Source organism: Skermanella mucosa (assembly GCF_016765655.2).
In the GTDB taxonomy this organism is placed as follows: domain Bacteria; phylum Pseudomonadota; class Alphaproteobacteria; order Azospirillales; family Azospirillaceae; genus Skermanella; species Skermanella mucosa.
Genome location: NZ_CP086106.1, coordinates 393,180 through 449,173 on the forward strand (window position 1 = coordinate 393,180; position 55,994 = coordinate 449,173).

The window sequence follows — 55,994 nt, forward strand, 5'->3', positions numbered from 1 at the left end:
CTGGATCCGCGAGACCCGGGCGAGGTTCTTGAAAGCCGGCTGGAGGTCGTCGCGCTCCAGCCCGGCGATGGTCGCCTGAAGCTCGTGGATCGCCAGCTTCAGCCATAGCTCGGTCGCCTGGTGGATCACGATGAACAGCATCTCGTCATGCTGGTCGGACACCGGCCTCTGGCAGGCCAGCAGGGGATCGAGCCCGAGATAGTCGCCGTAGCTCATGGCGCCGCTGAAGTCGGTGTGGGCGCCCGTATCCTCGTGGTCGGGATCTTCCATGAGGGTTTCTCCTTACCTTCGGGTCAGATGCCCTGATTCAGGTAACCGCGGCGCGGCGGTGGAATTCCGGGCGGTCCCACTCGCGGCCCTCCATCACGGCGCGCAGATGCTCGACCGCCCGCCACACGTCGGCATGGCCGACATAGAGCGGCGCGAAGCCGAAACGCAGGATGTCGGGCGCCCGGAAATCGCCGATCACGCCGCGCCGGATCAGCGCCTGCACGATGGCGTAGCCCTGCCCGTGGGCGAAGCAGACCTGGCTGCCCCGCCGTTCCGGGTCGGCCGGGGAGGCGAGGCGGAAACCATGGGCGCCGCAGCGGGCGGAGACCAGATCGGCGAACAGGGTGCCGAGCGCCATCGACTTGGCGCGCAGTTCGGCCATGTCTGCCTCCAGCATCAGGTCCACCCCGACCTCCAGTGCCGCCAGGCTGATCACCGGCGGCGTGCCGACCAGCATCCGGTCGAGGCCATCGGCGGGGCGGTAGTGTCCGTCGAAGGCGAAAGGGGCGGCGTGGCCCATCCAGCCCGACAGCGGCGGGGCCAGGGTGTCGTGGTGGCGGGCGGCGGCGAACAGGAAGGCCGGCGCGCCGGGGCCGCCGTTCAGGTACTTGTAGCCGCAGCCGACCGCGAAGTCGGCGCCGCAGCCGTTCAGGTCCACCGGCAGGGCGCCGGCGCTGTGGGCGAGGTCCCACAATGTCAGGGCACCGGCAGCCTGCGCCAGGCTGGTCACGGCGGCCATGTCGTGGATCCGGCCGCTGCGGTAATTCACGTGGGTCAGGGAGACCAGCGCCACGTCGTCGCCGATCGCGCCGGCCAGCTCGTCCGGACCGGCCAGCCGCAGCTCGTGACCCTGGCCGAGAAGATCGACCAGGCCTTGCGCGATGTAGAGGTCGGTCGGGAAATTGCCCGGCTCGGACAGGATGACCCGGCGGCCGGGGCGCAGCCGCAGCGCCGCCGCCATCAGCTTGAACAGGTTGACCGAGGTCGAGTCGGCGACCCTGACCTCGCCGGGGCCGGCGCCGACCAGCCGCGCGATCTTGTCGCCGACGCGCCGGGGCAGGTCGATCCAGTGGTGGGCGGTCCAGCTCCCGATCAGGTCGCGGCCCCATTCGGCCTCGACCACCGAGGCGACCCGCGCCGCCGTCGCCCGGGGCAGGGCGCCCAGCGAATTGCCGTCCAGGTAGATGACGCCCTCGGGCAGGGCGAAGCGGTCGCGGAACCGGGCCAGCGGGTCGGCGGCGTCAAGCGCCTCGCAGGCGGCGAGATCGATCTCCGGCATCAGCCGGCCCCTTCGGTTGTTTCCGGGCGTTGACGGCACACTGCACGATATCGGGAGCGGAAACCAGGGGGCGACCTAGCGACGCACAAAGATGCTTTCCATGTGCATGTTATCTCCCGCGGGCTAGGGTGGGAGCCGACCCGAGACCGGAGGAAGCCATGAGGTTCGACAGCATCACCGAAGAGACCATCGTCACCCTGGTGGACCGCTTCTACGCGCGCATCCGAGACGACGCGGAACTCGGCCCGGTGTTCGAGCGGGTCGTGGACGGCCACTGGGACCGGCATCTGGGCACCATGTACCGGTTCTGGTCCTCGGTCATGCTGAAGACCGGGACCTACCATGGCAGCCCGATGCAGGCCCACATGCGCATTCCCGGGATCGAGGCGGGGCTGTTCGCCCGGTGGCTGTCCCTGTTCGAGGAGACCGCCGCCGAACTGTTCGAGCCGCCGCAGGCCGAGCGCTTCCTGGAGCGGGCGAGGCGCATCGCGGAGAGCCTTCAGCTCGGCCTGTTCTTCCGGCCGGGTGCCGCGGCGGCCCTTTCCGCCTGAAGGTCCTGTTCCGTCAGGCTGCCGTCAGGCGGGGCGCCTAGGGTCTCCTTCATCGATCAACGGCGCGGACCATTCCGGTCCGCCGAAATCGGAAGGAGAACGCGTCATGAAGAAGCCCGTCCTGCTCGGCACCGCCACGCTCGCCCTCGCCCTCGCCCTGCTGGCCGGTCCGGCGTCGGCCGGTCCGAACTGCACCAAGGAACCCCGGGACAAGTGGCTTTCCGAAGCGGACATGAAGCAGAGGATCGCCGAGATGGGGTACCGGGACATCCGGACCTTCAAGACCACCAGCGGCAATTGCTACGAGATCTACGGCTACGACAAGGACGGCCGCAAGGCGGAGGTCTATTTCGATCCGATCGATGCCAGGATCGTCAAGGCGGAGGTCGACGACTGATGACGGGAACGGACATCGGCGGAGGCGTGGCCGGGGGAGCGGAGGGCGGCACCCGATACGGGACCGTCATGGTGTGGGACCCGGTCGTCCGCCTCTTCCACTGGGGGGTCGTGGCGGGGTGCGCCGCCAACCTCTTCATCGTCGAGGACGGCGGGCTGGCCCACGAGGTCATCGGCTATGCGGTCGCGGCGGTCCTGGCCGTCCGGATCGCGTGGGGCTTCGTCGGGACGCGCCATGCCCGCTTCGCCGACTTCGTGCCGACGCCGGCCCGGGTGGCCCGGTACGCCCTGCTCCTGCTGCGGGGGCGCGAACCCCGGCAGCTCGGCCACAATCCGGCCGCCGCGGTCATGATCATCACGCTGATGCTCCTGCTCGCCTCGGTCAGCGTCACCGGCTGGATGGCGACGCTCGACGCCTTCTGGGGACTCGAGTGGGTCGAGAAGCTTCACGAAGGCACGGCGGACGCGATACTCTGGCTGGCCCTGCTCCATGCCGCCGCGGCGATCTATGAGAGCGTGCGGCATCGCGAGAACCTGGTCTGGGCGATGGTCACCGGCCGGAAACGGGCCTGGGAACCGGAATGAGGCTTCTGCTCGTCGAAGACAACGAAAGGCTCGCCGGCCTGATGGCCGGCGGGCTCGCCCGCGCCGGATTCGCGGTGGACGCCTTCGGGTCCCTGGAGGAGGCGGACGCCGCCGTCGCCGCCGTGAACTATGACCTGATCGTGCTCGACCTGGGTCTGCCCGACGGGGACGGGCTGGCCTGGCTGAAGGGCTTCCGGGCTCGCAGCCGGGGAATCCCGGTCCTGGTCGCGACGGCGCGGGGCGGCTTGGACGACAGGGTGTCGGGCCTGGACACCGGGGCGGACGACTATCTGGTCAAGCCGTTCGAGATGGACGAGCTGCTGGCCCGCTGCCGGGCGCTGCTGCGCCGCCCCGGCTCCTGCCTCGCCACGATCCTGACGGAGGGCAACGTGGCCTTCGACACCGTCTCCCGCCGCATCAGCGTCGGCGGACGGGCGATCGACGCGCCGCGCCGGGAACTCGACCTGATCGAGATCCTGCTGCGCCGCGCCGGGCAGGCGGTGACGCGCCCGGTCCTGGAGGAAAGCCTCTACGGGTTCAACGACGAGGTGACGCCGAACGCGCTGGAAGCTCACGTCTCGCGGCTGCGGCGCCGGCTCGCCGAAGCCGGGGCCGACGCGTCGATCCATACCGTGCGGGGAGTCGGCTACCTGCTGCGGACCGAGGGAGCGGCGTGACCGGCCGGCTCGGCATCGGGGGACGGCGGCAGCGGCGGTCGGTGGCGCAGCTGATCACCGTACGACTGGTCGTGGTCGCGGTCCTCGTGATGGCGGCCCAGGTGGTCCTGGTCGCCTTCCATTATGGGCTGGACGGCAGCCGGCTGGGCCTGCGGGTCGCCGCGAGCGAGGCGCAGCGGCTGGCCGACCATGTCGCGCCGGGCGCCGACGGCCGCCCGGCCCTCGACCTGCCGGAAGAGCATGCCGGACGCTACCGGCGCCATCCCGATGCCTATGGATTCCGCATCGTCGACGGCCGGGGCGACGTCGTCGCCGGGATGAACGACGGTCTGTTCACGGTTCCGCTGCCGGAGCCCGCCACCGCACCCGACCTGTTCTGGCGCACCATCCCCGGCGGCGCGGGGCCGGTCCGCATCCTGGCGCAGCGATTCGACGCGATCGAGCCCGGTTTCCTGGTCTGCATCGCGATCGCCGCCGATCCGGACCATATCGGCTGGGGCGTGCTGGCGCACGAGGTGATGGACCATGTGGCGATCCCCATGGTGCCGCTGGCGCTGCTGCTCCTGGGCGTCAACGTGTTCGCGGTCCGGCGCACCCTGCTGCCGCTGGGGCGGGCCGCCGGGCAGGCCAGGAAGCTCGACGTGCGGCGCGGCGGCCTGCGCCTGGATGCGGGCGCGGATCTGCCGCGCGAGGTCCATGCGCTGGTCAGCGCGGTCAACGCGGCGTTGGGACGGGCCGACGAGGTCCTTCGATTCCAGCGCGACTTCACCGCCAACGTGGCCCATGAACTGCGCACGCCGCTGGCCGTCCTTCTCCTGGAACTGGACGGGATCGCAGGGCCGGCCGCGGCGGCCGCCAAGCGGGACGTGCAGGCGATGTCCCGGCTGGTCGATCAGCTCCTGCGGGTGGCGCAGCTGGAAGGGCTGAGCGCCGAACCGCCCGCCCGCGTCGACTTGGCCGAGGTGGGGCGCGAGACCGTCCGGCGGTTGGCCCCGCTGGCGGTGGACCAGGGCAGGGAGCTGGAGTTCCAGGACGACGGCGCCGCTGCCGTCGCGGGGCATCCCGACGCCATCGCGGGCGCCCTGCGGAATTTGGTGGAGAATGCCCTGCGGGCGGCGCCGCGCGGAACCGCCGTCACCGTGGTCGCCGGCCCGGGTGCTGCGATCGAGGTCCGCGACCGGGGACCGGGAATCGAACCGGCCCTGCGCGACGGCCTGTTCGACCGCTTCGCGCAGGGCGACAGGCGGACCCGCGGCGGCGCCGGCCTGGGCCTGGCGATCGTGGCCAAGACGATGGAGATCCATGGCGGCGGAGTCACCATCGCCGGGCGGCCCGGCGGCGGAAGCCGCGTCAGGCTGCTCTTTCCGGAGTGCCCGCCGCCCTGACCTCGTAGCGGAACCAGACCAGCAGGCCGATCAGGGTCAGGGCGCCGGCCTGGTGGGCGGCGGCGACCGGGATCGCGACGATGGTCAGAAGGGTCGCGACGCCCAGGGCGATCTGGAGCAGCATCATCGCGCCGGCGGCATAGGCCAGCTTGTGGCCGCGCGGGCTCAGGTCGGCCCGGACGGCGCGCCAGGACAGCGCCAGCACCACGATGCCGGTGGCGATGGCGAGCCAGCGGTGGGTGAACTGGACCGCCGCGTGGTTCTCCACCAGATTCAGCGGGGCCGGGTCGAGGAACCACATGTCGGACGGCACCAGCTGCCCGCCCATCAGCGGGAAGGTGTTGTAGATCATCCCGGCGTCCAGCCCGGCGACGAAGGCGCCCCAGGCAACCGTCACTGCAACGAAACCGAGAGCCAGCCCGGCGTGGCGCCTCAGGGACGGCGCCGCGGCGCTGCGGCCCGACAGCGGCTTCGGGTCGAGCAGCCCCAGGGCCACCCACAGCATCAGCGCGAAGATCAGGAAGGCGATGCCGAGATGGAGCGCCAGGCGGTAGTGGCTGACCGAGGGCCGGTCCACAAGGCCGCTGACCACCATGAACCAGCCGATGCCGCCCTGCAGTCCGCCCAGCACGAAAAGCCCGACCAGCTTGGGCATCAGGCCCTTGGGGATGCGCTTCGTCGCCCAGAACCACAGGAAGGGCAGCAGGAAGGCGAAGCCGATCAGCTGGCCCCACAGGCGGTGGAACCATTCCCAGAAGAAGATCAGCTTGAACTCGTCCAGCGACATGCCGGCATTGACGTAGCGGTATTCCGGCGTCGCCCGGTACAGGTCGAACACGCGGTTCCACTCGCCTTCGGACAGCGGCGGCAGCATGCCGATCAGGGGTTTCCACTCGACCATGGACAGGCCCGACTCGGTCAGCCGGGTGATGGCGCCGATCACCGCCATGGCGAACACCATGCCGCAGCAGAACAGCAGCCATACCGCGATGGCCCGGGCGTGACGGGATACCGCGGGCGATGCCGCCGCGGAGGGCGCCGCATGCCGGGGCGCCGGATATGTCAGGGACAAGGCTCCAACCCAATCTGATTATTCAAGGATGCTCTGCACCACCGCTCTATGTGGCGCGCGGCGCCGCCGCGTCAAACATCCGAGGGGATGCCGCATGCGGCCGGAAGTCGCATGCGGCATCCCGAAGCACCCTGGGTTCAGGCGCCGATCGAGTAATCCTGCCCGAAGATGAACGAGTCGCGCTCCTTGATCTCCTGTTCGAGCTGGGCATGCACGGCCGCGTACAGGTCGCGGATGGAGACGATGCCGACCACGGCCCCGTCGCGCAGCACGGGCAGGTGGCGGTAATTGTGCCTGCGCATCAGGTCGAGCGCCTCGATCGCCATGGCGTCGGGCGGCAGGGTGTCCGGACCGGCGGTCATGACATGATGCAAAGGAGTGGTGTTCGGGTCGAGATCCTGGGCCACGACGCGGGTGACCAGGTCGCGTTCGGTGAAGATCCCCTTCAGGCCGTTCCCCTCCATCACCAGCACGGCACCCACCCGGCGCTCGGCCATCGCCTTGACCGCCGCGCCGACCATGTCATCAGGCTTGAACGAAATGACTTCCTGTTCCCGGACCACGTCCGGGACCAATTTACGCTTCGGCATTATCCCTATCCCTCTCCACCTGCGGACGGATCTGTCCGGGTCCGGCCTCTCCGCCAGAACCCCGGACGGAAAGTTTCGAGCAACTATACGCAATCTTGAATAAAATTTTTCGCGTAATTGCGATTTTGGCAGGATCGTGCGCGAGTGGTCAAGCCGAAGCGGAAGCGGCGGCGTCCCCGCGGTCGCGCCTCGTTTCGTCGTCGTCGGCGTCCTCGGCCGGCGGGGTGATCCGGAGCGCCGTGATCTGGTTGCGCTGGCGGCGCAGCACCTCGAAGCGGAAGCCGTAGAAGGTGAAGGTCTGGCCGACCTCCGGGATGCGGCGCGCCTCGTACAGGACCAGCCCGGCGATGGTCGAGGCCTCCTCGTCGGGCAGCCGCCACTCGAACTCGCGGTTCAGGTCGCGGATGGTCACCCAGCCGTCCACGATGTAGGTCCCGTTGGGTTGCGGGCGGACGCCGGCCACCGCGATGTCGTGCTCGTCGGAGATGTCGCCGACGATCTCCTCCAGGATGTCCTCCAGGGTCACGATACCCATCAGGGAGCCGTACTCGTCCACCACGAGCGCGAAATGCTCGCGCCGGCGGCGGAACTCCTGGAGCTGGTCGAACAGGGTCGTGGTGTCGGGGATGAACCAGGGATCGGCGGCGATGGCGCCGATGTCCAGCTTGTCCAGGTCGCCGGCGTTCGCCTGGACCTCGCGCAGCAGCGCCTTGGCGTGCAGGACGCCGACGATGTTGTCCGGCTCGTCGCGCCACAGCGGCAGGCGGGTGAAGGGGCTCTCCAGGACTTCCTGGACGATCCGGGCCGACGGCTGGCCGACGTCGATCGTCACCAGGTTGCGCCGGTGGGTCATGATCTCCATCACCTCGACGTCGGCGAGGTCCAGGATCGAGCGCAGCATGGCGCGCTCGTGCCTGACCTCCTCCTCGTCGCCGGGGTCTTCGCCCCGGTGCAGCTCGATGGCGCCGCGCAGCTCGTCGATGTTGGACTGCACGCCGACATTCTCGATCCCCGAGCCGAACGCCCGGAGCACCGCGCTGACCAGGACGTTGACCGCCGCGGTGACCGGCGAGAACAGCATCACCAGGAACCGCACCGGCCGGCCGACGAAGAGCGCCATGGTCTCGGCGTGGCGCAGGGCGTAGGTCTTGGGCAGCACCTCGGAGAAGATCAGCACCATCAGCGTCATGCCGAGCGTGGCATAGGCCACGCCGGCGTCGCCGACGAGCTGGATCAGGACGCTGGTCGCCAGCGAGGAGGCCAGGATGTTGACCGTGTTGTTGCCTAGCAGCAGCCCGCCGATCAGCTTCTCCTTGTCGTCGCGCAGGCGGTTGACCACGGCGGCGCGTCGGTCGCCCTCGTGTTCGAGCTGGTGCATCCGCGCCTTGGACGCGGCGGTCAGCGCCGTCTCCGACCCGGAGAAGAAGGCCGACATCACCAGCAGGGCGAGGATCGCTCCGATGGTCAGCCAGAGCGTCAGGTCCATGATTGCGAGGCCTCGGTAACGGATGGGGGAGGGGGTGCGGGGAGGGGGTGCTGGTTGGCGTTCAGCGGGCCTGGTCCAGTACCGCCGCGACCTCCCGCCCGTCGATGTCGCGGGCGGTGAAGGCCTGGCCGATGCCGCGCGCCAGCACGAAGGTGATCCGGCCGTCCTGGACCTTCTTGTCCTTCGCCATATGGCCCAACAGTTCCTGCGTGTCCCATGTCACGCCCGCGACCTGGCCGAGCCGGGTCGGCAGGCCGATGCGGTCCAGATGGCGCCGCACCCGGGCGGGAACTTCGGCGTCGCAGTATCCCAGGCGCGCGGAGAGGTCGAACGCCAGTCCCATGCCCAGCGCCACGCCCTCGCCGTGGAGCAGCCGGTCGTCGTAGCCGACCGCCGCCTCCAGGGCGTGGCCGAAGGTGTGGCCGAAGTTCAGCAGCGCGCGGCGGCCCGATTCGCGCTCGTCCTGGCCCACGATGGCGGCCTTGGCGGCGCAGCTCACGGTCACTGCCCGGACCAGCGCCTCCGGTTCGCCGGCGCAGACCGCTGCGCCGTGCTCCTCCAGCCAGGCGAAGAAGCCGGCGTCGTCGATCAGCCCGTACTTCACCACTTCGGCATATCCCGCCAGCATGTGGCGGCGGGACAGGGTGGCGAGCGCCCCGGTGTCGGCCAGCACCAGGCGGGGCTGGTGGAAGGAGCCGACCAGGTTCTTGCCCTGGCGGGTGTTGATCCCGGTCTTGCCGCCGACCGAGCTGTCGACCTGGGCCAGCAGGGTGGTGGGGACCTGGACGAAGTCGAGCCCGCGCAGCGCCACGGCCGCCGCGAACCCGGCGAGGTCGCCGATCACGCCGCCGCCCAGCGCCACCAGCATGGTGGACCGCTCGATCCCGCGCCCGAGCAGATCGTCGAGCAGGGCTTCCAGATGGACGAAGCTCTTGGTCTTCTCCCCCGCCGGCAGGACGATCGCCGGGCCGTTGCGCCGGACGCCGGCCTCGTCGAGCGAGGCTTCGAGGGCCGGCAGGTGGAGCGGGGCCACGGTGTCGTCGGTCACCACGACGACCGGCCGCCGGCCGGCCAGGGCGGAGATCCGCGCGCCGGCCCCGGCGATCACGCCCGGACCGATCACGATGTCGTAGCTTCGCTCGGCCAGATCGACCCGGACGATGTCCCGCATTGTGTCAGTCTTTCCCATAAATCCAGCCCAAGAATTCCAGCCCGGGGATCCAGCCCCGGGGACCTGAATCGCCGGTTCAGTCGCCGTCCGCCAGGGTGACGCCGGGATAGGTGTCGAGCGCCTTCAGCACGCGCTCGACCGTTTCCTCCGGCGGGGCGTCGATGCTGTCCACGGTGATGTCCGCCTCCGCGTAGACCGGATATCTCAGGTCGATCAGCCGGCCCAGTATCTCGCGCGGGTTGCCCTGCTTGAGCAGGGGCCGGTTGCTTCGCCGGGAGGTCCGGGCCAGCAGCACGTCCAGTTCGGCGCGCAGCCAGACCGAGATGCCGTGGCTGCGGATCAGGGCGCGGGTCTCGGGGTCCATGTAGGCGCCGCCGCCCGTGGCCAGGATGTGCGGCGGGTTGTCCTGGAGCAGGCGCCCGATCACCCGCCGCTCCCCGGCGCGGAACTCGGCCTCGCCGAACTGCTCGAAGATCTCCTCGATGGTGCGGCCGGCGGCGGTCTCGATCTCGTTGTCGGCGTCGCGGAAGGGCAGGTGCAGCCGCGCCGCCAGCCGGCGCCCGATGCTCGTCTTTCCGGCCCCCATCAGGCCGACCAGCACCACGGTCCGGGGCACCACGAGGCGGGGGACCGCCGAGTGCGGCGAGGCGACAGACTGATGGGCGTTCATGGAACGGACGCGGCCTTCTGCGAACAGGATTGACAGTTGGTTATATTGCGCTGCGACGATGCCATCGGTACAGTATAGCGTCTTCAACCTTTGGGCAGGGGAAGATCCGCCGGCCGATCCGCGAGGGAAGGGCCCGGGATCCCGAACCGACCGCCCGCGGGTCCGGACTGTGCCTAAAAAAGGCCATGGTGTTCCTTAACACAAGGCATTTCGTCTTCTCCAGACCAATGACGGTGCCGTGGCTCGCTCTCGCAACCGCCCGTACTCGGGCTCATCCTCGACTGGTATCATGTCCCGCTTGCTCAGCGTCCTGATCGTTCTCGTCCTGCTGGTCGCCGCCGGCGGATCGGTATTCCTGGCCACCTGGGACATCCCGGCGCCGTCCAGGACGGTGGAGCGCGTCATTCCCGATGACCGTTTCCCCCGCTGAGCGGCCGAGCCGCCGACCCATGCGCTGATTTGCCGCGCCCCTGTTCACCGTAGCGGAAAGCATGCCCATGGCACGTCCCGGACGCCCCCGAAAACCCAAGACGCTGGCGTCGCCGCGCGTCGAGGCCTTCCTCGACATGCTGGTGGCCGAGCGCGGCGCCGCGCACAACACGCGCCAGGCCTATGAACGGGACCTGATCGACGCGGCGTCATGGCTGTCAAAGCGCGGCACCGGCCTCGACGGCGCCGGCACCGACGACCTGAGGGGATATCTCGACCATCTCAGCGGGCTGGACGGCGGGACCGCGGTCCGCACGATCGCCCGGCGGCTGTCGGCGCTTCGGCAGTTCTACCGGTTCCTGTGCTCGGAGGGGCTGCGCACCGACGATCCGGCGGCGACCATCGACAGCCCCAAGCAGGGCCGCCCGCTGCCCAAGATCCTGACCGAGGTCGAGGTCGAGACGCTGCTGGCGGCGGCCCAGCGCCGCGGCGGCCCGGACGGCATCCGGCTGGTGGCGCTGCTGGAAGTGCTCTACGCCACCGGCCTGCGCGTGTCGGAACTGGTCGGGCTGCCGCTGACCGGCATCGCGCGGGACGCCCGCTGCCTGATCGTCAAGGGCAAGGGCGGCAAGGAGCGCATGGTGCCCCTGTCCGAGCCGGCGCGCGAGGCGCTGTCCGCCTACATGCCGCTGCGCAAGGCCTTCATGGTGCCGGGGCGGGAGCAGCGCCAGGCCGGGTTCCTGTTCCCGTCCCGCACGTCGGAGGACGGGCACCTGACCCGCCAGCGCTTCGCCCAGCTGCTCAAGGAACTGGCGATCGACGCCGGGATCGAGCCGCGCAAGGTCAGCCCCCACGTGCTTCGCCACGCCTTCGCGACCCATCTGCTGGACCATGGCGCCGACCTGCGCAGCGTCCAGAAGATGCTGGGCCACGCAGACATCGCGACGACCCAGATCTATACCCATGTGGTCGGCGACCGCCTGAGGCGAGTCGTCAACGACCACCACCCCCTCGCGCGGCAAAAGAAACTCGCCGGCGCCGACTGAGCGTCCTTCGGGCGATTCGAACGATATCGACTGTTCTTTTCCGATCCTTTGGCGCTTTCGTTTGTTTGCTGTACGGACAGGGATGGAAACGAGGAAGACTCCATGACCGGGAGGGCGGAGCAGCGCCTGGAGAAGACCAACGCCCGCCTGCGATGTCTTTCGGAGGCGATGGAGCGGATCCAGTCGGCCGGGTCGCGCGACGCGGTCATGAGCTCGATCCGCGAGGCCGCCGGCCAGCTCTGCGGAGCCGATGGAGTGGCGGTCGTCCTTCGGGCCGGCGACCAGTGCCATTACGTAGACGAGCATGCCATCGGCCCGCTTTGGCGTGGGCAGCGGTTTCCGCTGGAGTCCTGCATCTCCGGGTGGTCCATGCTGAACGGGCGGACCGCCGTGGTCCCCGATGTCTACCGGGACGACCGCGTTCCCGCAGAACCCTACCGCCCGACTTTCGTCAGGAGCCTGATCACCGTTCCGATCGGGCGGGATGACCCCGACTCGGCGGTCGGGGTCTACTGGTCCGAGGTCCGGACCCCGGACGCTGAGGAGGTCGCCGCGTTGGAGACCCTGGCCCGCGCGGCCGCGACGGCGCTTCGCGGGATCGGGCTGTTCCAGTCGCTCAGTGCCGCGAAGGACCAGGCCGAACGGTCCCACGCGCAGGCGCTGGCGGGGCTCGCCGAGCGGGAGAAGGCCGAAGCCGCGCTGCGCACCAGCGAGGCGCGCTTCCGCACCCTGAGCGAGGCGATTCCCCAGCTCGTCTGGACGGCGGTCGGCCAGGGAGACTGGACCTGGGCCAGCCGCCAGTGGATCGCCTTCACCGGGCAGGACGGCGCCGACGCGCTCCATTGGGGATGGCTTGAACCTGTCCATCCGGACGACCGCCCGGCGACCCGTGCCGCCTGGAAGGCGGCGTCGCGGCAGGGCTTCCTGGACATCGACCATCGGCTCCGGCGGAACGACGGCGAATTCCGCTGGTTCCAGACCCGGGCCCTGCCGGTCCGCGGCGACGGCGGCGATATCGCCCAGTGGTGCGGCACCAGCACCGACGTGAGCGCCCTGAAGGAGGTCGAGGCCGCCATGCGGCAGGCGCGCGACGAGGCGGAGAGGGCCAACCGCGCCAAGTCGCATTTCCTGGCGACCGCCAGCCACGACCTTCGCCAGCCCGTGACGGCTGCGTGCCTCTACATGGACCTGCTGAACCGCCGCCTGACGGACCCGGACGCCAGGGCGCTGTCCGACATGGTGGAGCTGTCGCTGCACGGCCTGCGCGGCCTGCTCAACGGCCTGCTGGAGCTTGCCCGCCTGGAGGCCGGCGTCGTCCGGCCGGAGGTGTCGGCCTTCCCGCTGGACGCTCTCCTCCAGCGGCTCGCCGGCGAGTTCGCCGGGCAGGCCCGGGCGACCGGGCTGAGGTTCGAGGTCTCGGCGACGCCGGCCATGGTCCTGACCGACCGGATGCTGTTGGAGCTGATCCTGCGGAACCTGATCGGCAACGCGCTGAAATACACGGTTCGGGGCGGCATCCTGGTGGAAGCCGCCGACGAGGACGGCGACATCGTCAGGATCGACGTGCGCGATACCGGCCGGGGCATCCCGGCGGACCAGCTCGCCCGGATCTTCGACGATTATTACCAGGGCGGCGATCCGGCGGCCCTGACGGGGGGATTCGGCATCGGCCTCGCCACGGTCCGGCGGATCGCCGACATGCTCGGGCTGAGGATCGGCGTGAGATCCAGGGTCTCGCACGGATCGACCTTTTCGGTCCGGGTGCCGCGGGCGGATGCGGCGTCGGTCCGGCCCGCGGCGGTCCCGGCCCCGGAAGCCGGGGAGCTGCGGCCGTGCTCCGTCCTGATGGCCGAGGACGATCCCATCATCGCCGCCGCCCTGCTCATGGAGATGCGGGAATGGGGCCTGGAGGTCACCAGGGTCTCGGGCCTGGGCGAGCTTCGCGCCTGCATCGCCGGGCGCGGGTCGGCATTCGACCTGATCGTCTCGGATTACCGGCTCGGCGACGGCAGCGGTTTCGAGGCGGTCGCCGCGGTCCGGGAGAAATGGCCGATCCCGGCGATACTCCTGACCGGGGATACCGCGCCGGAGGTGCTCCGGCGGGCCGACCAGGAGGGTATCCGGCTGCTCCACAAGCCGCTCGCGGGGGCGGATCTCAAGCAGGCCATCGCCGGATTGCTGGATGCCGGGCCGCCGGGGGCGGTCAGCGCGGAGTGACCACGCCGACCTGGCGGCACATGGACAGCAGCGGGCAGGCCGTGCATTTCGGGCGGGCCGCCGTGCAGACGAACTTGCCGAACGGAACCAGGCGCTCGTTGATCTCGATCCAGTAGCGTTCGGGCAGCTTCCTTTCCAGTTCCCGCATGGTGCGTTCCGGGGCCGTGGTCGCGACATAGCCCCAGCGGTTGGCGATGCGGTGGACATGGACGTCGACCGCCACCGCAGGGCGGCCGAAACCCACCGCGAGCGTCAGGGCCGCGATCTTGGGGCCGACGCCGCGGAACGCGGTCAGCGCCTCCAGGCTGCCGGGGACCTCGCCCCCATGTTCCCCGACGATCCGCCGGGCGATCTCCTTCAGGTCGCGGGCCTTGGGCTCTGGGAACGTGGCACCGTCGAGCAGGGCGGCGAGCCGGTCCTCGGGCAGGCGCACGAAGTCCTCCGGGGTGCGCGCCTCGGCGAACAGCCGCAGGCAGACCACCACCGTCGTCTCGTCGCGGGTGCGGGCGGAGATCAGGCTGCCGACGAGCTGCTCGAACGGCGTGCCGTAGCCCCGGTCGCGCAGGTCGAACATGGCAGCCTTGGGCAGGCCGGACACCGCCCGGCGCAGCCGCTCGAACACCGCGTCGATATCGATCGGTTCCTTGTCGTCCCTGTCCGCCATGGAAGCCCAACCGCCCGGCGGGCGGCCGGGTTCCCCGCATCGGCGTCAGGCGTTGCCGGTCAGGTACTCCATCGCCGCCTGGACGCCGCCCCGCTCGACCGGCACGCCGTGGGTCACCAGGCCCATCTCGACGCCGGACAGGGTCGCGCACAGCATCAGGTCGTTGAAGGAGCCCAGGTGGCCGATGCGGAACACCTTGCCCTTCAGCCGGCCCAGCCCGTTGCCGAGCGACATGTCGAACCGCTCCAGGATGGTTTGGCGCAGCGCGTCGGCATCGACCCCGTCGGGCACCATGACGGCGGTCAGTGAGCTGGAATATTCCCGCGCGTCCGCCGCCAGGACCTCCAGGCCCCAGGCGCGGACGGCCCGGCGGGTCGCCTCGGCATGGCGGTCGTGGCGGGCGAAGACGTTGTCCAGCCCTTCCTCCATAAGCATGTCGATGGCGGCGTCCAGACCGAACAGCAGGTTGGTCGCGGGCGTGTAGGGGAAGTAGCCGGTCCCGTTGACGGAGATCATTGCCTCCCAGTCCCAGTAGGAGCGGGGCAGGCGGGCCGACTTGGCCGCCGCGCGGGCCTTGTCGCTGACGGCGTTGAAGCTGAGGCCGGGCGGCAGCATCAGCCCCTTCTGCGAGCCGCCGACCGTGACGTCCACGCCCCACTCGTCATGGCGGTAGTCGATCGAGCCCAGGGAGGAGATGGTGTCCACCAGGAACAGCGCCGGATGGCCGGCGCGGTCGATCGCGGCCCGGATCTCCGGGATGCGGCTGGCGACGCCGGTCGAGGTCTCGTTGTGGACGACGCAGACCGCCTTGATGGCATGTTCGCGGTCCTCGGCGAGCCGCGCCTCGATCGCGGCGGGGTCGGCGCCGTGGCGCCAGTCGCCGGGCAGGAACTCCGGTTCCAGCCCCAGGCGGGCCGCCAGTTCGCGCCACAGGCTGGCGAAATGCCCCGTCTCCGCCATCAGGACGCGGTCGCCGGGGGAGAGGGTATTGACCAGCGCCGCTTCCCAGGCGCCTGTTCCCGACGCGGGATATATGACCACCGGCGACGCCGTGCGGAAGATCCCCTTGATGCCGTCCAGCACCTTCGCGCCGAGCCGGCCGAAATCCGGCCCGCGATGGTCGATGGTCGGGTGGTCGATCGCCCGCAGGATGCGGTCCGGGACGTTGGTCGGGCCGGGGATCTGAAGGAAGTGACGTCCGCTGTGCGCCGGCATGGCGGCTCCTCTCTTATGAATCGATGGTTTCCTCGCCTGCAATGCATTATACATTGATAATTATGAATGCAAAATCAAAACGGGATCCAGCCCGCCGGGCCGGGGGAGAGAAGCTGGTGCGTGACACGGGACTTGCCAGGAGACTGCAGGGCGCGATCGAGGGCGAGGTGCTGTTCGGTGCCTTCGACCGGGGGCGCTATGCCACCGACGCGTCGATCTACCAGGTCCAGCCGATCGGGGTGGTGGTACCGCGCACGGTCGCGGACGTCGCGGCGACCCTGGAGATCGCCCGGGAGCAGGGCGTGCCGGTGCTGCCGCGCGGCGGCGGCACCTCCCAGAACGGCCAGACCGTCGGCGAGGCGCTGGTCGTCGATGTCAGCCGGCACCTGAACGCCATCGCGGAGTTCGACGCGGAGTCGCGCCGGGTGGCGGTGGAACCCGGCATCGTGCTGGACAGGCTCAATGGTTTCCTGCGGAAGAACGGCCTGTTCTTCCCGGTCGAGCCGTCCACCGCCAGCCGCTGCACGATCGGCGGCATGACGGGCAACAATTCCTGCGGCGCGCGCTCGCTCCGCTACGGCAAGATGGTCGACAACGTGCTGTCGATCGACGCGATCCTGCCCGACGGGGAAGCGATGCGCTTCGGCCCTGTGCCGGGCAACCCCGACGCCGCCGCCGGCTCGCCCGGGTTCCTGGACCTGGTGCGGCGGGTCCGCGCCGTGGCGGGGCGGGAGGCGGCGGAGGTCGAAGCCCGCTTCCCCAAGGTCCAGCGCCGGGTCGGCGGCTACAACCTGGACAGCGTGGTGCCGGGCGACGGCCTCGGCGGCAACAACATGGCCCACCTGCTGGTAGGGTCCGAAGGCACGCTGGCCTTCACCACGCGGGTCGAGCTGGAGGTCCAGCCGGTGCCGACGCACCGGGTGCTGGGCGTCTGCCATTTCCCGACCTTCCGCTCGGCGATGGTCGCGACCCGGCATCTGGTGGAACTGGGGCCGGTCGCGGTCGAGCTGGTGGACCGCAACATCATCGAGCTGGGCCGCGCGATCCCGCAGTTCAACGCGACGCTCGGCAGGTTCGTGCGCGGCGAGCCCGATTCGCTGCTGCTGGTCGAGTTCGCCGGCGCCGACCGGGACGCGCTGGTCCGCGAGCTGAAGCGGCTGGACCAGGCCATGGCCGACCTGGGTTTCCCCGACGCTGTGGTGGAGGTGGTCGACCCGGTGCAGCAGCGCTCGATCTGGGAGGTGCGCGAGGCCGGGCTGAACATCATGATGTCCATGAAGGGTGACGGCAAGCCGGTCTCCTTCATCGAGGACTGCGCGGTGCCGCTGGAGCATCTGGCCGACTATACCGATGAGCTGAACGAGGTCTTCGCCCGGCACGGCACGACCGGGACCTGGTACGCCCATGCCTCCGTCGGGTGCCTGCATGTCCGCCCGATCCTGAACCTGAAGGAGGCCGACGGCGCGCGCAGGATGCGGGCCATCGCGGAGGAGGCCTTCGCGCTGGTGCGGGCCTACAAGGGGTCCCATTCGGGCGAGCACGGCGACGGGATCTCCCGCTCGGAATTCCACGAGAGCATGTTCGGCACGCGGCTGGTCCGGGCCTTCGAAGAGATCAAGGACACCTTCGACCCGAAGGGAATGATGAACCCGGGCAAGATCGTCCGGGCGCCGCGCATGGACGACCGGACGCTGTTCCGCTACGGCCCGGATTACGCGCCCCAACCCCTGGAGCCGGCGCTGGACTGGTCCGAGTGGGGCGGCTGGTCGCGCGCGATCGAGATGTGCAACAACAACGGCACCTGCCGGAAGTCCAACCCCGGGGTGATGTGCCCGTCGTTCAGGGCAACCCGGGACGAAAAGCACGTGACGCGCGGGCGGGCCAACTCGCTGCGGCTGGCGCTGACCGGCCAGCTCGGGCCGGACGCCCTGGTCTCGGACGAGATGTACGAGACCATGGACCTGTGCGTGAGCTGCAAGGGCTGCAAGCGCGAATGCCCGACCGGCGTCGACATGGCGCGGATGAAGATCGAGTTCCTGCACCACTACCGCAAGCGCCACGGCCTGCGGCCGATGGACAGGCTGGTCGCGTTCCTGCCGCGCTACGCCGCCAAGGCGGCCCGGCTGGGCGGCATAGCCGGCCTGCGCGACCGGGTGCCGGCGCTGGCCCGGCTGAGCGAGCGGATGCTGGGCTTCAGCGCCCGGCGCAGCCTGCCGGCGTGGCGGCGCGACTGGTTCCGGGCTGACGAGACCGGGCGCAATCCCGGCGGGCCGGAGGTCGTGCTGCTGGCCGACACCTTCGACACCTATTTCGAGCCGGAGAACCTGCGGGCGGCGCGGGCCGTGCTGGAGGCCGGCGGCTACCGGGTGCGCACCGCGCGTGCCGGCGGAGAGAGCCGGCCTCTGTGCTGCGGGCGGACCTTCCTGGCCTCAGGGCTGGTTGAGGAGGCGCGGGCCGAGGCCCGGCGCACGGTCGCGGCGCTGGCCCCCTTCGTGGCGCGCGGCGTCCCGGTGATCGGGCTGGAGCCGAGCTGCCTGCTGACGCTCCGCGACGAGTTCAAGGCGCTGCTGCCGGGGGAGGATACCGACGCGCTGGCCGGACAGGCGCTGCTTCTGGAGGAGTTCCTGGCGCGGGAGGACGCGGCGGGCCGGCTGAAGCTGCCGCTGAAACCCTTGGCGGAGAAGCGCGCGCTGGTCCACGGCCACTGCCACCAGAAGGCTTTCGGTGCCATGGGCTCTGTCGAGAAGGCCCTGCGGCTGGTGCCGGGGCTGGAGGTCGAGGTCATCGACAGCGGCTGTTGCGGCATGGCGGGGGCTTTCGGCTTCGACGCGAAGCATTATGATGTGTCCATGAAGATGGCCGAGCTTTCCCTCCTGCCGGCGGTCCGGGCGGCCGACGCGGAGACCCTGATCGTCGCCGACGGCACCAGCTGCCGTCACCAGATCCACGACGGCGCCCGGCGCTCCGCGATCCATGTCGCGCGGGTGCTCGAACGGGCGCTTGGGCAGGAGGCACGGGCATGACCGACGCGCTTATGGAACCGGCCGGCCGGATCGCGCGGCGCTCGCTCCACGACGAGGTGGTCGAGCGGGTGCGCGGGCTGGTGCTGGAGGGCGAGCTGGCGCCGGGCAGCCGGGTGCCGGAAAAGCAGCTGTGCGAGCAGTTCGGCATCTCGCGCACGCCGCTGCGCGAGGCGCTGAAGGTGCTGGCCTCCGAAGGGCTGCTGGAGTTGCTGCCCAACCGCGGCGCCGTGGTGACCAAGCTGACCGCCCGCGACGTGGACGAGATGTTCGAGGTGATGGGCGCGCTGGAGGCGCTGTCAGGCGAACTGGCCTGCGCCCGGATCGGCGACGCCGGCATATCCTCGATCCGCGCCCTCCACGAGCGCATGGTCGAGCATTACCGGCGGGGCGAGCTGCCGGATTATTTCCGGCTGAACCAGCGCATCCACGAAGGCATCATGGACGCCTCCGGCAATGCCACGCTGCGCACCCTTTACGACGGCCTCGCCACCCGCATCCGCCGCGCCCGCTACATGGCGAACATGTCGGACGCCCGGTGGAAGCAGGCGGTGGACGAGCACGAGGAGATCCTGGCGCTCCTGGAGCGCCGCGACGGCGTCGGGCTGGGAGCGGCGCTGCGGCGGCACCTGAGCAACAAATGCGAGGTCGTGAAGGCGGCGTTCACGGATTAGGATCACAGAGGGAATATCCCTGTCCATCCGCGTTCATCTGTGGACTATGGAACGAGAAAAGCCGCCCCTCGCAGGGCGGCTTTTCTCGTTCCCATATGCCGTCGCCCGCTATTCGCGCATGGCGCGGACGAAGGTGTCCTGCATCGGCTGGATCAGGTAGGAGAGCAGCGTGCGCTCACCCTTCTTGATCACCACTTCGGCCGGCATGCCGGGGATGATGTTCAGGCCGGAGATGCTCTGCTTGCTCTTCTCGTCCACCAGCACGCGCACGTTGAAGTACGGCATGTTGGTCTTGGGGTCGACCAGCCGGTCGGCGGAGACGGTCTTGAGCTGGCCATGGATCATCGGCGTGGTGCGCTGGTTGAAGGCCGGGAAGCGGATCTCCGCCTCCATGCCGACCTGGAGCCCGTCGATGTCGGCCGGACGGATCTGGGCATCCACGACGAGCTGGTCGTTCTGCGGCACGATGTCCATGATGCGGCCGCCCGGGCTGATCACGCCGTCCACCGTGTGGAACGCCATGTCCACCACGACGCCGGTCTCCGGCGCGCGCACTTCCATGCGGCTCAGCTCGGCCGTCGTGGCGTGCAGGCGCTCGGCCGACTCGAACAGGCGGGCCTGGGTCGTGCGCAGGTCGGTCTCGACCTGTTCCAGGAAGGTCTTCTGCGCCTGGGTGATCTGAAGCTCGGCCTCGCCGATCTGCTGGCGGACGCTGGCGATGCGCGACAGGATCTCGCCGCGCTCGGCGGTCAGCTCCTCGACCTCGCGCTCGTACTGCAGGACCTTGTTGGCCGGCGCGTTGCCGCGGTCGGCCAGTTCGCGCAGGCCGTTCAGCTCCTTGTCGAGCAGGGCGCTCTGGCGCAGCTTGGCCTTCTCCTGGATCTCCATGCCGTTGATCTGTTCGAGCGACTGGGCGATCCGGTTGCGCAGGATCGAGGTCTGGCCGATCAGGCTCTCGCGGCGTGCCTCGAAGATGCGCTTCTGCCCGGCCATGGTCTCGGCCAGGTCCCGTTCGGTCCGGGCGCGCTCGATCATGTCGGCGGGGAAGCGGATGTCGGGGAGGCCGTCGCGCTCGGCCAGCATACGGGCCTCCTCGGCCTTCGCCAGGTCGACCTGGGCGCGCAGCATCTGGGCCAGCGACCGGGTCTGGGTCGGGTCCAGGCGGACCAGCACGTCGCCGGCCTGGACCTTCTGGCCGTCGCGCACCAGTATGTCCTGGATGATCCCGCCCTGCAGGTGCTGCACCGACTTGCGGTAGCTATCCACCACGACCGTGCCGCTGGCGATGGCGGCGGTGCTCAGCGGGGCCAGCGCCGACCAGGCGGCAAGGCTGCCGAAGCCGGCCAGGATCACCAGCCAGCCGGCGGTGATCGTGCCGTTGTAGGAGGTCGGGAAATTGGGCTTGGCCTTCGCTCCGCGGCCGGCGGCGGGCTTCGCGGGCAGGAGGCCGGGGTTGGTCTCGATCAGACTGGTCATGTCAGGAAGCCTGCTGGGCGGTCAGGCCCGGCTGGGCCGGGGTGGATGCGGACGCCACGACGGGGCGGGTGAAGCGGGACAGGACTTCGTTCCGGTTGCCGAACATCCGGACGCCGCCGTCGGCCAGCACCAGGATCTGGTCGGTGGCGCTCAGGATGCTGGGCCGGTGGGAGATGATGATCACCGTCGTGCCGGCGCGCTTCAATTCCGAGATGGCGTGGACCAGGGCCGACTCGCCCTCGTCGTCCAGGTTGGAGTTCGGCTCGTCCAGGATCACCAGCGCCGGGCCGCCATAGACCGCGCGGGCCAGGCCGATGCGCTGGCGCTGGCCGCCGGACAGCGCGCAGCCGCCGGTGCCGATCGGGGTGTCGTAGCCCTGGGGCAGCCGCAGGATCATGTCGTGGACGCCGGCCCGCCGGGCGGCGGCGACGATCGCCTCGCTGTCCAGCTCGCCGAACCGGGCGATGTTCTCCGAGACCGAGCCGTCGAACAGCTCGACGTCCTGGGGCAGGTAGCCCATGAAGCTGCCGCGCCGCTCCGGGTCCCAGTTGTGCAGGTCGGCGCCGTCGATCCGCACGGTGCCGGCATAGGGCCGCCAGGCGCCGACCAGCAGCCGGGCGAGGGTGGACTTGCCGGCGCCGCTCGGGCCGATCACGCCCAGCACCTGACCGGCGGCCAGGTCGAAGCTGACCCGCGACAGGGTCGGGGCCGAGCCGCCGGGGGGCACCACCACGACCGTCTCCACCTTCAGGTCGCCGACCGGGCGGGGCAGCTCGGTGCGCGGCACCGCCTTGGGAATGCGGTTCAGCAGCTCGTTCAGGCGGCGATAGGCGATCCGGGCGCCGACGAACTGCTTCCAGGTGCCGATCGCCTGCTCGACCGGGGCCAGCGCGCGGCCCATCAGGATCGAGGCGGCGATGATCACGCCGGGGGAGATCTGCTCGTGGATGGCCAGCCAGGCGCCGCCGCCCAGGATCGCGGTCTGCAGCAGCAGGCGCAGATACTTGGTCAGGCCCATGATGACGCCGGCGCGGTCGCTGGCGATCGCCTGGAGGCGCAGGATCTCCTCGCGCCGGCCCGACCAGCGGCGGCGGAAGTTGCCGAACATGCCCATCGCCTCGAGCACTTCGGCGTTGCGCATGCTGCTCTCGATGGCGCCCGCCGCCACGACCGCGTTGCGGTTGGCCTCCTCCAGCGGCTTCTTGGTCACCGCCTCGTTGACGATGGCCAGGGCGAACAGGAGGATGCCGCCGACAAGCGCGATCAGGCCCAGCATGGGATGGAAGATGAAGATGACCGCCAGGATCAGCGGCGTCCAGGGAGCGTCGAAGAAAGCGAAGATGCCCGACCCGGTCAGGAACTGGCGGACCGTGTCGAAGTCGCGGCTGGCCTGCGCCGGATTGCTGCCGACCCGGTGCAGGCTGGCCTGGAACTGCGCGGACAGGATCCGTTCGCTCATTTCCTGGTCGAGCCGCCCGCCGACGCGGACCAGCACGCGGGACCGGACCACCTCCAGCAGGGCCATCACGCCCAGCAGGCCGACCGTGATCAGGGTCAGCATCAGCAGGGTCGCCTCGCTCCGGCTGTGCAACACCCGGTCGTAGACCTGCATCATGTACATTGGCGACACGAGCATCAGCAGGTTGATGAACGCGCTGAACGCCGCCGTCATGACGAAGGCATTGCGGCAGGTGGCGAGGGCCGCCCTCACTTCCGATTTCTTTTCAGTCATCCCGTCAGCTTCATAAGTTGATCAATGGCGCATGTTGGAAATCCACTGGTTTCCTGTGGAAAACACACCGCCGCCATGAGGCTTTCTAACGCCAGAAGTACATGATTCAGCGTTAAAGAGTCATTAAACCATCGCCGGAAGCTTCTGTAACATTTGTGGAAAGCTCGATGGAACAATTATGAGGCACTGCAACATAAGACATTTCTGCATTGCGTGATGGCCGCCGATAGTAATGAATTATCCTCAAAACGCGCTGGATTTGTAACTAGGCGAAAGGTTCCCTCGCTCCCCCGTTCGATCGATGCCCCGGCGGCGTCAAAGTTCCCGCGCAAACCCAATTTCTCCTTTCGGGACAAGGCGGTACGTCAAAAGGTTTGCCTATTTCATGCACAAGAACGAGTTTCCGGCGGTCAACCGGTGCTATCCTCCGCGCCAAGAACTCATTCAGCGGACCTCGGTCAATGCGCGCTTTTTCATGAAAATTTATAGAATTCTTTCAAAAAGGCGCTTTTGGACAGAAAACCGGGTGGGGGGCAGTTCAATATGATCCGCGTTTTCAACATGTTCATTCCAACTTCTTTCCTTTTCCTGGCTCTTGCCGATGTGGGCGTTCTGGCAAGCGCCATGATCCTGTGTCTCAGCCTGAGCTACGCAACACTCGACATCGTTCTCACGAACCAGGAGGGACATCTTCATCAGACCGTCGTCTTCACGGCTATGACGATCCCTTGCCTGTTCATGATGGGCCTGTACGAGCGCAAATACCTCCTGACCATCAAGGTGCTCTATCTGCGCATCCTGATCGGGCTCGGCCTCTCGTTCCTGTGCCTGATGACGATCTTCTACGTGGTTCCCGGCAGCAGGATCTGGATGAGCGCGCTGTTTCCGGCGCTGGCCCTCGCTTCGGCGGGGCTGCTCGGCAACCGCGCGGTGCTGACCCGGATCGCCAGCATCCAGTCCCTGAAGAACCGGGTGCTCGTGCTGGGGACCGGGCCGCAGGCGCAGCGGATCGAGCGGGCGGAGCGGGAACTTCGGCCGGCCAACTTCATCGTGCTGGGCTTCGCGCCGGTCGAGCCGTGCGCCACCTGCGTGACCGAGAGCCGGGTGGTGCGGGCGAACGACCTGCTGTCCCTGTGTGAGACGCTGAACGCCGACGAGGTGGTCGTGGCCCTGGAACATCCGGAACAGAGCGTCCCGCGCGAGACGCTGCTCCAGTTCCGCCTGAGGGGCATCCGCATCCTGGACACCGCGACCTTCTTCGAGCGGGAGTTCGGCCAGCTCGAGATCGACCGCCCCTATCCCAACTGGCTTCTGTTCTCCAACGGCAGCACCATGGGGCGGTTCGAGACGGCGGTGAAGCGCACCTTCGACGTCGCGGTCAGCCTGGCGTTCCTGCTGTTCGCGCTGCCGCTGCTGTGCTTCACGGCGCTGGCGGTCAAGCTGGAGGACGGCGGGCCGGTCTTCTACCGGCAGGAGCGCGTCGGGCTGAACGGGCGCAAGTTCTCGGTCATCAAGTTCCGCAGCATGCGGGTCGACGCGGAGAAGGACGGCGTCGCCCGCTGGGCGTCGGTCGACGACCCCCGCGTGACCTTCATCGGCGGCATCATCCGCAAGATCCGGATCGACGAGATCCCGCAGATCTTCAACGTGCTGAGCGGCGAGATGAGCTTCGTCGGCCCCCGGCCGGAGCGGCCCACCATCGTCAACGACCTGGTCAAGGACATGTCCTGCTATCCCTATCGGCACATCGTGAAGCCGGGGATCACCGGATGGGCCCAGGTCAACTATCCCTACGGCGCGTCGATCGCCGACGCGCGCGAGAAGCTGAAGTTCGACCTCTACTACGTTAAGAACTGCAGCCTGATGCTCGACCTGATCATCCTGCTCCAGACCGTCCGCGTGGTGATCTGGCCCCAGGGCGTGCGCTGACGGGACCCGGGCCGGCCTGGATCAAACTGCGCGGGCGTCACTCCAGGACATCGTCCTGGAGGTTCTGCAGGATCTCCGCCGCGTCCTCGTCGCCCCGCTCGACCGCGGCTTCCAGCAGGTCCACGATCGTGACCTCGTCCGGCGGGTCCTGGTCGGTCATGTAGAGCACCGCGAGCCGGGTCATGGCCGCGGCCTCGCCCCCGTCGGCGGCGATCCGGTAGAACCGCTTGGCGGCGTCGCGGTCGACCGCCTGGCCCAGCATCCCCTGGTCGTAGGCGAGACCCACATTATAGGCGGCCTTGGCGTTGCCGTACTCCGCCGCCAGCAGGTAGTGGCCGAAGCCGGCATCGGGGTCGGCCGACACGCCGGCTCCCCGGATGTAGCAGTCGCCGATCATGCCGTGGGCCAGCCCGGACAGGGTGTGCTCCGGGTGCTCGGGGTCGTCGGTCTGGTCGGCGGCGTCCTGGAGCAGGGCCAGCGCCCGTTCGGGATCGGTTTCACCCATGACGGGGTCGAGCAGCATGGCGGCGCGGTTGATCAGGGCCGACGGCTCGGCCGAGATCTCGATCAGGGCGTCCAGCACGGCGGCGATCCGCTCGTGGTCAGGCTCCGGGTCCTGCACCAGCAGGCTGGCCAGCAGCTTGGCGGCATTGGTGTAGCGTCCGGCGGCGACGCAATCCTCCGCCGCTTCGTAGACACGTTGAAGATGGGCCGATCCGAGCATCAGGGTTCCAGGACAGTGGGGGCAGCCCCTTATGTGGGGACTGGGTCGGCGGAGCGGGAGGGGCGCCGGCGTGTACGTCAGGTTGCCGCCGCCAGCGCGTCCGGGTCGCCTCCGCTGATCGCGGGGATGTTCCGGGTGATTTTCTCCGCGTCCCAGTCCCACCAGCGCAGCCGCAGCAGCCGCTCGACATCGTGCGGGCCGTAGCGCATGCGGACCACCCGGGCCGGGTTTCCGGCGACCACCGCATAGGGCGGCACGTCCCGCGTCACCACTGCCCGGGCGGCGACGATCGCACCGTCGCCGACGGTGACGCCCGGCAGGATCGTGCTTTTCCAGCCGGTCCAGACGTCGTTGCCGACCACGGTGTCGCCGCGGTCCGGGAACTCGGCCTCGCCGTCGAAGCGCCCGGCCCAGGCGCCCCCGAAGATCAGGAAGGGATAGCTGGACGGTGCAGCGGTCCGGTGGTTGCCGCCGTTCATCAGGAACGCCGTCCCGGTCGCGAGGGCGCAGAACCGGCCGATCCGGAGCCGGTCGCCGGTGAACTCGTAATGGTACAGGACGTTCCGGAGGAAGGCTTCCGGCCCCTCCGGGTCGTCGTAATAGGTGTAGGCGCCGATCTCCACGTTGGGCGGGAGCGGCAGGTTCCGGACGAACATCACCCGGGGGTGTTCCGCCAGCGGGTGCAGGGCGTCGGGGTCGGGTCCGAAGCGCGGATCGTGCCGCCGCTCGCCTGTCATCGGCGCCTCCTCCTCAGGCGAGGCCAACCAGCGCCCGGGCCCCGGGCGATAGCTGGACCGCGAGGTAGGCCGCGTAGCAGCCCAGGAGTGCGACCCCTTCCCAGCGGTTGACGCGCCAGCCGGTGACGGCGAACGCCACCAGCAGCAGGGCCGTCGCGAGCATCACCCAGATGTCGAAGCCGGCGATCTCGGGCGGGATCGAGATCGGCGTGACGACGGCGGTGACGCCGGCGATGCCCAGGATGTTGAAGATGTTGCTGCCCATGATGTTGCCGAAGGCGACGTCCGTGTGCTTCCGGATCGCGGCCATGACCGAGGTGACCAGTTCCGGCAGCGACGTGCCGACCGCCACCAGCGTCAGGCCGATGACCGCCTCGGACAGCCCGGCGGCCCGGGCGATCACCAGGGCCGCGTCGACCAGCAGGCTCGCCCCGTAGACCACGCCGGCGATGCCGCCCACGATGAGCAGCGCCCCCAGCCCGAACCCGATGCCGCGCGGCGGCCGGTCGGCGGCATCGTTCGCCTCGTCGGCGTGGACCTTGGCGGAGGGGCTCCCGCTCTCCCGCTCGGTGAAATAGGTGTAGACGGTGTAGGCGGCGAGCAGAACCAGGAAGACGATGCCGACCCAGCGGGCGAGCGATCCGGCAAGCACCGCCGCCACCATCAGCACGCTGACCCCCACCAGCACCGGCCCGTCGCGCCGGAAGGCCTCCTTGGTCGTCGCCATCGGCAGGATGATCGCGGAGACGCCCAGGATCAGCAGGATGTTGGCGATGTTGCTGCCGACGATGTTGCCGATCGCCACCCCCGGCGCGCCGATCATTGCCGCTTGAAGGCTGGTGACCAGTTCCGGGGTGGAGGTGCCGAAGCCGACCAGCGTCAGCCCGATCAGCATGGGCGAGACGCCCAGGCGCTGCGCCACCGCCACGCTGCCCCTGACCAGGGCCTCGCCCCCGGCCACCAGGAGCACCAGGCCGAACAGGAGTTGAAGGATCGTCATGCCGGAGTCTCTCCCAAGGGGCCTGAAGTCAGGGGCCGTGGATGTCCGCTATCGGTCTGACGCGAAGCCGCTTCATGGTCAAAGGGAAATTTCCGGGGCCGTCCCGCCCAGCCGCTCCAGCGCCCAGCGGGCGGCGTCGCGCACCAGATCCGAGGCGTCGCGGGTCAGCGGCTCCACCACCCGGATGGCGGAGGGATCGCCGCTGTTGCCCAAGGCGGTCAGCACGTTGCGCACGAATCGGTCCCGGCCGATCCGCTTGATCGGGGAGCCGGAGAAGACCTGGCGGAACCCGGCGTCGTCCAGCTGGGCCAGGTCGGCCAGCCGGGGCGCCGTCAGCTCGGCGCGCGGCAGGAAGGCCGCTTCCCGCGTGCGGCGGGCGAACTTGTTCCACGGGCAGGCGGCCAGGCAGTCGTCGCAGCCATAGATCCGGTTGCCCATCAGGGGCCTCAGTTCCTCCGGGATCGGGCCCTTGTGCTCGATCGTCAGGTAGGAGATGCAGCGGCGCGCGTCGAGCCGGTAGGGTTCGGGGAACGCCGCCGTGGGGCAGGCGTCCTGGCAGCGCCGGCAGGAGCCGCAGGCGTCCTTGCCCTGTGCGTCCGGCGGCAGGTCCAGCGCGGTGTAGACCTCCCCCAGGAACAGCCAGGAACCATGCTCGCGTGACACCAGGTTGGTGTGCTTGCCCTGCCAACCCAGCCCGGCCCGCTCGGCCAGCGGCTTCTCCATGACCGGGGCGGTATCGACGAAGACCTTGACCTCCGCCGCGAACTCCCGGTGGACCCACTGGGCGAGCGCCTTCAGCCGGCCCTTGACCACGTCATGGTAGTCGCGCCCGCGGGCATAGACCGAGACGACGCCGCGGTCGGGATGCTCCAGCAGTCCCCTCGGGTCCTCGTGCGGCGCGTAGGACATGCCGAGCGCTATGACGGTGCGGGCTTCCGGCCACAAGACCTGGGGATCGCCCCGGCGGTCGGCCTTCTCCACCATCCAGCCCATGTCGCCGTGCATGCCCCGGGCCAGGAACTCGGCCAGCCGCTCGCGGGCCTCGTCGCCCAGCCCGGCGGGAGCGAACCCGACCGCGTCGAACCCGAGGCCCAGCGCCCGGTCGCGGATCGCTTCCCGGATCCCCTCGGGTGTCCTTTGGCTGGTCTCAGCCGCGGCCACGGTAGGGGGCCACGCCCTGGTCGGGGATCCAGACGCCGTCCGGAGCCGGTCCGGTCTGGTAGAACACGTCGATCGGGATGCCGCCGCGCGGGTACCAGTAGCCGCCGATCCGCAGCCAGGAAGGATTCAGCTCCGCCTCCAGCCGCTTGGCGATGCCGACGGTGCAGGCCTCGTGGAAGGCGCCGTGGTTGCGGAACGAGGTCAGGAACAGCTTCAGCGACTTGCTTTCGACCAGCCAGTCGCCCGGCACATAGTCGATCACCAGGTGCGCGAAGTCGGGCTGGCCGGTGATCGGGCACAGCGAGGTGAACTCGGGGGCGGCGAAGCGCACCAGATAGGCCGTGCCGGGGTGCGGGTTCGGCACGCGCTCCAGCACCGCCTCCTCGGGCGAGGCCGGCTGGGCGGTGTTGCCGCCGAGCTGGGTCAGGCCGTCATAGATCGACTGGGACACTCGAGCTCTCCTCGGGAACGACGGGTATTTTCAGGGAATCGGCCAGGGGATCGGTGACCGCGGGCAGGTCGCCGAGCGCCAGCCCGGCCTCCAGCTCGGCCGCGCGCCGCTCGAAGCAGCCTTCCTCGATGGCGCGCCGCAGCTCCGCCATCAGGTCCTGGTAATAGGTCAGGTTGTGCCAGGTCAGCAGCATCGGCCCCAGCATCTCGCCGGCCCGGAACAGGTGGTGCAGGTATCCGCGGGTGTAGTCGCGGCAGGCGGGGCAGCGGCAGTCCTCGTCCAGCGGACGGGTGTCGTGGGCATGGCGGGCGTTCCGCATGTTCAGCACGCCGCGCCGGACGAAGGCCTGCCCCGTTCGCCCCGACCGGGTCGGCATGACGCAGTCGAACATGTCGATGCCGCGCCGGACCGCGCCGATCAGGTCGCTCGGCCGGCCGACGCCCATCAGGTAGCGGGGGCGGTCCGCCGGCATCAGCGGCGTGGTGAAGTCCAGCACGTCGAACATGGTCTGCTGGCCCTCGCCGACCGCCAGCCCGCCGACCGCGTAGCCGTCGAACCCGATGCCGGTCAGCGCCTCGACCGATTCCGCCCGCAGGTCGGGATAGACGCCGCCCTGCACGATGCCGAACAGCCCGTAGCCCGGCCGCTCCACGAAGGCGTCGCGCGAGCGCCGCGCCCAGCGCATGCTGAGCCTCATCGACTTCTCCGCCACCTCGTGGGTGGCCGGGAAGGGCGTGCACTCGTCCAGGCACATGGTCACGTTGCTGTCCAGCAGGTGCTGGATCCGCATGGACCGCTCCGGCGTCAGGCGGTGGCGCCGCCCGTCCAGGTGCGATTTGAAGGTGACGCCGTCCTCGTCCATGGTCCGCAGGTCGGACAGGGACATCACCTGGAAGCCGCCGGAGTCGGTCAGGATCGGGCCATCCCAGTTCATGAACCTGTGCAGCCCGCCGAACTGGGCCACCCGTTCGGCGGTCGGGCGGAGCATCAGGTGGTAGGTGTTGCCCAGCAGGATCTGCGCGCCGGTCTCCTTCACCGATCCGGGCAGCATGCCCTTGACCGTGCCGACCGTGCCGACGGGCATGAAGGCCGGCGTCTCGACGCTGCCGTGCGCGGTCGTCAGGCGGCCGCGCCGGGCGGCGCCCTCGGTCTTCAGCAGTTCGAAACCAAGGCCCGTCGTCAAACCCGTGGAGGCGGTCATTCCCGAGGTGCCCTTTCCAGCAGCGAGGTGTCGCCGTAGGAATAGAACCGGTACCCCGAGGCGATGGCGTGGGCATAGGCGGCGCGCATGCGGTCGAGCCCGGCGAAGGCCGAGACCAGCATGAACAGCGTCGAGCGGGGGAGATGGAAGTTGGTCAGCAGCAGGTCCACGATCTTGAAACGGTATCCGGGGGTGATGAAGATGTCGGTGTCGCCGCTGAACGGCGCAAGCGTTCCGTCCTCGGCCGCCGCACTTTCCAGCAGCCGGAGCGACGTGGTGCCGACCGCGACGACCCGCCCGCCGGCCCGCCTGGCCTCCGCGACGGCCTCCGCCGTTTCCCGCCCGATCTCGCCCCATTCGGCATGCATGCGGTGGTCGCGGATGTCCTCGACCTTGACCGGCAGGAAGGTGCCGGCCCCGACATGGAGCGTCACCGGAACCCGGCGGATGCCGCGCTCGTCCAGCCGGGCCAGCAGGCCGGGCGTGAAATGCAGCCCGGCGGTCGGCGCGGCGACGGCGCCCTCCCGGGCGGCGAACACCGTCTGGTAATCGTCGCGGTCCGCAGCATCCTCCCCGTCGGGCCGGCGGATATAGGGGGGCAGGGGCATCACGCCGTGGCGGTGCAGCGCCGCCATCAGGTCCGACCCGGCGACGGAGAAGCGCAGCTCGACGTCGCCGCCCTCGCGCTTGCCCCGCACCTCCGCCGACAGGTCGGGCGCGAAAGCGATGGTGTCGCCGACGCGCAGCCGCTTGCCCGGCTTGGCGAAGGCGTGCCAGGTGTCGGCGCCTTCGCGCTTGTGCAGCGTGACCTCCACGCGGACCTCGCCGCGCCGGCCGGTCAGGCGCGCCGGGATCACCCGCGTGTCGTTGTAGACCAGCAGGTCGCCGGGGTTCAGCAGGCCGGGCAGGTCGCGCACGATATGGTCGGCGAAGGTGTCCCCGACATGGAGCAGGCGCGCGGCGTCGCGCGGGCGCGCCGGCTGGTCGGCGATCCTGTCGGGCGGCAGATCGAAATCGAAATCGGCGGTTCTCATGGAGAGCGGCCATATAGTGGATCGAGGGCCGAAGCGAAAGCCCCAACAGGCCGCCGGCATTGACAGGTGCCGCGGCGGCCGGCATAGGGCGCGTTTTGCAGCTTCCCCGGAACAATCATGTCCAGATCGCCGACACCCGGCCATTCTTCCAGCTTTGTCCTGGTCGTCGCCCTGTTCGTGACCTGCCTGATCGTCTCCAACGTCGCGGCGGTCAAGCTGATCATGGTCGGCGGGCTGGTCCTGCCGGCCGCCGTCCTGATCTTCCCCGTCAGCTACATCATCGGCGACGTCCTGACGGAGGTCTACGGCCTGGATGCCGCCCGCCGGGTGATCTGGCTGGGCTTCCTGTGCAACATCCTGGCGGTCGCGGCCTTCGCGCTGGCGCTGGCACTGCCCGCCGCCCCCTTCTGGCACGACCAGGCGGCGTTCGAGGCGATCCTGGGCGCCACGCCGCGCCTGCTGCTGGCGTCCTTCGCGGCCTATCTGGCGGGGGAGTTGGTCAACGCCCATGTCCTGGCCTGGCTGAAGCGCCGGACCGGCGGCCGGCTGCTGTGGGTCCGCACCATCGGCTCGACCCTGGTCGGGCAATTCCTGGACTCCGCCGTGTTCATGACCGTCGCCTTCGCCGGCGTGCTGCCGGCCGAGGCGCTGGCCGGCGCCGCCGTCACCCAGTGGCTGGTCAAGTCGGGCTTCGAGGCGGCCGCGACGCCGTTGACATACCTGGTCGTGGGATACCTGAACCGGACCGAGAACCGGACCGGGCGCTTGCCGGCCTGATCAGCGCAGCCGGACCGGCAAGGTCGTGGTCATCGCCAGGCTTTCCGGCGACCTGGCGTCGAGGCTGCCGTCCGGCCGCGCCGACAGGATGACGTAGCGGCGGGACCCGCCCCGGTCGATCCGGGCCGCGATGTCCTCCCGCCCGTCGCCGGAGAAGCTGCCCGAGGCCAGGATCGTCATGGACCAGGAACCGTCCGCCGACGAAATCAGGAGATTCTCTTCATCGACGACATAGCGCGGGCGGAACGGCGAGTTGTCGTCCTTGGCCTCCAGCGGCGGGCGGAACTCCGCCGGAAGGGTCGCCACGTCCAGGCGCTCGGCGATGGTTCCCGCCAGATGGGACAGCGGCGCCAGATACGTGTCGGGCTGGCGCGCCTGTCGGAGCAGGAACAGGACAGGGCAGCTCCGGTAGGCGTCGAGCACATCGTCCGGCTCGCCCGCCGCGGCGCGCACGCCCTGGTTCAGCAATTTCATATAGTCGGAGCAATTGCTGACGGTGCGGGTACCCTGCGGCGTGGACGCGGTGAAGACCGCGCGCGTCTCGGTCACCGAGGTGCCGTATTCGCTCAGGGCCACGCGCAGCGCCGGATCGAAGATGGCGGCCTTGGGCAGGGGATCGTTCCGCGGGATCAGCGCCCCCCAGATCAGGTGGAACCCGATCGCGACGATCAGGCCCGCCGCGGCGATGCCGGCCAGGAACACGAAGGTCCGGGTATCGTCTGATCTTTCCGGGCCGTTCATGAACATTCCGATGCCGTTTCCACCCTGCCGACACTGCCTCCGCCCCATGATGGCATAAGAAGCTTTGGTCATGCACGGTTTTTGGACAGGAAAGGCGCCGCGGTTCTCAGGCGGCCGGGGGATGTAGCCGGGTGTCGAGCGCGAACCGTTCCTGCGAACGGAGGGAATAGGATCCTGCCGCGCCGGAGGCGACGAAGAGCAGGTTCCAACTCCGGGATGAAACCGCGCTGGGTATCACGACGAACTTGTGCCGGCTCAACAACTCGTCCCCGAATTGCTGCTGGCCGGCGCTCGGGATGCCCGGCCTCAGCCAGCTAGCGTTGGGGAGGGTCGATGGATCGACGACATGAATGCTGGACGGGTCGGTAACGGCCATCGCCGTCAGCACATGCGGCACGGTGTCCAGCGCCTTGAAGCCTTTGTGCACCGCGACCTCCAGGATGGCAGTCGCCGGATCGATGGAGCAATAGACGGCCCGCACGCCCCTGCTGTTCCACCGGCCGCCGACCAGGTACGCGCCCTCGCCGCTGTCCCAGGTCGAGGCATATCCGGCCTGGTCCAGGCGCCATGCGACGATTTCACCACCGCCCAGCGCGGCCGGCAAGGGAGTCACGTGTAGACGCCGTATTCCAGTCGATGCAGGAAGTCCTGAACCATCTCCACGCCGGCCGGCGTCGCGAGCAGGTCGATCGGGCGACGCTGGTCCAGGCCGGTGGCGGGCCGGTCCAGCCATTGTTCCGCCTCCTCCTGCGAACCGAATACCTCGGTCGCCTTGGCGAGGATCTCGGCGAACTTCCAGGCCCGGCCGCTCTGCTCCTGGCCAAGCGGCTTTTCAGGGGATTCCCGTCGCCGCTGCAGGGTGCGCAGGCTCATCCCGACGGCCCTGTCGAGTGAGTTGGATCTTTTGAGAACCACAAGATTTCCGAAAAGATGGTCGAGCGCCCGACCCGGCAGCCCTTGCATGAGCATGTCGTGCGCCTCCAGCGGCGTCCTGAGCTCATGGCGGAAAACCCTGGACCCGCCGAGCAACTCCACGACCCGCTGCACATCTTCCCTGCCGGACGCTGCCGGATACCGGTCGGCCGGGTCAGCCATCGTCTTCCTCCGCCAAGTGTCGCTCCAGAAATGACAGGTGACGCAGGCGGTTTCAAGCGCTACATGCCATGCCCTGCCGGATCACCGCCCCTCCCGCCCCGGTGGACTCCCGCACCCCGCCGGCCTAGGTTAGCTCTTCAGGATCCAGCGGCATCAGGCCAGCCTTCATGAGCGTCACCGACACGACCCGCTTCACCCGTGCCAAAAAGCTGGGGGAGCGGGAGACCATCCGTTCCCTGCTGCCCTACCTCTGGCCCCGCGGCGAGACCGAGCTGCGGGTCCGCGTCGTCGCCGCGATGGCCTGCCTGATCGTCGCCAAGCTGGCGAACGTCTACGTCCCGATCCTCTACAAGCAGGCGGTCGACGCGCTGGGCGCCACGGGGGCCGCGGCGGTGGCGCTGCCGGTCGGGCTGATCCTGGCCTACGGCCTCGCCCGCGTGCTGGCCCTGGCGTTCGGGGAACTGCGCGACGCGATCTTCGCCAAGGTGGCGCAAAGGTCGATCCGGTCGGTGGCGCTCAACGTCTTCCGGCACCTGCACGCGCTGTCGCTGCGATTCCACCTGGAACGCCAGACCGGCGGGCTGTCGCGCTCGATCGAGCGGGGCACGCGGGCGATCCAGACGCTGCTGTCCTTCATGCTGTTCAACATCCTGCCGACCCTGCTGGAGATCCTGCTGGTCTGCGCGATCCTGTGGGGCATGTTCAACGTCTGGTTCGCGCTGGCGACCTTCCTGACGGTGGTCGCCTACATCGCCTACACCCTGGTCATCACCGAGTGGCGGATGAAGTTCCGCCGCGAGATGAACGAGATGGACAACCAGGCCAACACCAAGGCGATCGACAGCCTGCTCAACTACGAGACGGTCAAGTATTTCGGCAACGAGGACCACGAGGCCCGGCGCTACGACGGCGCGCTCCGCTCCTACGAGTCGGCGGCGGTACGCAGCCAGACCAGCCTGTCCCTGCTGAACATCGGCCAGGCGGCGATCATCTCGGTCGGGCTGACCATCGTGATGTACATGGCGGCGCGCGGCATCATGAACGGGACCATGACGCTGGGCGACTTCGTGCTGGTCAACACCTACCTGCTCCAGCTCTACCAGCCGCTCAACTTCTTCGGCTTCGTCTACCGCGAGATCAAGCAGAGCCTCGCCGACATGGAGAAGATGTTCGAGCTGCTCGACATCGACCGGGAGGTCGCCGACGCTGACGACGCCAGGCCGCTGGCGGTGGAGGGCGCCACCGTCGCGTTCGAGGGGGTGGAGTTCGGCTACGATCCCCGGCGCCCCATCCTCAAGGGCGTATCGCTGGCCGTGCCCGCCGGCCGCACCGTCGCGATCGTCGGTCCCAGCGGCGCCGGCAAGTCGACCATCAGCCGGCTGCTGTTCCGGTTCTACGATCCGGGCGCCGGCCGCATCCTGATCGACGGGCAGGACATTTCGAAAGTGACCCAGGCGTCGCTCCGCGCCGCGATCGGCATCGTCCCCCAGGATACGGTGCTGTTCAACGACACGATCTTCTACAACATCGCCTACGGCCGCCCCGGCGCCACGGTGGAGGAGGTCGAGCAGGCCGCCCGCCTCGCCCATATCCACGATTTCATCACCCGGTTGCCCGACGGCTACAAGTCCATGGTCGGGGAACGCGGGCTGAAGCTGTCGGGCGGCGAGAAGCAGCGTGTCGCGATCGCGCGGACCATCCTGAAGCGGCCGGCGATCCTGCTGTTCGACGAGGCGACCTCGGCGCTCGACACCCACACCGAGCGGGAGATCCAGGCCAACCTGCGCGAGGTCAGCCGGGGCCGCACCACCCTGGTGATCGCGCACCGGCTGTCCACCGTGATCGACGCCGACGAGATCATCGTGCTGGAGGACGGCCGCATCGTCGAGCGCGGGCGCCACGCCGACCTGCTGGCCGGCGGCGGCGCCTATTCCGCCATGTGGACCCGACAGCAGGAGGCAGCCGGGGAGAAGGCGATCGAGCGCATGCCGGTGACCTTCTGAAAGGGTCGCGGGCTCCGCCCAGCGTCAAGTTGCCCCGATCGGAAGTATCGATTTGGTGGTGCATACCAACTCTTCATATTGTAACCTTGTTTAATGGTTGAAACAGAGCCTTTCCATACCCGGAATGTTGAACAGCCCGTTCCGCCCACTGCCGAGAACGTTGTGCGGCGGATGAGGGAGGCCACGTGGCCGGTGCATGAAAGACTGCATCTCCACCCCGTCCTTCGCCCGCTCACGCAACGCCACCCGGCACCGGAAGGCTATCTGGGCGCCGTACGTGCGCTGTACGGGTTCGTCATCCCGATGGAGCCGCTGCTCGGCGCCGAAGCCGAGGGACGGACCGCCCGGGCGCCGCTGCTCGCCGCCGACCTGGAATGCCTCGCGGAGGGCGGCGCCGACAGGCCGGAGCCGCCGCTCGCCGGGGACCTCCCGAACCCCGCCACGGCGGCGGCCCGGCTCGGCTGCCGCTGGGTGCTGGACGGTTCGGCCCATGGGGGCCGGGCGATGCTGCCCCATCTCCAGCGCAGCCTTGGCGTCGGCCCCGACCGCGGCGCCGCCTATTTCGCTTCCGCCGGCCTCGACCTGGCGGCGGAACGCCGGTCGCTCCAGGCATTGCTGGACCGTTTCGTCACCACCGAAGACACCTGCCGGGAAGCGATCGAGGCGGCGGGAGCGACGTTCTCCGCTCTCGAACGCTGGCTCGACCAGCTTCGCGATTCCTGCGGGACTCCCCGACCATGACCGATCTAGTCCCGACCGCGATCCCCGCGCCGGAAGCGCCGTCGCTCAGCGATTGCGCCCGGGAGCCGATCCATATTCCGGGCGCGGTCCAGGCGCACGGCACGCTGCTGGTGCTCGCGGAGCCGGACCTGACGGTGACCCACGCGGCGGCCAACCTGGCCCGCTACCTGGGCGTCCCCCTGGAGGAGGTGCTGGGTTTCCCGCTGGAGCGGAGTTGCCCGGCCGGCGCCGCGGCGCTACGGGCGGCCCTCGCGGAAGAGGCCCGCGGCATCGGTCCGGCGGTCCGCTTCGATTTCGAGCCCCCTGCCGGCCGGCCGGTGCTGGAGGCCCGCTTCCATCGCCATGACGGCCGGGCGCTGCTCGAGCTCGAACCACCCGGGGAGGACGCTCCGGGCGGCGCCGGGCCGCCGGATCTCGCCGGCTTCATCGAATACCTCGAAGGCTGCGCCACCCGATACGACATCGCCCGGCGGACCGCGGACCTGGTCTCGCGGTCCACAGGGTTCGACCGGGTGATGGTATACCGTTTCCTGCCGGACTGGAGCGGGGACGTCATCGCCGAGGTCAGGCACGCCACCGAACCGGCCTACCTAGGCCTCCATTTCCCGGCCAGCGACATCCCGCTGCAGGCGCGCGAGCTCTACCGCGTGAACCTGCTTCGGTCCATCGCCGACGTCCGTGGCGAGGTGGTGCCGCTGGTCGCCGACCCCACCGGGCGCGACGTCGCCCGGCCGGTCGACCTGGGCCGAAGCAACCTGCGGGCGGTCTCGCCGATCCATCTGGAATACCTGCGCAACATGGGCGTCGGCGCCACCCTGGTCGCCTCGCTCATGGTCGGAGGGCGGCTATGGGGCTTGATCGCCTGCCACCACGCGACCGGGCGGAGGTGCGGCGCCGGGACGCGCGACCTGCTGTCCCGCATCGCCCTGATCGCCGCCGGAGCGCTGGAGCGCAGCATCGCCGCCGACATCGCGCAGGCCCGCCGGCGCACCGAAGCCCGCTTGGCGGCGCTCGACGGCGTCTTCGACAGCGGACGGGACAGCGTCGCGGCGCTGCTCTGCGGCGACCGCGGCCTGCGCGACCTCGGCATGGCGGATGGCGTGGCCCTCTATGTGGACGGTGCGGTGGCCGCGTTCGGCCGCACGCCGGACACCCACGAGATCCGTCACCTGGTCGAGCGCCACGGCACTTCCGCGCCCGGCGGGACCTGCGGCGCCGTGGTCGCCACCGACTGCCTGGACGAGCTGGAGCCGCAGGCGAGCGCGTTCGACGAGACCGTCGCCGGAATGCTCATGGTCGAGCTCGCGGCGCGGCCAAGGCTGGTGGCGCTGGCTTTCCGGCGGGAGGTCATCCAGGAGATCTTCTGGGGCGGCGATCCGCAGAAGCCCGCCTCCGCCGAGGATGGCCGGCTCAGCCCGCGCAAGAGCTTCGAGCGCTGGCGCCAGACCGTCACGGGCCGCTGCCCGCCCTGGTCGCCCGAGGTGGTGGACGGCTGGGGGGAACTGCCCGCGCGGCTGGTCGCCGCGGCGGGCGGTGCGGACCGGCTGGCCGACCGGCTGGTGGGCGACATCCGGCGCTTCCATACCTGGACCCGGTTCGACGAGCCCGCCGTCCACGGCCTGATCGACGTGCTGCCGGGGGCGGTGCTGGTGGCGCGCCGGGCGGCCGGGGACTCGGTCTTTCACGCCTTCACCATGAACCGGGAGTTCCGGCGCATCTTCGACATCGTCCCGGACGAGGTGGCCGGCCGCCGGATCGACGACGTGCTGAGCCTGCTCGGCGTGCCTCCGGCGATCCGCGCCATGATTCCGGGCGCCAGCGCGGAGACCACCCTGATGGCGTCGGCCGCCGGCGAGCGCACCGTCTCGATCAGCCGGCGGTCGCTGCTCAAGGTCGATACCGAGGACGACGGCACCGCCCTGTCGGCCTGGGTGTTCCAGGACATCACCAGCCACCGCCGGACGGAGGAGGCGCTGCGCACCGCGCGCGACCAGGCGCTGGTCGCCAGCCGCTCCAAATCCGCCTTCCTGGCCAACATGAGCCACGAACTGCGCACGCCGCTCAACGCGATCATCGGGTTTTCCGAATTGCTGGCGGACGAGTTGTTCGGGCCGCTGGGCGACGCCAAGTACAAGGAATACGTCAACGACATCCGCCACGCCGGCGAGCACCTGCTGTCGCTGATCAGCGACCTGCTCGACATCTCCAAGATCGAGGCCGGGCGGCGCACGATCAACGAGGACCTGATCGATCTCGGCTCCCTGGTGGCGCGGTGCTGCTCGATGATCTCCGACCTGGCGCGCCGGGGCGACGTCCAGCTGGAGTGGCATATTCCTGCGACGGCGCCCAACCTGCACGCCGATGCCCGGGCGGTGCGGCAGATCGTCGTCAACCTGCTGTCCAACGCGGTGAAGTTCACGCCTGCCGGCGGCACCGTCACCTGCCGTACCCTGGCCTTGCAGGACGGCGGCGTCGCGATCGAAGTCCAGGACACCGGCATCGGCATCGCGGAAGAGCACCTCGACCGCGTGCTGGAACCGTTCTACCAGGTGGACAACAGCCTGACCCGCCAGGTCGGCGGCACCGGACTCGGCCTGTCGCTGGTCAACGCGATCGCCAACCTGCACCAGGGCCGGCTGGTGCTGGAAAGCAAGGTCGGCTGCGGAACAACGGCGCGGGTGGAATTCCCGCCCTGGCGCACCGTCCCCGCCCAGGACGGGCATTCCCGGGCCGGGCTCGCGGTCCAGGCGGCGCCGGCCGCTTGAGCGCCGCCGTGCCGCCCTGTAGGTTGAAGCCATGATGCGCAGATCCTCCTCCGCCTCCCGCGCCGCCTCCCGCGCCGCCGTGCCGCCCGCCGCCGAAACCGCGGAGGCGATCCGCTCGGGCGACCGGCGCGCCCTGGCCCGCGCCATCACGATGATCGAGTCGAGCCGGCCCGACCACCGCGAGCGCGCCGAGGCGCTTCTGGCCGAGCTTCTGCCCCATACCGGCAGGTCGGTGCGGATCGGCATCTCGGGCGTGCCGGGCGTCGGCAAGTCCACCTTCATCGAGACCTTCGGCCTTCACGTGATCGGGCAGGGGCACCGGATCGCGGTGCTGGCGGTGGATCCGTCCTCCCAGCGCACCGGCGGCTCGATCCTGGGCGACAAGACCCGGATGGAGGAGCTGACCCGCAACCCTGCCGCCTTCATCCGGCCGTCGCCCAGCGGCGGCACCCTGGGCGGCGTCGCCCGGCGCACCCGGGAAGCCATGCTCGCCTGCGAGGCGGCCGGCTACGACGTCGTCGTGGTCGAGACGGTCGGCGTCGGCCAGTCGGAAACCGCCGTGGCTGACATGGTCGACCTGTTCATGCTCCTGCTGCTGCCCGGCGGCGGCGACGAGCTCCAGGGCATCAAGAAGGGGATCGTCGAGCTGGCCGACCTGATTGTGGTCAACAAGGCCGACGGCGCCCTGGTCGACGCGGCCCGCCACGCCGTCGCCGAGTACCGGCACGCGCTGGCGCTGCTGCGCTCGCCGTCGAAGGACTGGAAGGTGCCTGTGCTGACCTGCTCGGCCGCGACCGGAACCGGCGTGCCGGAGATCTGGGAGACCGTCGGGCGCTACCGGGGCACCCTGTCCGCCTCCGGCGCCCTGGACGCCCGCCGGGCCGAGCAGGCGCGCGCCTGGATGTGGAGCGAGATCGCCGAAACCCTGACCGACGCCTTCCGCCGCCACCCCGCCGTCCGCGCGGAACTGCCCTGCGCCGAGCAGGCGGTGACCCATGCCGAGACGACCCCGACCGCGGCGGCCCGCGCCCTGCTGGAGAAGTTCCTGGGCTCCTCGGGGGCCGGAGGGGGCTGCTAAAGCGGAGTCGCCCCGCCGCCGCGGCTCGCCCGGACCATGCGGGTGACCGCCTCCCACGGATCGGCGCCAACCCCCAGGAGGCTGCGTTCCTGGCGCGCCGCGCCCAGGATGGCGGCCGGACGGCCCGCCTCGTCGAGTTCCTGGACCAGCACGGCCACCCCCTGGCCAGCCGGCGCCGGCAATGTGCGCAGCCGGCAGGAGTCGCCTGTCCAGGCGCCCAGATCGGTCACGTCGCGCACCACATGGCTGTGGGAAAGCCGGCGGCCGCGGTTCTCGCCCGCCTTTACCAGGACGCCGCGCCGCAGATCGTAGCGCACCGCAAGGATGCGGGTCTCGCGCTTCCGGTGGCCGGCGGGAATCGTGATGTCCAGTCCGCCGGCCTGCTCCCGGAGGCCGACGCCGGTCCTGCTTCGCCGTGTCTGCCCGTGCGCAGCGCGCCGCGCCGCGACGGCCTGGCCGACCAGGCGGGCGTTGCCGCCGAACACCTCGGCCGATCCGTCGATCACCATCTGCGGCGTGTAGACCGAGGACCGGCCGAGGGCGTCGTTGTAGTCGCGCTGGCGCCGGGTCGCCCAGTCCGTGGCGAACGGGTCGGCCCAGCCGAGATCGTCCCAGCAATCCACATGGAATGACAGCGCCAGGACGTCGGGCCGGCCGGCCAGCTCGTTCAGCAGCACGTCTGCCGCCGGCGATGACGAGCATCCTTCCGACGTGAACAGTTCCACCACGGTCGGCCGGTCGGCGCAGCCCGAGCCGAACAGGAACCCCATCGGCATTGCGACGGCGGCGATCCCCAACATGTCCTAGTCCCCCGGTCTTCTGCCCGGTCCGTTGGCAGAAGCCTTCATGAGAAAAAAACTTCCGGTTCCGGCGCGATCATAGCCGGTCAGGAGCGTGTTCCGTCAGTGACCCGGCCGGTGTTACGACCAAAGAGAGGCAAATGCTTCCATCGGCATTGCCCGCCGCCTCTCCTCTCCGTACGGCTTTTCTTCCAACGGAAGCCGGGATGTCACATTTTTGACACCCTCTCCAAATGTTTCCATAACTAGCATCGCCCGGTATGGGGGAGGATCGACATGAACAACGGACTCGGATTCGACATGAACGTGCTGATACGCCGGATTGCCGGCGAGCGTATGATGTCGCGGTTTTCGGAAGGCCCCGAAGAGCAGTTGCCCGTCCAGATGCAGGCGATCCTGGCGCTGACCGCCGCCGTCGCCTGCTGGGGCTTCGTCGGCGCCGTGTTCTACCTGGGCATTTCCGCGTTGCGCACCGCGGTCGGGCCGCTCAGCACCTTGATCGTCTGACCGGCGGGCGGCTGGACCGCCGGAATCGTCGCCGGGACGATGGCGTCGGCCATCAGTTCCGCAAGGCAGCGATAGCTCGCGTCGGTCATGTGCAGCTGGTCGCTGGACAGCATGGTGGCCGGGGTGAACTGCTTGTTGTCCAGCCAGTGTTTCATCACCTCGCTGCGGCGGAACACGGGGATGCCGTGCGCCGCTCCCAGGGCGCGGACCGCGTCCACATATGCGGCGTAGGTCGCGTTGCCCGCCTGCTTGGGCAGGAACTGCGGCTCCAGCAGCATCAGGTCGGCGCCCGCCTCCCGGATACGCCGGATACCTTCCGTCGCCTGGATACCGAAGAGCTTCGCGTCGACCTTGCCCAGCGCGTCGTTGGTGCCTAGCTGCCAGATCACCAGGTCGGGCTTCAGCGCCAGCACGTCGCGGTCGAGCCGGGCCAGGGTCCCCGCCGCCTTCTCGCCCCCGATCCCCTTGTTCACCACCTCGATCTTCACGCCGGGAAAGCGGGCTTCCAGGATCCGGTCGAGCTGCGCGGGATAGGTCATGGCCGGTCCCGAGCTGCCCGTCCCCTGGGTGCTCGAAGAGCCGACCGCGACGATGCGCAAATCCTTCTTGCGGCTGAGCGCCGCGCTGGTCCTTGGCAGCTCGCGCGCCGAGGCGGGGATCATCAGCGACGGGGCGGCACACTGCTCGGGAGCCTGTCCCGCGGCGCTCCCGGCCATCATGCCGATCCAGACGATAGCGGACAGAACTGCGGGGAAGACTTGCCTGGCCATGGTTCGGAAGCGCTCGCTCGGCTGCTGTTGCTGTGACGCCGCCATGAGCCTGGCGGGATGCCCGGCGACGGCAGAGCCTATCGGTTCCAATCGTGGCCGAAGTGTGAATTGCAGGGCGCGCGGATCATTCCCGGCGGCGGTGTTGCCGATGCGCAACCAAGGCAAACGCCCGGCGGAAGCGGAACGGTTCCCTCCGGCGCAGAGCGATCGGCTCGATCCCTTCGCTGCCCTTTGAACTCAAAGGGGTATTGAAAGACCCCCCTGGGAATGAACATGATCAGCAACGGTTCATTCGACCTGTATAAATCAAATTTCCTGTAAACAAGAACGCAGTCGCCCCGGGCGCGGAGTGTGCCATGAAGCGTTTTGCAATCCTCGACGGTTTGCGCGGTTATTTCCTCGTATTTATGATGATTAACCATTTACCTTTCCAGGGCGACCTGTTGCTCGCGCTCTTCAACCACTGCGAACTGGGTTATGTCGAAGATGCCCAGGGGTTCGTCTTCATCTCCGGCGTCATCATTGGGCTCTACTACACGCGCATGATCGCGAAGGGGCAGACGTCCCTGATGGACGCCAAGATCCTCAATCGGGCCTACGAACTCTATGTCTACGCGGTCGTCGTGCTGGCGCTGGTCCTGTTCCTGGCCGTGCTGGTGCCCAACTCCCGCCCTCTCTGGGGCCATTACATGTGGGAGATGTACCAGACGCCGACCCTGACCGCCGTCTCGGCGTTCCTGCTGCTTTACCAGCCCACCTTCATGGACATCCTGCCGCAGTACATCGCCTATCTGGTCGCGTCGCCGCTGCTGCTGCGCTGGGTCGCGCGCGGTTACTGGCGCGAGGTGCTGGGCGGCAGCGTCCTGCTGTGGATGATGGTTCAGCTGGGGATCCATCTGCCGGCGATCCGGATCTTCCAGGAGACGGTCGGAGCCTTCGCCCCCGGCTTCGTGCTGCGCGGCCACTTCAACCCGCTCGGCTGGCAGATCGTGTTCGTCACCGGGCTGCTGCTCGGCGCGGCCGACGCCCGGGGCAAGCTGGATTGGGACCGCTGGTTCTCGCCCCGGCGCACCGACCTGCTGAAGGTCTCGATCGTGCTGGTCCTGCTGTTCATGGCCTTCAGGCTGGGCTTCACCAACGGCCTCGTGCCCGACAGCATGGCGCTGCGGTTCGACCTCTACAACAACCGGGGAGAGTTCGCCCTCGTCTACCTGCTGAACTTCGCGGGGCTGGCCTACCTGGTCGCCTGGCTGCTGGTCGCCGGTCGCGAGGCGGCATCGCCGGTCGCGCGGACCGCCGGCATCTGGCTGAACCGGCTGTTCACGTGGCGGTTCCTGACCTTCATCGGCAAGCATTCGCTCCAGGTCTATGCTTTCCATGTGGTGGTGGTGTACGTGATCCTCGGGTTCGACGGCAGGATCGGCCCCTTCGCCGAAGGGACCAAGACGGCGATCGCGCTGCTGGCCATCGCCAGCCTGATGATCCCCGCCTGGATCCATGCCAACCATGCCGCCTGGATCGACCAGGGCGGCGGCCTGGCGCCCCAGCCCCGGACCGCCGCCGGGGGGCGTACCCGGAACTAACGGGGGACCGGGTGGTTTGCAGGAGAAGGCGGCAGGAAGAGCCGCGACTCAATGCAATGGAAGGCTGGAGATGGCGAACACGGACCAAAGGACCCCGGAGCAGATCGAACGGGAAATCGAACAGACCCGGCAGAATACCGCCGCGACCCTTGCGGCCATCGAGGACCGTCTCTCGCCGGGCCGCATGATGGACGAGGTCTGGGGCTATCTGCGCAGCAGCGGCCAGGGTCAGACCTTCGTGTCGAATCTCTCGACGACCGTGCGTGACAACCCGATCCCCGTGGCGCTGCTGGCGATCAGCGTCGCCTGGCTTGCCATCGCCGGGTCGCGCGGCGAGAAGCGGCGCGACCGCTGGACTCCGGAGCGGGCGGGGCGGCTCGAAGAGTTCGATTACGACGACGCGGTGCTGACCGAGGATGCGTTCGACTACGGCGCTCCCGCCCATGGCGGCCCCCGGTACGGCGGGGCGGAGCGGCACAGGGTGGACTATGTCGATCCCGACACCCACCACCAGCATGTCTCGTCTTCGCGCCCCGGCGCCCCGGAAGGCAACGCCCCGTCCCCGGACACGCTGCTCGGCCGCGATACCGCTTCGATCAAGGCCCGCGACGCCGCGAAGGTGTTCGAGGCGCCGAACGGACCGGGCCTGAGTTCGGGCTCTCCCGCCAGGGCCGAGACGACCACCACGGTGACTCCGCAGACCCGTCCCTGACGTCGGCGCGGCACACGCGTGAAAAAGCCCGCCCCCCCCGATCGGGGAGGCGGGCTTTTTCACGCCGTCTTCCTTACTGCTGCGCCGGCGCCTGTTCCGGCTGCTGCTGCTGGGGGGCCGCCTCGCCGCCGGGCTGCTGGATCCCCTCCATCCGGCGCTGCTCCAGCGCCTGGAGCTGGGCGGTCTGTTCGGCCACCTGGTCGCGGAGCTGCGCCAGCCCCTGCTGCTCCTGCTGAAGGGTCTGGCGGGCCTCCTGGATGCGCTGCTCGACCGCCTGGAGCTCGCCGGTGCGGCCGGTCACGTCGTCGCTCAGCCGGGCGACGTTGCGGCGGGCTTCCACCTCGGCCTCGCGCGCCTGCCGGGCGCTCTCGACCACTTCCTCAAGGCGGGCCTGCTGGGCGTCGGCCCGGGCCGTAAGGTCGGCGAGCCGCTGGTCGGCCGAGCCCAGCTCGGCGTTGCGCTGCTCGATCTGCTGAACGATCCCGGCCAGCTCCTGACGGCGCTGCTCGATCTCGGCGGCCGCCTGCTGGTTTTGCTGGACCGTCTGCTCCAGCTCGCGGCGGGCGTTCTCCAGTTCCTGCCGGGCGCCGGTGAGCTGGTCGTTGGCATCGGCCAACTCCTGGCGGACCCGATTCAGCTCCTGCCGGGACTGGTCGAGCTGGGCGACCGCGGCCTCGGCCTGCTGGGCGGCCTGAGCCGCCTGGTCGGCTTTCGTGGCGGACTCCTGGCTGAGCGCCGCGACGCTGTCGCGGAGCTGCGCTTCCTGCTGGCGGACCTCGGCGACGCGCTGGGCGATCTGCTCGGCCTCCGACGTCCGCTGGGCGACCTGGTCGGTCATCGCGGCCAGCTGGTCGCGGATGGCGGCCTGCTGCTGTCCGGACTCGGCGACCTGGGCCTGGGTCCGTTCCAGCTGCTGGGTCTGCTGGCGAAGCTGCTCGACGACCTGCGCCGTCTGCTGCTCGGCCTCGGCGCGCTGCTGCAGGATCGCCTGGGTCTCGGCCTGGGCCGCTTCCCTCTGGGAGTTGAGCTCCTGGAGCTGTTGCTGGGCGGACTGGATCTCCTGGCCCAGCCGGTTCACCTCGCCGGCCAGCCGGCGCTCGTCCTCCACGGTGGTGCGCAGCCGCTCCAGGTCGCCCTGGAAGGCTTGCCGCTCCTCGCGGGCCGTGTCGCGCTCGCCCGTCACGGCGGCGAGGGTCTGCTGGTGTTCCCGCTCGCGCTGGGCGAGCTGTTCCTCCAGCCTGCTGCTCTGGACCCCGAAGGAGATTGCCGCGATCACCGCGATGACCGCCACCACGGCCAGTCCCAACAGGTAGTACCGCAAGTTCCCCCGACGCGCGTCGGGTTCATGCGAGCTGGTCATGGATGTCCTCTTCGTGCTTGCTGGTCGCCCGGAGCCGTCCCCTGGAGTCCTGCCGGCTCCGGGCCTCCGTCGGCGTCGGCATCCAAACGCCGCAGCGGCAGGACTTGTTGCCGCCTACTCCTCCGATACCGCGCCCTCCGGACCCGGGCGCCCCGCGTGGTTCAGACGCGCCGAAGGGTCCGCGCCAGCATGTCCAGTCCCAGCCTGCCGGCCGCCTCGACGATATCGGCGGTGGCGCCGTGGAAGAGGCCGAAGCTCTCGGCCGCGATACCCGGAAAAGTCCCGCGCCCGGCGCCGAGCCGGTCCAGCGCGTCCCAGGCCCATTCGAAATGGGTCTCCTCGTCGCGGGCGGCCCGCTTCAGCATCGCCTCCACGTCGGCCGGATGGTCGCCCCGGGCATGGCGGCGGTACTTGTCGCGGGCCTGTCCCTCGTTGGTGACGAAGGCCAGCAGCACCGCGCGGTCGCCGCCGGCCAGGCTTCCGGCCGACCCGCCGGCCTGGACCAGCAGCTTGAACAGGCCGGTCGGGAAGTGCGGCAGCCGGATCGGCACGCCGTCCCGCGTCCTGATCAGATCGATCAGATCGGCGATGTGCCGCTCGTGGTCCTCGCGGTACTGGGCCAGCCGGTCGCGCAGGCCGCCGTCGCGCAGCGCCGCGATCGCCAGCGTATAGGCTCCCACCGCGTCGCAGTCGAGCTGCAGAAGGTCGTTCAGTTCCGCTATAAGCGCCACGTCGCGCCCGCCCGCGGTATTGAAGGAGTGGAACCCCAGTCCTGCCGCGTTCCATCCCGGCATATTCGGGCCGCCCGCCAGGGGAGCCGGGAAGAGGCCGGCGGTCATGCGCCGGGCGATCTGGGAGCTGCTGGTGTCTGTCATGTCGCCGATCCTCGAACTGTTGGCTCCGGCCGCGGCAGCGGCTTCACCCCTCCCTCAACCGCCGGGCTGCGACATTGCTCCCGCCCGATATGCGACTGTCGCGCTTGCCGTCTGAAAACGGCATGTCATTCTCATGACCATGACCAAGCTCATATGACCGCTGCCGAACCAACGGGAGCGACGATCGCGGATTGATTGAATGATCGCCAGGGCGCACCGGCCGAAGATCGGCATTCTGATGGGGGAGGGCAACCTCTCGGTCCGCATCGCCCTCAAATCCCTCCTCCAGGCGGAGGGTTTCTCGGGGATCGTCGACGTTCCCGACATCCGGTCGCTCCGCGCACTGCTGGAGGAGGGGCGTGACACGCCCGACGTGGTCGTGCTCGACGCCGACCTGGAGGGCGAGGACCCATGCGGGCTTGTCCGCTCGATCCGCCACGGCAAGTTGGGGCGGAATCCTTTCGTGACCGTGATCATGACGACCTCGATCGCCAGCAACGAGCGCGTCCGCGCGATCGTCGAGAGCGGGGCCGACGGCCTGCTGGTGAAGCCCCTGTCGGTCAATGCCGTCATGGAGCGGCTGATAGGATTGGTCCGCCAGCGCAAGCCCTTCATCGTCACCTCGGCCTATATCGGCCCCGACCGCCGCAAGGACCCGGCGCGCGGCCCCAGCTCGATCCCGCTGTTCGACGTGCCCAACACCCTGCGCGCCAAGGCTGAGGGCCGCTCCGCCGAGCTCGCCGCCATGGACGAGGTGATCGCCCGCGCCCAGTGCCAGATCGACGAGGAGAAGCGACGCCGCGACGCCTTCCAGGTGACTTTCCTGGCCGGCCTGATCGTCTCCGGCACGCCCGCCCTGAACGACGATGCCGCCAACCGCGAATACCTGGAATCCCTGATAGACGCCTGCGATGACCTGCTCGACCGGCTGCCCGGCACGCCCTATGCGGCGCTCGTGGAGATGGTGACCGAACTGCGCAACCTGGGCCAGCGGATGGTGAACAGCGGCCGGGTCAGCGAACCCGCGGCGCTCCGCCTGCTGCGACCCCTGTCCGACGCCATCATGGCGGGCCTCAACCCCGACCGCGCGCCGGCTGACCTGTCGGACCAGGTCAACGCCGCGATCCGCAAGTACCGCGAGCGGGTGCCGGTGGGGTAGGGGGGCGCCGGCCGCCGCCCCGCTCCCTCAGCCCGCCCGCTCGCGGGACAGGCGGGCGAACTCGTCGGCGAAGAAGCTGCCGCTGTTCGCCAGGGTCTGGATCTCGTCGCTGATCTCGGCATAGCCGGCCTGGCGGAGGCGCTCGGCGACCCTGGAAAGCTCCTTCACGGCGAAGGACAACTGGTTGGCGATGGCTTCGGATTCGGTCTTCTTGGCCATGGACTGGTCTCTATCGACGGCATGTTGCGACTGCGGGTGCTCGGCCGCCCACGCCGAACATACCCATAAGGATACCACTTTTCCCGAGGCTGTTCACGGGACGGGTTGCATGCCCCAGTCTTCCCCCGGCCGGCATGCGGCGAAAGCGCACACCATGTGCGTCATCATGGATGCTGCCCCGCCGTCCTTCCGCCGAACCGCGCCAGTCCTGCCAAGGATCCTCGGATTATGCAGAAAATATAGCCAAATCAGACGGATCGGTCCGCTGCGTCAAGTTGACGCCGGGGATGTCGAGCGCGTATGTAAAAACCATGATCTTTGAGCGGGATCAATTCAGGCGCACCTGCGACGATATGTACCTCCCTGATCGGGAGCGCCGGTTGATCGGGTCATGAACAAACAGGTATGTTCAGCCGCACGGCGGTCTCCGGCGCCGGGGCACGCGGGTCCATCCGTGCGTTCCCCGGGGCGGCCGGAAGGAGCCGGCCACAAGAATCACCCCGCGCGAAGCGGGGGACGGGTTTCGTCAGACATGCGGAGCGGGCGGCTCCGCCGCAAGGAAGAGTGGTTAGGGATGAATGTGCACAGGATAGGCGCCGTCTTGACGGCCTTTTTGTTTTCCGTATTCGGCAGCGCCGGTGCCGCCCTGGCCCAGGGTCAACCCGCTGTCGGGGAGCCGCACTCCTGGCAGCTCGGCCTCCAGGCGTCGGCCTCCCCCGTCAAGGAGCAGCTGACGGACTTCCACAATCTGCTCCTGGTGGTCATCACCGGCATCACCCTGCTGGTGCTGGCGCTGCTCATCTACGTCATGGTCCGCTTCAACGCCAAGGCGAACCCGAACCCGACCCGGACCTCCCACAACACGATCCTGGAAGTCGCCTGGACCGTGCTGCCGGTGGTCATCCTGGTCGTGATCGCGGTGCCGTCGTTCAAGGTCCTGTACTTCATGGACAAAGCCGAGAACGCCGAGATGACCCTGAAGGTCATCGGCCACCAGTGGTACTGGGAGTACCAGTATCCGGACCATGAGGACCTGACCTTCAGCAGCTACATGATCCCGGACGAGGACATCCAGCCCGGCCAGCGCCGCCTGCTCGAGGTGGACAACCGGATCGTGCTGCCGGTCGACACCAACATCCGCATCATCGTCACCGCGGGCGACGTGCTGCACAGCTGGGCCATGCCGTCCCTGGGCATCAAGAAGGACGCCATCCCCGGCCGCCTGAACGAGACCTGGGCGCGGATCGACCGCGAAGGCGTCTATTACGGCCAGTGCTCGGAGATCTGCGGCACCAACCACGGCTACATGCCGATCGCGATCGAGGCGGTCTCCAAGGAGCGGTTCGCCCAGTGGCTGGTCGAGGCCAAGGAGGAGTTCGCCTCCAACGCCCCGAAGGCTCCGGCGGTCCAGGTCGCCCAGGTGCCGGCCGTTCCGGCCCCCGCCGCTCAGGCCCCTGCCGCGCGGGAATGACCGGCACCAGGAACAATCAGCGCGGCGGCACCGCGCCGGCCCCAGGCCGCGCCGCCGCCCGCGCAACGACAACCCGAGGGTAAGGGACTAGCACCATGGCTCACGGAGCGACCGGAGCATCCGCCCACGACGATCACGGCCACGACCACAAGCCGGGATTCGTCGCGCGGTGGTTCTTTTCGACCAACCATAAAGATATCGGCACTCTCTATATCATCTTCTCGATCATCGCCGGCCTGATCGGCGGCCTGTTCTCGGTGATCATGCGCATGGAGCTCCAGGCTCCGGGCAGCCAGATCGTCTCCGACGGCCAGCTGTGGAACGTCATCATCTCGGCCCACGGGCTGATCATGGTGTTCTTCGTGGTCATGCCGGCGCTGATCGGCGGGTTCGGCAACTGGTTCGTGCCGCTGATGATCGGCGCGCCCGACATGGCCTTCCCCCGGCTGAACAACATCAGCTTCTGGCTGCTGGTCCCGGCCTTCCTGCTGCTGCTGGGCTCCGCCTTCGTCGGCACCGGCGCCGGCACCGGCTGGACCATCTATCCGCCGCTCAGCTCGGCCGTCGGGCATCCCGGGCCGTCGGTCGACATGGCGATCTTCGCCCTGCACCTGGCCGGCGCCTCGTCGATCCTGGGCGCCATCAACTTCATCACCACCATCTTCAACATGCGCGCACCGGGCATGACGCTGCACAAGATGCCGCTGTTCGCCTGGGCGATGCTGGTCACCGGCTTCCTGCTGCTGCTGGCGGTCCCCGTGCTGGGCGGCGCCATCACCATGCTGCTGACCGACCGCAACTTCGGCACCACCTTCTTCGACCCGGCCGGCGGCGGCGACCCGGTGCTGTTCCAGCATCTGTTCTGGTTCTTCGGCCACCCCGAAGTCTACATCATGATCCTGCCGGGCTTCGGCATCATCAGCCACATCATCTCGACCTTCTCCAAGAAGCCGATCTTCGGCTACCTGGGCATGGCCTACGCCATGGTCGCGATCGGCGTGGTCGGCTTCGTCGTGTGGGCCCACCACATGTTCACCGTCGGCCTCGACGTGGACACCCGGGCCTACTTCACGGCCGCGACGATGATCATCGCGGTGCCGACCGGCATCAAGATCTTCTCCTGGATCGCCACCATGTGGGGCGGCTCCATCGAGATGAAGACCCCCATGCTGTGGGCCATCGGCTTCATCTTCCTGTTCACCGTGGGCGGCGTCACCGGCGTCGTGCTGGCGAACGGCGGCATGGACATCGTCCTGCACGACACCTACTACGTCGTGGCCCACTTCCACTATGTTCTGTCGCTGGGCGCGCTGTTTTCGATCTTCGCCGGTTTCTACTACTGGATCGGCAAGATGTCGGGCCGTCAGTATCCGGAGTTCTGGGGCAAGGTCCATTTCTGGATGACCTTCGTCGGCGTCAACCTGACGTTCTTCCCGCAGCACTTCCTGGGTCTGGCCGGCATGCCGCGCCGTATTCCGGACTATCCGGATGCGTACGCGGGGTGGAACATGGTCTCGTCGGTGGGCGCATACCTCTCGTTCGCCGCCGCGGTCCTGTTCGTCGGCATCGCGCTCTACACGATCACCCGCGGCCAGCGCGTCGGCGCCAGCTACTGGGGTGACTCGGCGACCACGCTGGAATGGACGGTCAGCTCGCCGCCTCCGTTCCACCAGTTCAACGAACTGCCGCGCGTGAAGTAAGCGCGGCGTCCGGCGGGGGACGATCACGGGGCCTCGGACGGGTCCCGTGATCCCATGGACCAGGGGAAGACGTGAAGAGATGACTGACATCACCATGCGGCCGGACGCCCAGGCGCCGGTCCAGGGCTTCGCCACCGGCGGGGTCCGCGACTATTTCGAACTGCTGAAGCCCCGGGTCATGTCCCTGGTGGTGTTCAGCGGCTTCGCCGGGATGATCGTGGCCCCCGGCCACATCCACCCGGTGCTGGCGCTGACCGCCATCCTCTGCATCGCCGTCGCCGCCGGCGCGTCCGGCGCCATCAACATGTGGTACGAGCGCGACATCGACCGCATGATGCAGCGCACCCGCAACCGCCCCCTGCCCGAGGGCAGGGTGGACCCCGACGAGGCGCTCAGCTTCGGCGTGGTCCTGACCATCGGCTCGGTCATGCTGATGGGTCTGGCGGTCAACTGGGTCGCGGCCGGCCTGCTGGCGCTGGCCTCCTTCGTCTATGTCTTCGTCTACACGATCTGGCTGAAGCGCCGCACGCCGCAGAACATCGTGATCGGCGGCGCGTCCGGCGCCTTCCCGCCGATGATCGGCTGGGCCGCGGTGACCGGCGACGTCAGCCTCGCCTCGATCATCCTGTTCCTGCTGATCTTCATGTGGACGCCGCCGCATTTCTGGGCGCTGGCCCTGTTCCGCAACGGCGACTACGCCAATGCGGGCGTGCCGATGCTGCCGGTCGTCTCCGGCGAGCGCGAGACCAAGAAGCAGATGCTGATCTACACGCTTCTGCTGTTCCCCATCGCGGTCGCCCCCTATTTCGTCGGCATCGCCGGCCTGGCCTATCTGGCCGGCTCGGTCGTCCTGGGCGGCCTGTTCGTGGTCCTGGCGGTCCAGGTCTGGTACGACAGGACGGACAAGGCGGCCAAGCAGATGTTCGTCTTTTCGATCCTCTATCTCTTCCTGCTGCTGTCGCTGCTTATCGGCGAGCAGCTCACCGGGCCGCTGGCCCGGCTTTCGTAAAGCCAGTTCCCGTAAAGCAAGCCATCGCGTGGGTCCCATGAATGCCAACCGCCTTCCCGGCCATCAGCTGACCGACGAGCAGAAGCGCCGACAGCGCGGCAAGAACATCGCCGTGCTGCTGGCGCTCCTGGCCCTGGTGGCCTTGCTCTACGTCATCACCCTGGTCCGCATCGGAGGGAACGCATGACCCCGGGCAAGGACCCCCGCACCCACGGGGACACGCGGCGCAAGAACCTGATCCTCATGGGCAGCCTGTTCGGGCTGGTCTTCGGCATGATCGGCCTGTCCTTCGCCGCAGTGCCGCTCTACAGCCTGTTCTGCCAGGTCACCGGGTTCGGCGGCACCACCCAGCGGGCGGAGGGGCCGGCCGGGGAGATCCTGGACCGCACGGTCAAGGTCCGCTTCAACGCCGACGTCAACGGCGCGCTGCCCTGGGGTTTCCAGCCGGAGATCCACCAGATGGAAGTGCGGATCGGCGAGTCCGCGATGACCAGCTACCGCGCCGTCAACCATTCCGACGAGCCGATCGTCGGAACCGCGACCTACAACGTCACGCCGGACAAGGCCGGGATCTATTTCAACAAGATCCAGTGCTTCTGCTTCACCGAGCAGCGGCTGGAGCCGGGCCAGAGTGTTGACATGCCGGTCTATTTCTTCGTGGACCCGGCCATGGCCGACGATCCCAAGCTGGACGACGTCAAAACCATAACCCTGTCCTACACCTTCTTCCGCGCCCATGACGGCGGGGCGGCGGGACAGGTAACGTCAATCAACGAATAAGAGCATAGAACGAGGGTTACACAGCATGGCCGAGACTAACGCGCATGCCACCGGGGGCGGTCACAGCCACCCATACCATCTGGTCGATCCCAGCCCCTGGCCGTTGCTCGGCGCCTTTTCCGGCGGCCTGCTGGCGGTCGGCGCCATCCTGTTCATGCATGGCAGCGGCTGGCTGCTGCTGGCGCTCGGCTTCGTCGCCGTCCTGGCCGTCATGGCCGGCTGGTGGCGCGACGTCCTGAAGGAGGCGGTCCGCCAGAAGGCCCACACCCCCGTCGTCAAGCTGGGCCTGCGCTACGGCATGGCGCTGTTCATCGCGTCGGAGGTGATGTTCTTCGCGGCCTTCTTCTGGGCCTTCTTCGACGCCAGCCTGTTCCCCAAGGAGGCGATCGGCGGGGTCTGGCCGCCCCAGAACATCGAGACGTTCAACGCCTTCCACCTGCCGCTGATGATGACGCTGATCCTGCTGCTGTCGGGCACGACGGTGACCTGGGCGCACCACGCGATCATCGAAGGCGACCGGCGGACGGCCAGCGTGGCGCTCGGCCTGACCGTGCTGCTGGGCGTGCTGTTCAGCGGCTTCCAGATCTACGAATACACCCACGCCCATTTCGGCTTCACCGACGGCATCTATCCGTCGACCTTCTTCATGGCGACCGGCTTCCACGGTTTCCACGTCATCATCGGCACGATCTTCCTGGCGGTCTGCTGGTGGCGCACGGTGGCCGGGCACTTCACGCCCAAGAGCCATTTCGGCTTCGAGGCGGCGGCCTGGTACTGGCACTTCGTCGACGTGGTCTGGCTGTTCCTGTTCGTGTCCATCTACTGGTGGGGAGCCTGACGCCCTGACGCGAACCCGGCAACCTCGGGTCTCTCCCCTCGCCGCGGCACTGAAGTGCCGGTGCCCGCGGTGCGGGGAGGGGCGTCTGTACAAGGGCTTCCTGTCCGTCTCGGACCGGTGCGAGGTCTGCGGCCTCGCGCTTGCCCGCGGCGACAGCGGCGACGGTCCCGCCGTGTTCCTGACCTTCATCCTGGGTTTCACGGTGGTTCCCGTCGCGCTGTGGGTCGCCATGTCGGTCGATTGGCCGCTCTGGCTCCACGCCGTCGTCTGGACCGTGGTGATCCTGGGGCTGGCGCTGGGGATGCTCCGGCCCGCCAAGGCCTACCTGATGGCCCTCCAGTTCCGCCATCGCGCCAGCGAATACGATATCCCCGAGACACCGGAGTCTCGGGCCGACCCCCGGAATTGAGGACTTATGGCTGCCCTTGCTGACAAGAGCGGGCGGCGTTTCCGCCCCGGTCTCGGCGCCACCCTGTCCACCCTGGTGGCCGTCGCGATCATGGTCGGCCTCGGCACCTGGCAGGTCGAGCGCCTCTCCTGGAAGAACGACCTGATCGAGCGGATCGAGGCCGGCCTGAACGCCGACCCGGCCCCATTGCCGCCCCGCATCGACGACCCCGCGGGATGGGATTTCCGCCGCGTCTCGGTCACCGGCGAATTCCTCCACGACCAGGAACTGAACCTCGCCGCCCGCAGCTTCAACGGCCGGATCGGCTACCATGTCGTGACGCCGCTGCGGCGCGACGACGGCACCACGGTACTGGTCAACCGCGGCTGGGTACCGACGGAGGCGCGCGACCCCGCGGCCCGTCCCGACGGTCTGCCCGCCGGGACCGTCACGGTCGACGGCATCGCCCGCGTGCCGCCGGGGCCGGGCTGGATGCAGCCGGACAACGACGCCGCCGCCAACATGTGGTTCTGGTACGACATCCCGGCCATGGCCGTCACGGCCGGCGCGGACAACGCGCTGCCGCTGGTGGTCGAGGCGGGACCGGCCGCCAACCCCGGCGGCCTGCCGGTCGGCGGCCAGACCAACGTCACCATCCCCAACAACCACCTCCAGTACGCCGTCACCTGGTATGGGCTGGCGCTGACGCTGCTCGCCGTCTATGTCGCCTCCCAGTGGCGGCGCGACCCCGACCGGGAGCCGCGCTGACACCGCCCCGATAGCCGCCCTCATCCTTCGCCTTCAGGGAAGCCGCAATCATGTCCGCCTATCAGACGCTCGAACGCCGCTTCGCCCGCATCGCCGCCATCTCCGACGCGCTGGGCATCCTGCAATGGGACACCGAGACGCTGATGCCGCCCGGCGCCGCCGACGGCAGGGCGGAACAGCTCGCGACCCTGAAGGTGATCAGCCACGAGCTGCTGACCGACGAGGACAACGCCGACCTGCTGGCCGACGCCGAGCACCAGACCGACCTTTCCGACTGGCAGGCGGCGAACCTGCACGAGATGCACCGGGCCTACCTGCACGCCACGGCCGTGCCGACCGACCTGGTGGAGGCGAATTCCCGGGCCGTCTCCCGCTGCGAGATGGTCTGGCGCGACGCCCGGCCGGCCGGCGACTTCGCGATGCTCCTGCCGAGCCTGTCGGAGGTGCTGAACCTCCAGCGGAAGATCGCCGACGCCAAGGCCGAGGCGCTGGGCTGCCAGCCCTACGAGGCGCTGCTCGACACCTACGAGCCGAGCGGCAACACCGACACCATCGACCGCCTGTTCGCGGATCTTCGCCAATTCCTGCCGGGCTTCCTGGCGCAGGTGCTGGAACGCCAGGCCCGCCGGCCGGAGGTGCTGCCGCTCCAGGGGCCGTTCCCGGTGGAGACCCAGCGGGCGCTCGGCGTCCGGATGATGCAGGCGGCCGGGTTCGACTTCAGCCGCGGCCGGCTCGATATCAGCCTGCACCCCTTCTGCGGCGGCGCCACCCACGACGTCCGCCTGACCACCCGCTACGACGAGGCGGATTTTGCCAAGGCGCTGATGGGCGTGCTGCACGAGACCGGCCACGCCCTCTACGAGCAGGGCCGCCCGGCCGAGTGGCTGGGCCAGCCGGTCAGCGAGGCCCGCGGCATGAGCCTGCACGAGAGCCAGTCCTTGCTGATCGAGATGCAGGCCTGCCGCAGCCGCGCCTTCCTGGAATTCGCCGCCCCGGTGATGCGCGAGAGCTTC

General features: G+C 69.1%; 55 protein-coding genes (2 of these 55 cut by a window edge). 29 read left to right on the forward strand and 26 right to left on the reverse strand.

All coding sequences use genetic code 11. The features are described from left to right. Positions 1-270, reverse strand: partial view of a tryptophan 2,3-dioxygenase gene (gene kynA / locus JL100_RS01805; protein ID WP_202684340.1) — the 5' portion only. Its footprint begins 567 nt before the window's first position; the window shows 270 of its 837 coding nt (coding positions 1-270); its start codon is at positions 268-270; its stop codon lies off the left edge, out of view. Positions 271-307: 37 nt separating this feature from the next. After that, positions 308-1,549: a kynureninase gene (gene kynU / locus JL100_RS01810; protein WP_202684342.1), complete on the reverse strand. Its 1,242-nt coding sequence runs from the start codon at positions 1,547-1,549 to the stop codon at positions 308-310. Between the two features lie 158 nt (positions 1,550-1,707). Between kynU and JL100_RS01815 the strand changes: the two genes are divergently transcribed. The 5 genes from JL100_RS01815 (at position 1,708) to JL100_RS01835 (ending at position 5,143) form a co-directional block, all read left to right on the forward strand. Continuing rightward, a complete protein-coding gene (locus tag JL100_RS01815; protein ID WP_202684344.1) occupies positions 1,708-2,100 on the forward strand; it encodes a group III truncated hemoglobin in 393 nt (130 codons plus the stop codon). 106 nt (positions 2,101-2,206) lie between these two features. Next, positions 2,207-2,497, forward strand: a complete 291-nt coding sequence (locus JL100_RS01820; protein WP_202684346.1) for a PepSY domain-containing protein — start codon at positions 2,207-2,209, stop codon at positions 2,495-2,497. After that, complete coding sequence (locus tag JL100_RS01825) at positions 2,497-3,081, forward strand: cytochrome b/b6 domain-containing protein (RefSeq protein ID WP_202684348.1); 585 nt, start codon at positions 2,497-2,499, stop codon at positions 3,079-3,081. Before JL100_RS01820 ends, JL100_RS01825 begins: the two co-directional genes overlap by 1 nt. Beyond that, positions 3,078-3,758: a response regulator gene (locus tag JL100_RS01830; protein ID WP_202684350.1), complete on the forward strand. Its 681-nt coding sequence runs from the start codon at positions 3,078-3,080 to the stop codon at positions 3,756-3,758. The genes JL100_RS01825 and JL100_RS01830 overlap by 4 nt, the downstream gene beginning before the upstream one ends. Further along, complete coding sequence (locus tag JL100_RS01835; protein WP_202684352.1) at positions 3,755-5,143, forward strand: sensor histidine kinase; 1,389 nt, start codon at positions 3,755-3,757, stop codon at positions 5,141-5,143. Before JL100_RS01830 ends, JL100_RS01835 begins: the two co-directional genes overlap by 4 nt. Here the strand turns inward: JL100_RS01835 and JL100_RS01840 are convergent. The 5 genes from JL100_RS01840 to JL100_RS01860 all read right to left on the reverse strand — a co-directional run bounded on the left by JL100_RS01840 (position 5,109) and on the right by JL100_RS01860 (position 10,132). After that, entirely contained in the window at positions 5,109-6,215 is a 1,107-nt protein-coding gene (locus tag JL100_RS01840; RefSeq protein WP_228421026.1) for a COX15/CtaA family protein, read from the reverse strand. The genes JL100_RS01835 and JL100_RS01840 overlap by 35 nt on opposite strands. Before the next feature lie 137 nt (positions 6,216-6,352). Then, on the reverse strand, positions 6,353-6,805 hold the full coding sequence (locus JL100_RS01845) for a CBS domain-containing protein (protein WP_202684354.1): 453 nt from the start codon (positions 6,803-6,805) through the stop codon (positions 6,353-6,355). A 148-nt stretch (positions 6,806-6,953) separates the two neighbouring features. Beyond that, positions 6,954-8,291: an HlyC/CorC family transporter gene (locus JL100_RS01850; protein WP_202684356.1), complete on the reverse strand. Its 1,338-nt coding sequence runs from the start codon at positions 8,289-8,291 to the stop codon at positions 6,954-6,956. Between the two features lie 61 nt (positions 8,292-8,352). Continuing rightward, complete coding sequence (aroB, locus tag JL100_RS01855; protein WP_228421027.1) at positions 8,353-9,462, reverse strand: 3-dehydroquinate synthase; 1,110 nt, start codon at positions 9,460-9,462, stop codon at positions 8,353-8,355. 76 nt (positions 9,463-9,538) lie between these two features. Next, on the reverse strand, positions 9,539-10,132 hold the full coding sequence (locus JL100_RS01860) for a shikimate kinase (protein WP_202684359.1): 594 nt from the start codon (positions 10,130-10,132) through the stop codon (positions 9,539-9,541). A gap of 289 nt (positions 10,133-10,421) precedes the next feature. On the opposite strand from JL100_RS01860, the gene JL100_RS01865 reads away from it, so the two are divergent. The 3 genes from JL100_RS01865 to JL100_RS01875 all read left to right on the forward strand — a co-directional run bounded on the left by JL100_RS01865 (position 10,422) and on the right by JL100_RS01875 (position 13,824). Beyond that, positions 10,422-10,562: a hypothetical protein gene (locus JL100_RS01865; protein ID WP_202684361.1), complete on the forward strand. Its 141-nt coding sequence runs from the start codon at positions 10,422-10,424 to the stop codon at positions 10,560-10,562. Positions 10,563-10,629: 67 nt separating this feature from the next. Continuing rightward, a complete protein-coding gene (xerD, locus tag JL100_RS01870; RefSeq protein ID WP_228421028.1) occupies positions 10,630-11,607 on the forward strand; it encodes a site-specific tyrosine recombinase XerD in 978 nt (325 codons plus the stop codon). Between the two features lie 102 nt (positions 11,608-11,709). Then, positions 11,710-13,824: an ATP-binding protein gene (locus tag JL100_RS01875; protein ID WP_202684364.1), complete on the forward strand. Its 2,115-nt coding sequence runs from the start codon at positions 11,710-11,712 to the stop codon at positions 13,822-13,824. On the opposite strand, the gene JL100_RS01880 is transcribed toward JL100_RS01875, so the two are convergent. Together JL100_RS01880 and JL100_RS01885 are read right to left on the reverse strand one after the other, a co-directional pair. Then, positions 13,811-14,488: an endonuclease III domain-containing protein gene (locus JL100_RS01880; RefSeq protein ID WP_202684366.1), complete on the reverse strand. Its 678-nt coding sequence runs from the start codon at positions 14,486-14,488 to the stop codon at positions 13,811-13,813. The two genes, JL100_RS01875 and JL100_RS01880, sit on opposite strands and share 14 nt — an antisense overlap. Before the next feature lie 45 nt (positions 14,489-14,533). Next, on the reverse strand, positions 14,534-15,703 hold the full coding sequence (locus JL100_RS01885) for a pyridoxal-phosphate-dependent aminotransferase family protein (RefSeq protein ID WP_202684367.1): 1,170 nt from the start codon (positions 15,701-15,703) through the stop codon (positions 14,534-14,536). Between the two features lie 116 nt (positions 15,704-15,819). Between JL100_RS01885 and JL100_RS01890 the strand changes: the two genes are divergently transcribed. After that, positions 15,820-18,726, forward strand: a complete 2,907-nt coding sequence (locus JL100_RS01890) for an FAD-binding and (Fe-S)-binding domain-containing protein (protein WP_228421029.1) — start codon at positions 15,820-15,822, stop codon at positions 18,724-18,726. Further along, positions 18,723-19,397: a GntR family transcriptional regulator gene (locus tag JL100_RS01895; RefSeq protein ID WP_202684371.1), complete on the forward strand. Its 675-nt coding sequence runs from the start codon at positions 18,723-18,725 to the stop codon at positions 19,395-19,397. The genes JL100_RS01890 and JL100_RS01895 overlap by 4 nt, the downstream gene beginning before the upstream one ends. Positions 19,398-19,505: 108 nt before the next feature. On the opposite strand, the gene JL100_RS01900 is transcribed toward JL100_RS01895, so the two are convergent. Then, complete coding sequence (locus JL100_RS01900) at positions 19,506-20,873, reverse strand: HlyD family type I secretion periplasmic adaptor subunit (RefSeq protein ID WP_202684373.1); 1,368 nt, start codon at positions 20,871-20,873, stop codon at positions 19,506-19,508. 1 nt (position 20,874) lies between these two features. Then, entirely contained in the window at positions 20,875-22,605 is a 1,731-nt protein-coding gene (locus JL100_RS01905; RefSeq protein ID WP_202684375.1) for a type I secretion system permease/ATPase, read from the reverse strand. A gap of 624 nt (positions 22,606-23,229) precedes the next feature. Between JL100_RS01905 and JL100_RS01910 the strand changes: the two genes are divergently transcribed. Then, complete coding sequence (locus tag JL100_RS01910; RefSeq protein ID WP_202684377.1) at positions 23,230-24,534, forward strand: TIGR03013 family XrtA/PEP-CTERM system glycosyltransferase; 1,305 nt, start codon at positions 23,230-23,232, stop codon at positions 24,532-24,534. A gap of 37 nt (positions 24,535-24,571) precedes the next feature. Here the strand turns inward: JL100_RS01910 and JL100_RS01915 are convergent, their stop codons facing one another. The 7 genes from JL100_RS01915 to queA all read right to left on the reverse strand — a co-directional run bounded on the left by JL100_RS01915 (position 24,572) and on the right by queA (position 30,842). Next, positions 24,572-25,258 (reverse strand): tetratricopeptide repeat protein, encoded by a 687-nt coding sequence (locus tag JL100_RS01915; RefSeq protein WP_202684379.1) that lies wholly within the window; start codon positions 25,256-25,258, stop codon positions 24,572-24,574. Between the two features lie 77 nt (positions 25,259-25,335). Further along, a complete protein-coding gene (locus tag JL100_RS36640) occupies positions 25,336-25,995 on the reverse strand; it encodes a CatB-related O-acetyltransferase (protein ID WP_202684381.1) in 660 nt (219 codons plus the stop codon). Between the two features lie 13 nt (positions 25,996-26,008). After that, positions 26,009-26,995 (reverse strand): calcium/sodium antiporter, encoded by a 987-nt coding sequence (locus JL100_RS01925; protein WP_202684383.1) that lies wholly within the window; start codon positions 26,993-26,995, stop codon positions 26,009-26,011. Between the two features lie 78 nt (positions 26,996-27,073). Further along, on the reverse strand, positions 27,074-28,156 hold the full coding sequence (queG, locus tag JL100_RS01930) for a tRNA epoxyqueuosine(34) reductase QueG (protein ID WP_202684386.1): 1,083 nt from the start codon (positions 28,154-28,156) through the stop codon (positions 27,074-27,076). After that, positions 28,143-28,595 (reverse strand): preQ(1) synthase, encoded by a 453-nt coding sequence (queF, locus tag JL100_RS01935; protein WP_456115314.1) that lies wholly within the window; start codon positions 28,593-28,595, stop codon positions 28,143-28,145. The genes queG and queF overlap by 14 nt, the downstream gene beginning before the upstream one ends. Next, positions 28,588-29,808: a tRNA guanosine(34) transglycosylase Tgt gene (tgt, locus tag JL100_RS01940; RefSeq protein WP_202684389.1), complete on the reverse strand. Its 1,221-nt coding sequence runs from the start codon at positions 29,806-29,808 to the stop codon at positions 28,588-28,590. Before tgt ends, queF begins: the two co-directional genes overlap by 8 nt. Then, positions 29,805-30,842: a tRNA preQ1(34) S-adenosylmethionine ribosyltransferase-isomerase QueA gene (queA, locus tag JL100_RS01945; protein WP_202684390.1), complete on the reverse strand. Its 1,038-nt coding sequence runs from the start codon at positions 30,840-30,842 to the stop codon at positions 29,805-29,807. Before queA ends, tgt begins: the two co-directional genes overlap by 4 nt. Positions 30,843-30,959: 117 nt before the next feature. On the opposite strand from queA, the gene JL100_RS01950 reads away from it, so the two are divergent. After that, on the forward strand, positions 30,960-31,619 hold the full coding sequence (locus tag JL100_RS01950; protein ID WP_202684391.1) for a queuosine precursor transporter: 660 nt from the start codon (positions 30,960-30,962) through the stop codon (positions 31,617-31,619). Here JL100_RS01950 and JL100_RS01955 read toward each other — a convergent pair whose 3' ends face one another. The 3 genes from JL100_RS01955 to parS all read right to left on the reverse strand — a co-directional run bounded on the left by JL100_RS01955 (position 31,620) and on the right by parS (position 33,455). Then, a complete protein-coding gene (locus tag JL100_RS01955; RefSeq protein ID WP_202684392.1) occupies positions 31,620-32,366 on the reverse strand; it encodes a hypothetical protein in 747 nt (248 codons plus the stop codon). Positions 32,367-32,466: 100 nt separating this feature from the next. Next, complete coding sequence (locus JL100_RS01960; RefSeq protein ID WP_211113192.1) at positions 32,467-32,964, reverse strand: type II RES/Xre toxin-antitoxin system toxin; 498 nt, start codon at positions 32,962-32,964, stop codon at positions 32,467-32,469. 5 nt (positions 32,965-32,969) lie between these two features. Then, positions 32,970-33,455, reverse strand: a complete 486-nt coding sequence (gene parS, locus JL100_RS01965; protein ID WP_202684394.1) for a type II RES/Xre toxin-antitoxin system antitoxin — start codon at positions 33,453-33,455, stop codon at positions 32,970-32,972. A gap of 167 nt (positions 33,456-33,622) precedes the next feature. Here parS and JL100_RS01970 point away from each other — a divergent pair, with 167 nt between their 5' ends. The 4 genes from JL100_RS01970 to meaB all read left to right on the forward strand — a co-directional run bounded on the left by JL100_RS01970 (position 33,623) and on the right by meaB (position 40,042). Next, positions 33,623-35,458, forward strand: coding sequence for an ABCB family ABC transporter ATP-binding protein/permease (locus JL100_RS01970; protein ID WP_202684395.1), 1,836 nt, complete (start codon positions 33,623-33,625; stop codon positions 35,456-35,458). A gap of 192 nt (positions 35,459-35,650) precedes the next feature. Beyond that, the gene (locus JL100_RS01975) at positions 35,651-36,199 is read left to right on the forward strand and encodes a biliverdin-producing heme oxygenase (protein WP_202684396.1); all 549 of its coding nucleotides are present in this window, start codon (positions 35,651-35,653) and stop codon (positions 36,197-36,199) included. Further along, positions 36,196-38,964: an ATP-binding protein gene (locus JL100_RS01980; protein ID WP_202684397.1), complete on the forward strand. Its 2,769-nt coding sequence runs from the start codon at positions 36,196-36,198 to the stop codon at positions 38,962-38,964. Before JL100_RS01975 ends, JL100_RS01980 begins: the two co-directional genes overlap by 4 nt. A 34-nt stretch (positions 38,965-38,998) precedes the next feature. Beyond that, positions 38,999-40,042, forward strand: coding sequence for a methylmalonyl Co-A mutase-associated GTPase MeaB (gene meaB, locus JL100_RS01985; RefSeq protein WP_202684443.1), 1,044 nt, complete (start codon positions 38,999-39,001; stop codon positions 40,040-40,042). Here meaB and JL100_RS01990 read toward each other — a convergent pair. Further along, positions 40,039-40,842: a DUF1223 domain-containing protein gene (locus JL100_RS01990; protein WP_202684398.1), complete on the reverse strand. Its 804-nt coding sequence runs from the start codon at positions 40,840-40,842 to the stop codon at positions 40,039-40,041. The two genes, meaB and JL100_RS01990, sit on opposite strands and share 4 nt — an antisense overlap. A 276-nt stretch (positions 40,843-41,118) precedes the next feature. Between JL100_RS01990 and JL100_RS01995 the strand changes: the two genes are divergently transcribed. Beyond that, entirely contained in the window at positions 41,119-41,349 is a 231-nt protein-coding gene (locus tag JL100_RS01995; RefSeq protein WP_202684399.1) for a hypothetical protein, read from the forward strand. Here the strand turns inward: JL100_RS01995 and JL100_RS02000 are convergent. Further along, positions 41,289-42,119 (reverse strand): SGNH/GDSL hydrolase family protein, encoded by an 831-nt coding sequence (locus JL100_RS02000; RefSeq protein ID WP_202684400.1) that lies wholly within the window; start codon positions 42,117-42,119, stop codon positions 41,289-41,291. The two genes, JL100_RS01995 and JL100_RS02000, sit on opposite strands and share 61 nt — an antisense overlap. A 410-nt stretch (positions 42,120-42,529) precedes the next feature. On the opposite strand from JL100_RS02000, the gene JL100_RS02005 reads away from it, so the two are divergent. Both JL100_RS02005 and JL100_RS02010 read left to right on the forward strand, forming a co-directional pair. Continuing rightward, positions 42,530-43,702: an OpgC family protein gene (locus JL100_RS02005; RefSeq protein ID WP_407697004.1), complete on the forward strand. Its 1,173-nt coding sequence runs from the start codon at positions 42,530-42,532 to the stop codon at positions 43,700-43,702. Between the two features lie 70 nt (positions 43,703-43,772). Further along, entirely contained in the window at positions 43,773-44,414 is a 642-nt protein-coding gene (locus JL100_RS02010) for a DUF3618 domain-containing protein (RefSeq protein WP_202684402.1), read from the forward strand. A 73-nt stretch (positions 44,415-44,487) separates the two neighbouring features. On the opposite strand, the gene JL100_RS02015 is transcribed toward JL100_RS02010, so the two are convergent. Both JL100_RS02015 and JL100_RS02020 read right to left on the reverse strand, forming a co-directional pair. Next, on the reverse strand, positions 44,488-45,774 hold the full coding sequence (locus tag JL100_RS02015; protein ID WP_202684403.1) for a coiled-coil domain-containing protein: 1,287 nt from the start codon (positions 45,772-45,774) through the stop codon (positions 44,488-44,490). 161 nt (positions 45,775-45,935) lie between these two features. Further along, positions 45,936-46,649, reverse strand: coding sequence for a ferritin-like domain-containing protein (locus JL100_RS02020; RefSeq protein ID WP_202684404.1), 714 nt, complete (start codon positions 46,647-46,649; stop codon positions 45,936-45,938). 199 nt (positions 46,650-46,848) lie between these two features. Here JL100_RS02020 and JL100_RS02025 point away from each other — a divergent pair, with 199 nt between their 5' ends. Continuing rightward, positions 46,849-47,808: a response regulator gene (locus tag JL100_RS02025; RefSeq protein WP_202684405.1), complete on the forward strand. Its 960-nt coding sequence runs from the start codon at positions 46,849-46,851 to the stop codon at positions 47,806-47,808. Between the two features lie 27 nt (positions 47,809-47,835). Here the strand turns inward: JL100_RS02025 and JL100_RS02030 are convergent, their stop codons facing one another. Next, complete coding sequence (locus JL100_RS02030; protein WP_202684406.1) at positions 47,836-48,027, reverse strand: hypothetical protein; 192 nt, start codon at positions 48,025-48,027, stop codon at positions 47,836-47,838. A 601-nt stretch (positions 48,028-48,628) separates the two neighbouring features. On the opposite strand from JL100_RS02030, the gene coxB reads away from it, so the two are divergent. The 9 genes from coxB to JL100_RS02075 all read left to right on the forward strand — a co-directional run. Next, on the forward strand, positions 48,629-49,498 hold the full coding sequence (gene coxB, locus JL100_RS02035; RefSeq protein ID WP_323378381.1) for a cytochrome c oxidase subunit II: 870 nt from the start codon (positions 48,629-48,631) through the stop codon (positions 49,496-49,498). A gap of 95 nt (positions 49,499-49,593) precedes the next feature. Further along, positions 49,594-51,198: a cytochrome c oxidase subunit I gene (gene ctaD, locus JL100_RS02040; RefSeq protein ID WP_202684408.1), complete on the forward strand. Its 1,605-nt coding sequence runs from the start codon at positions 49,594-49,596 to the stop codon at positions 51,196-51,198. Between the two features lie 79 nt (positions 51,199-51,277). Then, entirely contained in the window at positions 51,278-52,207 is a 930-nt protein-coding gene (cyoE, locus tag JL100_RS02045) for a heme o synthase (RefSeq protein ID WP_158043620.1), read from the forward strand. A 37-nt stretch (positions 52,208-52,244) separates the two neighbouring features. Beyond that, a complete protein-coding gene (locus JL100_RS02050) occupies positions 52,245-52,394 on the forward strand; it encodes a hypothetical protein (RefSeq protein ID WP_192499224.1) in 150 nt (49 codons plus the stop codon). After that, positions 52,391-52,987 carry a cytochrome c oxidase assembly protein gene (locus JL100_RS02055; RefSeq protein WP_202684409.1) on the forward strand — a complete coding sequence of 199 codons (597 nt, stop codon included), beginning with the start codon at positions 52,391-52,393 and terminating at the stop codon, positions 52,985-52,987. The genes JL100_RS02050 and JL100_RS02055 overlap by 4 nt, the downstream gene beginning before the upstream one ends. Positions 52,988-53,012: 25 nt before the next feature. Next, complete coding sequence (locus tag JL100_RS02060; protein ID WP_202684410.1) at positions 53,013-53,825, forward strand: cytochrome c oxidase subunit 3; 813 nt, start codon at positions 53,013-53,015, stop codon at positions 53,823-53,825. 100 nt (positions 53,826-53,925) lie between these two features. Further along, positions 53,926-54,234, forward strand: a complete 309-nt coding sequence (locus JL100_RS02065) for a DUF983 domain-containing protein (RefSeq protein ID WP_323378530.1) — start codon at positions 53,926-53,928, stop codon at positions 54,232-54,234. 6 nt (positions 54,235-54,240) lie between these two features. Continuing rightward, positions 54,241-54,981, forward strand: coding sequence for an SURF1 family protein (locus JL100_RS02070; RefSeq protein WP_202684411.1), 741 nt, complete (start codon positions 54,241-54,243; stop codon positions 54,979-54,981). Positions 54,982-55,031: 50 nt separating this feature from the next. After that, positions 55,032-55,994, forward strand: the 5' portion of a protein-coding gene (locus JL100_RS02075; protein WP_202684412.1) for a carboxypeptidase M32. 531 nt of this gene lie beyond the right edge of the window; only the first 963 of its 1,494 coding nucleotides appear in the window; the start codon lies at positions 55,032-55,034; its stop codon lies off the right edge, out of view.

Coding starts and splice junctions, on each gene's coding strand:
- kynU (WP_202684342.1), bottom strand. CDS start 1,549: ATGCCGGAGATCGATCTCGCCGCCTGCGAGGCGCTTGACGCCGCCGAC.
- JL100_RS01815 (WP_202684344.1), top strand. CDS start 1,708: ATGAGGTTCGACAGCATCACCGAAGAGACCATCGTCACCCTGGTGGAC.
- JL100_RS01820 (WP_202684346.1), top strand. CDS start 2,207: ATGAAGAAGCCCGTCCTGCTCGGCACCGCCACGCTCGCCCTCGCCCTC.
- JL100_RS01825 (WP_202684348.1), top strand. CDS start 2,497: ATGACGGGAACGGACATCGGCGGAGGCGTGGCCGGGGGAGCGGAGGGC.
- JL100_RS01830 (WP_202684350.1), top strand. CDS start 3,078: ATGAGGCTTCTGCTCGTCGAAGACAACGAAAGGCTCGCCGGCCTGATG.
- JL100_RS01845 (WP_202684354.1), bottom strand. CDS start 6,805: ATGCCGAAGCGTAAATTGGTCCCGGACGTGGTCCGGGAACAGGAAGTC.
- JL100_RS01850 (WP_202684356.1), bottom strand. CDS start 8,291: ATGGACCTGACGCTCTGGCTGACCATCGGAGCGATCCTCGCCCTGCTG.
- aroB (WP_228421027.1), bottom strand. CDS start 9,462: ATGCGGGACATCGTCCGGGTCGATCTGGCCGAGCGAAGCTACGACATC.
- JL100_RS01860 (WP_202684359.1), bottom strand. CDS start 10,132: ATGAACGCCCATCAGTCTGTCGCCTCGCCGCACTCGGCGGTCCCCCGC.
- JL100_RS01865 (WP_202684361.1), top strand. CDS start 10,422: ATGTCCCGCTTGCTCAGCGTCCTGATCGTTCTCGTCCTGCTGGTCGCC.
- xerD (WP_228421028.1), top strand. CDS start 10,630: ATGGCACGTCCCGGACGCCCCCGAAAACCCAAGACGCTGGCGTCGCCG.
- JL100_RS01875 (WP_202684364.1), top strand. CDS start 11,710: ATGACCGGGAGGGCGGAGCAGCGCCTGGAGAAGACCAACGCCCGCCTG.
- JL100_RS01880 (WP_202684366.1), bottom strand. CDS start 14,488: ATGGCGGACAGGGACGACAAGGAACCGATCGATATCGACGCGGTGTTC.
- JL100_RS01885 (WP_202684367.1), bottom strand. CDS start 15,703: ATGCCGGCGCACAGCGGACGTCACTTCCTTCAGATCCCCGGCCCGACC.
- JL100_RS01895 (WP_202684371.1), top strand. CDS start 18,723: ATGACCGACGCGCTTATGGAACCGGCCGGCCGGATCGCGCGGCGCTCG.
- JL100_RS01900 (WP_202684373.1), bottom strand. CDS start 20,873: ATGACCAGTCTGATCGAGACCAACCCCGGCCTCCTGCCCGCGAAGCCC.
- JL100_RS01905 (WP_202684375.1), bottom strand. CDS start 22,605: ATGACTGAAAAGAAATCGGAAGTGAGGGCGGCCCTCGCCACCTGCCGC.
- JL100_RS01910 (WP_202684377.1), top strand. CDS start 23,230: ATGATCCTGTGTCTCAGCCTGAGCTACGCAACACTCGACATCGTTCTC.
- JL100_RS01915 (WP_202684379.1), bottom strand. CDS start 25,258: ATGCTCGGATCGGCCCATCTTCAACGTGTCTACGAAGCGGCGGAGGAT.
- JL100_RS36640 (WP_202684381.1), bottom strand. CDS start 25,995: ATGACAGGCGAGCGGCGGCACGATCCGCGCTTCGGACCCGACCCCGAC.
- JL100_RS01925 (WP_202684383.1), bottom strand. CDS start 26,995: ATGACGATCCTTCAACTCCTGTTCGGCCTGGTGCTCCTGGTGGCCGGG.
- tgt (WP_202684389.1), bottom strand. CDS start 29,808: ATGACCGCCTCCACGGGTTTGACGACGGGCCTTGGTTTCGAACTGCTG.
- queA (WP_202684390.1), bottom strand. CDS start 30,842: ATGAGAACCGCCGATTTCGATTTCGATCTGCCGCCCGACAGGATCGCC.
- JL100_RS01950 (WP_202684391.1), top strand. CDS start 30,960: ATGTCCAGATCGCCGACACCCGGCCATTCTTCCAGCTTTGTCCTGGTC.
- JL100_RS01955 (WP_202684392.1), bottom strand. CDS start 32,366: ATGTTCATGAACGGCCCGGAAAGATCAGACGATACCCGGACCTTCGTG.
- parS (WP_202684394.1), bottom strand. CDS start 33,455: ATGGCTGACCCGGCCGACCGGTATCCGGCAGCGTCCGGCAGGGAAGAT.
- JL100_RS01970 (WP_202684395.1), top strand. CDS start 33,623: ATGAGCGTCACCGACACGACCCGCTTCACCCGTGCCAAAAAGCTGGGG.
- JL100_RS01980 (WP_202684397.1), top strand. CDS start 36,196: ATGACCGATCTAGTCCCGACCGCGATCCCCGCGCCGGAAGCGCCGTCG.
- meaB (WP_202684443.1), top strand. CDS start 38,999: ATGCGCAGATCCTCCTCCGCCTCCCGCGCCGCCTCCCGCGCCGCCGTG.
- JL100_RS01990 (WP_202684398.1), bottom strand. CDS start 40,842: ATGTTGGGGATCGCCGCCGTCGCAATGCCGATGGGGTTCCTGTTCGGC.
- JL100_RS01995 (WP_202684399.1), top strand. CDS start 41,119: ATGAACAACGGACTCGGATTCGACATGAACGTGCTGATACGCCGGATT.
- JL100_RS02000 (WP_202684400.1), bottom strand. CDS start 42,119: ATGGCCAGGCAAGTCTTCCCCGCAGTTCTGTCCGCTATCGTCTGGATC.
- JL100_RS02005 (WP_407697004.1), top strand. CDS start 42,530: ATGATTAACCATTTACCTTTCCAGGGCGACCTGTTGCTCGCGCTCTTC.
- JL100_RS02010 (WP_202684402.1), top strand. CDS start 43,773: ATGGCGAACACGGACCAAAGGACCCCGGAGCAGATCGAACGGGAAATC.
- JL100_RS02015 (WP_202684403.1), bottom strand. CDS start 45,774: ATGACCAGCTCGCATGAACCCGACGCGCGTCGGGGGAACTTGCGGTAC.
- JL100_RS02020 (WP_202684404.1), bottom strand. CDS start 46,649: ATGACAGACACCAGCAGCTCCCAGATCGCCCGGCGCATGACCGCCGGC.
- JL100_RS02025 (WP_202684405.1), top strand. CDS start 46,849: ATGATCGCCAGGGCGCACCGGCCGAAGATCGGCATTCTGATGGGGGAG.
- JL100_RS02030 (WP_202684406.1), bottom strand. CDS start 48,027: ATGGCCAAGAAGACCGAATCCGAAGCCATCGCCAACCAGTTGTCCTTC.
- ctaD (WP_202684408.1), top strand. CDS start 49,594: ATGGCTCACGGAGCGACCGGAGCATCCGCCCACGACGATCACGGCCAC.
- cyoE (WP_158043620.1), top strand. CDS start 51,278: ATGACTGACATCACCATGCGGCCGGACGCCCAGGCGCCGGTCCAGGGC.
- JL100_RS02050 (WP_192499224.1), top strand. CDS start 52,245: ATGAATGCCAACCGCCTTCCCGGCCATCAGCTGACCGACGAGCAGAAG.
- JL100_RS02055 (WP_202684409.1), top strand. CDS start 52,391: ATGACCCCGGGCAAGGACCCCCGCACCCACGGGGACACGCGGCGCAAG.
- JL100_RS02060 (WP_202684410.1), top strand. CDS start 53,013: ATGGCCGAGACTAACGCGCATGCCACCGGGGGCGGTCACAGCCACCCA.
- JL100_RS02070 (WP_202684411.1), top strand. CDS start 54,241: ATGGCTGCCCTTGCTGACAAGAGCGGGCGGCGTTTCCGCCCCGGTCTC.